General features: G+C 34.7%; 44 protein-coding genes (2 of these 44 running past the window's edge). 22 read left to right on the forward strand and 22 right to left on the reverse strand.

The genetic code is table 11. From position 1 onward, the window contains the following. The 3 genes from P2W75_RS14820 to P2W75_RS14830 form a co-directional block, all read right to left on the reverse strand. Positions 1–282 carry the 5' end (the start) of an alpha-N-acetylglucosaminidase gene (locus tag P2W75_RS14820; protein ID WP_276381061.1) on the reverse strand. The gene continues 1887 nt to the left of window position 1, outside the view, so the window shows 282 of its 2169 coding nt (coding positions 1–282); its start codon is at positions 280–282; the stop codon falls past the left edge of the window. A 385-nt stretch (positions 283–667) separates the two neighbouring features. Beyond that, complete coding sequence (locus P2W75_RS14825) at positions 668–1069, reverse strand: hypothetical protein (RefSeq protein ID WP_276381062.1); 402 nt, start codon at positions 1067–1069, stop codon at positions 668–670. A 228-nt stretch (positions 1070–1297) separates the two neighbouring features. Then, complete coding sequence (locus P2W75_RS14830; protein WP_207296078.1) at positions 1298–1543, reverse strand: hypothetical protein; 246 nt, start codon at positions 1541–1543, stop codon at positions 1298–1300. A gap of 312 nt (positions 1544–1855) precedes the next feature. Between P2W75_RS14830 and bglX the strand changes: the two genes are divergently transcribed. The 6 genes from bglX to P2W75_RS14860 all read left to right on the forward strand — a co-directional run bounded on the left by bglX (position 1856) and on the right by P2W75_RS14860 (position 16394). Then, complete coding sequence (bglX, locus tag P2W75_RS14835; RefSeq protein ID WP_276381063.1) at positions 1856–4138, forward strand: beta-glucosidase BglX; 2283 nt, start codon at positions 1856–1858, stop codon at positions 4136–4138. A 345-nt stretch (positions 4139–4483) separates the two neighbouring features. After that, entirely contained in the window at positions 4484–8638 is a 4155-nt protein-coding gene (locus P2W75_RS14840) for a hybrid sensor histidine kinase/response regulator transcription factor (RefSeq protein ID WP_276381064.1), read from the forward strand. Between the two features lie 495 nt (positions 8639–9133). Next, on the forward strand, positions 9134–12193 hold the full coding sequence (locus P2W75_RS14845; protein ID WP_276381065.1) for a TonB-dependent receptor: 3060 nt from the start codon (positions 9134–9136) through the stop codon (positions 12191–12193). A gap of 54 nt (positions 12194–12247) precedes the next feature. Next, positions 12248–13771, forward strand: coding sequence for a RagB/SusD family nutrient uptake outer membrane protein (locus P2W75_RS14850; protein ID WP_276381066.1), 1524 nt, complete (start codon positions 12248–12250; stop codon positions 13769–13771). 7 nt (positions 13772–13778) lie between these two features. Continuing rightward, positions 13779–14882 carry a CIA30 family protein gene (locus tag P2W75_RS14855; protein ID WP_276381067.1) on the forward strand — a complete coding sequence of 368 codons (1104 nt, stop codon included), beginning with the start codon at positions 13779–13781 and terminating at the stop codon, positions 14880–14882. 120 nt (positions 14883–15002) lie between these two features. After that, positions 15003–16394, forward strand: coding sequence for an endo-1,4-beta-xylanase (locus P2W75_RS14860; protein WP_276381068.1), 1392 nt, complete (start codon positions 15003–15005; stop codon positions 16392–16394). Between the two features lie 79 nt (positions 16395–16473). Here P2W75_RS14860 and P2W75_RS14865 read toward each other — a convergent pair whose 3' ends face one another. Then, positions 16474–17388, reverse strand: coding sequence for a glycoside hydrolase (locus tag P2W75_RS14865; protein ID WP_276381069.1), 915 nt, complete (start codon positions 17386–17388; stop codon positions 16474–16476). A 476-nt stretch (positions 17389–17864) separates the two neighbouring features. Here P2W75_RS14865 and P2W75_RS14870 point away from each other — a divergent pair, with 476 nt between their 5' ends. After that, on the forward strand, positions 17865–19154 hold the full coding sequence (locus P2W75_RS14870) for a hypothetical protein (protein WP_207296070.1): 1290 nt from the start codon (positions 17865–17867) through the stop codon (positions 19152–19154). Positions 19155–19258: 104 nt separating this feature from the next. Here the strand turns inward: P2W75_RS14870 and P2W75_RS14875 are convergent, their stop codons facing one another. Further along, on the reverse strand, positions 19259–20215 hold the full coding sequence (locus tag P2W75_RS14875) for an aldo/keto reductase (RefSeq protein WP_276381070.1): 957 nt from the start codon (positions 20213–20215) through the stop codon (positions 19259–19261). Positions 20216–20442: 227 nt separating this feature from the next. Next, positions 20443–20703, reverse strand: a complete 261-nt coding sequence (locus tag P2W75_RS14880) for a hypothetical protein (protein WP_207296068.1) — start codon at positions 20701–20703, stop codon at positions 20443–20445. A 221-nt stretch (positions 20704–20924) separates the two neighbouring features. Here P2W75_RS14880 and P2W75_RS14885 point away from each other — a divergent pair, with 221 nt between their 5' ends. The 9 genes from P2W75_RS14885 to P2W75_RS14925 all read left to right on the forward strand — a co-directional run bounded on the left by P2W75_RS14885 (position 20925) and on the right by P2W75_RS14925 (position 27679). Then, positions 20925–21704, forward strand: a complete 780-nt coding sequence (locus P2W75_RS14885) for a hypothetical protein (RefSeq protein WP_276381071.1) — start codon at positions 20925–20927, stop codon at positions 21702–21704. Between the two features lie 93 nt (positions 21705–21797). Continuing rightward, the gene (locus P2W75_RS14890; RefSeq protein ID WP_276381072.1) at positions 21798–22157 is read left to right on the forward strand and encodes a hypothetical protein; all 360 of its coding nucleotides are present in this window, start codon (positions 21798–21800) and stop codon (positions 22155–22157) included. 148 nt (positions 22158–22305) lie between these two features. Further along, positions 22306–23433, forward strand: a complete 1128-nt coding sequence (locus P2W75_RS14895; RefSeq protein WP_276381073.1) for an FAD-dependent oxidoreductase — start codon at positions 22306–22308, stop codon at positions 23431–23433. Continuing rightward, positions 23433–24146 carry a methyltransferase domain-containing protein gene (locus P2W75_RS14900; protein ID WP_276381074.1) on the forward strand — a complete coding sequence of 238 codons (714 nt, stop codon included), beginning with the start codon at positions 23433–23435 and terminating at the stop codon, positions 24144–24146. Before P2W75_RS14895 ends, P2W75_RS14900 begins: the two co-directional genes overlap by 1 nt. Further along, on the forward strand, positions 24143–25195 hold the full coding sequence (locus P2W75_RS14905) for a type III polyketide synthase (protein ID WP_276381075.1): 1053 nt from the start codon (positions 24143–24145) through the stop codon (positions 25193–25195). Before P2W75_RS14900 ends, P2W75_RS14905 begins: the two co-directional genes overlap by 4 nt. Positions 25196–25205: 10 nt before the next feature. Continuing rightward, on the forward strand, positions 25206–25643 hold the full coding sequence (locus P2W75_RS14910; RefSeq protein WP_207296062.1) for a 3-hydroxyacyl-ACP dehydratase FabZ family protein: 438 nt from the start codon (positions 25206–25208) through the stop codon (positions 25641–25643). After that, positions 25640–26908, forward strand: coding sequence for a beta-ketoacyl synthase (locus P2W75_RS14915; RefSeq protein ID WP_276381076.1), 1269 nt, complete (start codon positions 25640–25642; stop codon positions 26906–26908). Before P2W75_RS14910 ends, P2W75_RS14915 begins: the two co-directional genes overlap by 4 nt. A 1-nt stretch (position 26909) precedes the next feature. Then, on the forward strand, positions 26910–27164 hold the full coding sequence (locus P2W75_RS14920; RefSeq protein ID WP_207296060.1) for an acyl carrier protein: 255 nt from the start codon (positions 26910–26912) through the stop codon (positions 27162–27164). Next, complete coding sequence (locus P2W75_RS14925; RefSeq protein ID WP_276381077.1) at positions 27161–27679, forward strand: 4'-phosphopantetheinyl transferase superfamily protein; 519 nt, start codon at positions 27161–27163, stop codon at positions 27677–27679. The genes P2W75_RS14920 and P2W75_RS14925 overlap by 4 nt, the downstream gene beginning before the upstream one ends. On the opposite strand, the gene P2W75_RS14930 is transcribed toward P2W75_RS14925, so the two are convergent. From P2W75_RS14930 to mprF, 5 genes are all read right to left on the reverse strand, one after another. Further along, on the reverse strand, positions 27651–28742 hold the full coding sequence (locus P2W75_RS14930) for a sensor histidine kinase KdpD (protein ID WP_207296058.1): 1092 nt from the start codon (positions 28740–28742) through the stop codon (positions 27651–27653). The two genes, P2W75_RS14925 and P2W75_RS14930, sit on opposite strands and share 29 nt — an antisense overlap. A gap of 345 nt (positions 28743–29087) precedes the next feature. Next, positions 29088–30278: a DUF4932 domain-containing protein gene (locus tag P2W75_RS14935; RefSeq protein WP_276381078.1), complete on the reverse strand. Its 1191-nt coding sequence runs from the start codon at positions 30276–30278 to the stop codon at positions 29088–29090. Positions 30279–30303: 25 nt separating this feature from the next. Beyond that, on the reverse strand, positions 30304–31734 hold the full coding sequence (locus tag P2W75_RS14940) for an AcvB/VirJ family lysyl-phosphatidylglycerol hydrolase (protein ID WP_276381079.1): 1431 nt from the start codon (positions 31732–31734) through the stop codon (positions 30304–30306). Position 31735: 1 nt separating this feature from the next. Further along, positions 31736–32359 (reverse strand): DUF998 domain-containing protein, encoded by a 624-nt coding sequence (locus P2W75_RS14945; protein ID WP_276381080.1) that lies wholly within the window; start codon positions 32357–32359, stop codon positions 31736–31738. Between the two features lie 39 nt (positions 32360–32398). Beyond that, positions 32399–35026, reverse strand: a complete 2628-nt coding sequence (mprF, locus tag P2W75_RS14950; protein ID WP_276381081.1) for a bifunctional lysylphosphatidylglycerol flippase/synthetase MprF — start codon at positions 35024–35026, stop codon at positions 32399–32401. A gap of 189 nt (positions 35027–35215) precedes the next feature. Between mprF and P2W75_RS14955 the strand changes: the two genes are divergently transcribed. After that, the gene (locus P2W75_RS14955) at positions 35216–35998 is read left to right on the forward strand and encodes a polysaccharide deacetylase family protein (protein ID WP_207296053.1); all 783 of its coding nucleotides are present in this window, start codon (positions 35216–35218) and stop codon (positions 35996–35998) included. 58 nt (positions 35999–36056) lie between these two features. Here P2W75_RS14955 and P2W75_RS14960 read toward each other — a convergent pair whose 3' ends face one another. After that, positions 36057–36965 carry a DUF4440 domain-containing protein gene (locus P2W75_RS14960; protein WP_276381082.1) on the reverse strand — a complete coding sequence of 303 codons (909 nt, stop codon included), beginning with the start codon at positions 36963–36965 and terminating at the stop codon, positions 36057–36059. A gap of 134 nt (positions 36966–37099) precedes the next feature. Between P2W75_RS14960 and P2W75_RS14965 the strand changes: the two genes are divergently transcribed. The 4 genes from P2W75_RS14965 to P2W75_RS14980 all read left to right on the forward strand — a co-directional run bounded on the left by P2W75_RS14965 (position 37100) and on the right by P2W75_RS14980 (position 43598). Next, entirely contained in the window at positions 37100–38017 is a 918-nt protein-coding gene (locus P2W75_RS14965; RefSeq protein ID WP_207296051.1) for a bestrophin family protein, read from the forward strand. Between the two features lie 18 nt (positions 38018–38035). After that, positions 38036–38734, forward strand: a complete 699-nt coding sequence (locus P2W75_RS14970; protein WP_276381083.1) for a response regulator transcription factor — start codon at positions 38036–38038, stop codon at positions 38732–38734. Beyond that, a complete protein-coding gene (locus P2W75_RS14975; RefSeq protein ID WP_276381084.1) occupies positions 38718–40082 on the forward strand; it encodes a HAMP domain-containing sensor histidine kinase in 1365 nt (454 codons plus the stop codon). Before P2W75_RS14970 ends, P2W75_RS14975 begins: the two co-directional genes overlap by 17 nt. Positions 40083–40382: 300 nt before the next feature. Further along, a complete protein-coding gene (locus P2W75_RS14980) occupies positions 40383–43598 on the forward strand; it encodes a TonB-dependent receptor (protein WP_276381085.1) in 3216 nt (1071 codons plus the stop codon). An 86-nt stretch (positions 43599–43684) separates the two neighbouring features. Here the strand turns inward: P2W75_RS14980 and P2W75_RS14985 are convergent, their stop codons facing one another. The 9 genes from P2W75_RS14985 to P2W75_RS15025 all read right to left on the reverse strand — a co-directional run bounded on the left by P2W75_RS14985 (position 43685) and on the right by P2W75_RS15025 (position 55683). Further along, complete coding sequence (locus P2W75_RS14985) at positions 43685–45049, reverse strand: S41 family peptidase (protein WP_276381086.1); 1365 nt, start codon at positions 45047–45049, stop codon at positions 43685–43687. Continuing rightward, on the reverse strand, positions 45050–45826 hold the full coding sequence (locus P2W75_RS14990; protein WP_276381087.1) for a hypothetical protein: 777 nt from the start codon (positions 45824–45826) through the stop codon (positions 45050–45052). It lies immediately after the preceding gene. 54 nt (positions 45827–45880) lie between these two features. Beyond that, positions 45881–46726, reverse strand: coding sequence for a T9SS type A sorting domain-containing protein (locus tag P2W75_RS14995; protein ID WP_276381088.1), 846 nt, complete (start codon positions 46724–46726; stop codon positions 45881–45883). Between the two features lie 173 nt (positions 46727–46899). Then, positions 46900–48201 carry a hypothetical protein gene (locus tag P2W75_RS15000; protein WP_207296044.1) on the reverse strand — a complete coding sequence of 434 codons (1302 nt, stop codon included), beginning with the start codon at positions 48199–48201 and terminating at the stop codon, positions 46900–46902. Between the two features lie 483 nt (positions 48202–48684). Next, positions 48685–51912 carry a TonB-dependent receptor gene (locus tag P2W75_RS15005; RefSeq protein WP_276381089.1) on the reverse strand — a complete coding sequence of 1076 codons (3228 nt, stop codon included), beginning with the start codon at positions 51910–51912 and terminating at the stop codon, positions 48685–48687. A gap of 83 nt (positions 51913–51995) precedes the next feature. Continuing rightward, positions 51996–52841: a FecR domain-containing protein gene (locus P2W75_RS15010; protein ID WP_276381090.1), complete on the reverse strand. Its 846-nt coding sequence runs from the start codon at positions 52839–52841 to the stop codon at positions 51996–51998. A 240-nt stretch (positions 52842–53081) separates the two neighbouring features. Continuing rightward, positions 53082–53678: an RNA polymerase sigma factor gene (locus tag P2W75_RS15015; RefSeq protein ID WP_276381091.1), complete on the reverse strand. Its 597-nt coding sequence runs from the start codon at positions 53676–53678 to the stop codon at positions 53082–53084. A gap of 187 nt (positions 53679–53865) precedes the next feature. Next, positions 53866–55113 carry a beta-ketoacyl-ACP synthase II gene (gene fabF / locus P2W75_RS15020; RefSeq protein WP_276381092.1) on the reverse strand — a complete coding sequence of 416 codons (1248 nt, stop codon included), beginning with the start codon at positions 55111–55113 and terminating at the stop codon, positions 53866–53868. A gap of 18 nt (positions 55114–55131) precedes the next feature. Beyond that, a complete protein-coding gene (locus P2W75_RS15025) occupies positions 55132–55683 on the reverse strand; it encodes a TetR/AcrR family transcriptional regulator (protein ID WP_276381093.1) in 552 nt (183 codons plus the stop codon). Positions 55684–55932: 249 nt separating this feature from the next. On the opposite strand from P2W75_RS15025, the gene P2W75_RS15030 reads away from it, so the two are divergent. Then, positions 55933–56889: an alpha/beta fold hydrolase gene (locus P2W75_RS15030; RefSeq protein WP_276381094.1), complete on the forward strand. Its 957-nt coding sequence runs from the start codon at positions 55933–55935 to the stop codon at positions 56887–56889. Between the two features lie 38 nt (positions 56890–56927). On the opposite strand, the gene P2W75_RS15035 is transcribed toward P2W75_RS15030, so the two are convergent. After that, on the reverse strand, positions 56928–57671 hold the end of the coding sequence (locus tag P2W75_RS15035) for a glycosyl hydrolase family 32 (RefSeq protein ID WP_207296037.1). Its footprint extends 771 nt past the window's final position; 744 of the gene's 1515 nt are visible here — the last part of the coding sequence; the start codon falls outside the window, past its right edge — the gene reads right to left on this strand; it ends in the stop codon at positions 56928–56930.

Consider the following 57671-nt stretch of genomic DNA (forward strand, 5'->3'; position numbering starts at 1 on the left):
AGCCGCATAACAGAGTGCTGTATTGTTTGAGGCTTTTATTTTTACGTGATTGTTATCAGTCTCAACTTCAAACCAATCTGGCAGAATTTTGTCTTTTTTTTCTACAACACTTAATTGGAACTCAGCAGACCTATTGCCAATAAGTCTTTTCAGCAGAGCTTGCGGAGCGTCTAAGTCTCCTGCACTTTGTGGATAGAGAATAGAAGTGACGCATAAGAACAGAAAGGAAAGATAAATTTTTATTTGCAAAGAATTTCTAGTTTTCGAAAAGGTGTATTTCATATTCAGTATATTAATTATAATTGCCATTTATAAATCCTCCGAAAATGAATTCTTTGCTTCTTTACAAATCAAAGCGGTATAACAGTTACATCGATGATATAATAGTGTTATAGGTTTTAGAATAAAAGGATTTGATTTGGATAAAATTAGAAAGTAAGAAACCTTGGTCAATGGACATATCAATCAAAACTATAGACAATTTTTTCAATCACTCTTTAGAGTAATTATAAAAAGTCTTTTAATTAATAATACGATATATTGACGGATATAGATTGTAGAATATTCTACACAGTGTTTGGAATTGAGCGGGTCAAGAAAAATAGTAAGTCCATTTAGAAACTCGTAAATTGTTTTTAGCAGAAGAACTAAGACAGCTTAAAACCATTTATATTTCATGGTACAAATGCAGAGATGCAGTTTTTCTTTTTTGATGCTGATCTAAATGAAATTTAAACTGCTCCTTGATCTCTCTTTTTGTACTATTAATATTTATGAATTTGATATCAAACCAACTTTTAAAATCCATAATTTCTTCTGGATTTACGGTAAGCGATGACATAAATACTATTTTTATTTTAGAGTTTAAAAGTTTGAAAAACTCATTAATATGTATTTCTCCCTCTACAACATATACAATAAAATCAAATTGTTCGAGATCGATTTGATAATCCTCCTCGGCAGAAAAATTAATAAAACTGCAATTAGGAAACCATTTTCTTAAATATCTAAGTAAAACTTGGGCTGCATCGTAAATCAAAATTTCCGCTTCCGGCTGTGTTTCTCTCATCTCATATAAATATTATGTACGATCTGATGCTGTATTACAGTACAGATCTTTCTCCTTAAACATTAATTATATGAGCAATTTACGTACAAATATCTTTGTCCTTGCTTTCTAAAATTATAGAATATAACTTAAAGTTATAATTCATAAGCAATTATTAAGGCTTACTTCTTTTATAAAAAAAGATAAGAGAATTAAATTCAGCAGCCTGCCAGAAAGAAAAAAATAAAACTACTGAATGGAAATTGTGTCCGATAAATTTTCAGCATTGATAAAAGCCGCAATATACTGCTGCACTTCATTTCTATGTTCTGGAGCTGTTTCAAAAGTATTAATATGAAACTCCTCATCCTGATCTAGAATGTGAATAATTTCGGTATAGCCCTTTGAGATAAGACTGCCTTTCAGCTTGATTACCGTGAGCTGCTGGCGAGGGTTCAAATCTTTTCTCACTTTTAGTTGTATAGCTTTTTCCATTATAAAAGATTTGTGTTTGGATTTTTTAAGTAAATCAAATTTAAAAAATTATTAATTCCATTACCAGTGCATCTGTGTTAAAGTTTAGAATCTAAATTTATAATTAACACATTTCTTCAGCTATCAATGCAAAAATCCAGTCTATGCAACATTTCTGTTAGATAATGCATCAAATGTGCTATTGATATTGTGTGGGCACAACTACATTTACAAACCGTGAATACTTCTCAATTTTGCAAAAGCAAATCAAAATGAGGTGTTCAAAAACTATGTAACAAACCTCCAAAAACTTTACGCTGGAAACTATCAAAAATGAAAAAACAAATGAAAAACCACCACATCTTATTTATCCTGCTAATTTGCATAAACAGCTACGCACAATCTAAAAAATATAAGGATACGAGTAAATCAATTGAAGATCGAATTTCACTTTTAATGAAAGAAATGACATTAGAAGAAAAGGTAGGACAAATGAATCAATACAATGGTTCTTGGGATGTAACAGGACCAAAACCAGAATCTGGTTCGAATGAAGAAAAGTACAATAATATAAAAAAAGGATGGGTAGGTTCTATGCTTACAATCCGCGGTGTTAAGCAGGTCAGAGCTGCACAAAAAATTGCCGTTGAAGAAAGCCGTCTTGGGATTCCGCTTCTTTTTGGTTTTGATGTTATACACGGGTATAAAACCATAAGCCCTATTCCGTTGGCCGAAGCCGCCAGCTGGGATTTAGAAGCCATTAAAAATTCAGCACGTGTGGCTGCTCTTGAGGCATCTGCTTCTGGACTTAACTGGACGTTTGCGCCTAATGTTGATATATCAAATGATGCCCGATGGGGAAGAGTTATGGAAGGTGCCGGTGAAGATCCATATTTAGGAAGTAAAATTGCTGTGGCGCGAGTGAATGGTTTTCAAGGAAAAAATTTTGACAACACTTCAATTATTGCTTGTGCCAAACATTTTGCAGCCTATGGATTTGTAGAAGCAGGCCGCGAATACAACAGTGTAGACATGAGTACTTCTAAATTGTACAATACGGTTTTACCACCTTTTAAAGCAGTGTCTGACGCAGGTGTCCGCACTTTTATGAATTCATTTAATACCTTAAATGGTATTCCTGCTACAGGAAACAGTTTTTTACAAAGAGATATTTTAAAAGGCGCATGGGGATTTAAAGGATTCGTAGTTTCTGATTGGGCTTCCATAGGCGAAATGGTGACACACGGCTACGCTTCCGATAATGCCGATGCGGCTAAAAAAGCAGCAATTGCTGGTTCTGACATGGATATGGAATCGAATGTATATATCACCGAATTAGTTCAGCTGGTAAAAAAAGGACAGGTAAAAGAAAGTATAATTGATGATGCGGTACGCAGAATTCTTAGAGTTAAATTTGAACTAGGTTTATTTGAAAATCCTTATAAATACTGCGATGAAGCCCGTGAAAAAACAGATATAGGCAGCAAAGCCAATAATGACGATGTTTTAGACATGGCCAAAAAATCAATTGTTTTATTGAAAAATGATAAAAACATCCTGCCTTTAAAAAAATCAGGGGTTAAAATTGCTTTAATAGGTGCTTTGGCAAATGATAAAAACAGCCCGTTGGGAAGCTGGAGAATTGCTGCTGATGATAATACCGCAGTATCTGTTCTCGAAGGAATGCAGCAATACAAAGACAATTCATTGGTTTACGAAAAAGGAACTGACGTTGCTTTAAACAAACAGGCATTTGTAGATGAAGTAAAAATTAATACAACAGATTTTTCTGGATTTGAAGCGGCAAAGAAAGCGGCAAAAGAAGCTGAAGTAGTAATAATGGTTCTAGGTGAAATTGGATTTCAAAGTGGAGAAGCACGCAGCAGAACCCAATTGGATTTACCGGGCAATCAGCAGCAGTTATTAGAAGAAGTGTATAAAGTCAATCCGAATATTGTTTTGGTTTTAAACAACGGACGCCCGCTTGCGTTACCTTGGGCAGCAGAACACATTCCGGCCATTGTTGAGGCATGGCAATTAGGAACACAATCTGGAAATGCTGTAGCACAGGTTTTATATGGAGATTATAACCCAAGTGGAAAACTTCCAATGTCTTTTCCACGAAATGTAGGCCAATGCCCTATTTATTACAATTTATACAATACAGGAAGACCTACAGATAAAGATCAAAATGTGTTCTGGTCTCATTATTCTGATGTTGAGAAAACACCATTATACCCTTTTGGTTATGGATTAAGCTATACTTCTTTCGCTTATAAAAATTTAAAAATAGCAAAACCTTCGTTTCAAAAAGGAGAAAAAATTGAAGTTTCTGTTGATGTGACCAATACAGGAAATTTTGACGGGAAAGAGATTGTTCAGCTATACATAAATGATCCCGCTGCCAGTATTGCAAGACCTGTAAAAGAACTAAAAGGTTTTGAACTTATCGAATTAAAAAAGGGAGAAACCAAAACAGTGCAATTTATTTTAACTGATAACGAACTTGGGTTTTACGATAATAACGGTAAATTTTTAGTAGAACCGGGTGTATTTAATGTTATGGCAGGCTGGAATTCTAATGACGGACTAACAGGCAAATTTGAACTAAAATAAAACATTCCAAGAGAAAAAATTGAACACATAGAAACATAGGATTCTCAACCTAGCCTCTGTATTAAAAATAGGTAAAACATCTTCTTTTTAAGCATCAAAAGCTATATTTCTATGTGTTAAAAAAAAGCTATTCCAGCAAAATACTCTATGTTATCATCCTGAGTACGATAATTCCTTAAAAGGATATTAATCGGACTCAGGATTTTGGCAATATGTCAAATTTGAATAAAAAAAATTAAGTGTTCTATTTAGTTTTATTAATATTGTTTTACATAAGCCAAAAAAAGAAACTCTTCCTAAATTTTATTTTCAAAATAAACGGTTAAATAACACTGTTCCATCCAAATGAAAAATATCTACTCTATTTTTTTATGCCTCTTTAGCTTTACAAACTGTCTGTTTTCACAAGGCAAATTTGACAGCTATCAATTTAGAAGCATACAAGAAACAACTTCGAAAAGAGCTATTTCCACGATCATTCAGGATCATAAAGGCTTTATCTGGATAGGTACAAACGGTGCTGGTTTGTATCGTTATGATGGCGTAAATTATTTCGGATATAAATACGATAAAAAACCAGGATCAGTAAACAGTAATTTTATTTATACCACTTTTATCGATTCCAGAAACAATCTCTGGATTGGTACTGACGAGGGTTTGTGTTTGTACAATAGAGATTTGGATAATTTTACAAAAATAAATATTGAAGACGTCATTACAAAAGGATACAGCGAGCCAATTACGGTAAAAACAATTATCGAAGACCATAACGGCGATTTGTATTTAGGCGCTTATGGTTTCGGAATATTTAAATTGAATACCAAGACCTTAAAAGTTTCTTTGGTACAATCAAAAGTTCTTAACAAACCTAATTTTCTAATCAAATCTTCGGTAAAAAATAAACAGGGAATTATTTATTTAGGAACCAGTTATGGTCTTTTGGAAATTGATTTAAACGGAAAAGTCAAACAAGTTTATAAAGACAAATTTAAAAGAGAACCTCTGCTCGATGATATAGAAAATCTGGTGATCGATAAATTTGGATATATATGGCTTGGAACTACAGAAAACGGTCTGATAAAAATTAAACCTGAAACCGATAATTATCAGTTCGAAAGATATACCGTTACTAAAAATAAAATCTTATCTATACTGCAAAGCAGTCTTGGTTATATAGTGTGCGGTACTGAAAACGATGGATTACTGGTTGTAAATTACAAAGGACAGATTCTTAAAAAATACCTGCACAGCAAATACAATAGTTTCAGTTTAAAATCCAATTCTGTATGGTCGTTATATGAAGACAAAGAAAAACGGCTTTGGCTGGGATATTTCAATAAAGGTTTAGGTGTTTTTGATAAACCTAATAACAAATTCAATTCGCTCGAATCTCTTGTCAACAATGAAAACTCGCTGCAAACCAGCTACGTAACCTCAATTGTAAAAGATAAAAAAGGAAATTTATTAATCAGCAATGAAGGCGGCGGACTTGATATTTACAGCCTTGCCAATAAAAGCTACATCCATGTAAACAAAACAAATCAAAATTATTATTCTGGTTTGGATGCTGTTGATATTCAGACCATATTTATAGACAGCAAGCAAAATATTTGGATTGGAAGCTGGGACCGCGGCATTTACTTTTTGAAAAACGGAACTTCTCGATTCATCAATTACAATACAGCCAACACAACAGGTTTAAAATCAAACCGAATTTTCAGTTTCTCAGAAGATTCAAAAGGCCGAATCTGGATTGGAACTTTCATCAAGGGACTTCATTATTTTGACAATAAAACAGGCACATTTATTCATTGTGACACTAAACCATTTACAGATCATAATTTGAATAATTCTTTTATTCGCAAAGTTTTTGTAGACTCCGATAATGTATTATGGATGGGAACAATTTTAGGATTGTATCAGGTAAGTTTAAAAGAAGAAACGAGTTTTAAAGTTACAAAAATGCGCGATGCGATGTTCAGCAGCATTTCTAAGCACAATAGCATCCAGAGCATTTTATCTATTTACGAATCTAACGATAAAACTGTATGGATAGGAACTGACGGTCAGGGATTGTTTAGTTACAATAAAAAGAACCAGAAATTTTCTAATTATGACGATTTTCCAGGTTTTAAAGAAAAGTCGGTTCGCGCCATTATTTCAGACAATAGCGGTTCTTTATGGATCAGCGGCGGATTAGGTTTAACAAAACTAGATTTTAAAAGTAAAAAAAGCACCAATTTTAATAAAGATGACGGTCTTATTGATAATGATTTTAATAATAATGCGGTTTTTAAAGATGGAAATGGAGAACTTTATTTTGGCGGTTACGAAGGAGTAAATTATTTTAATCCCAGCGAGATCAAAAAAACAGAAAAAGCTCCTCGTTTGTATTTTAGTGACTTTAAATTATTCAATCGTTCTGTAAAACCAAATGAAGATGCTTCGCCTCTAACCAAAGTAATTTCGCAGACGAAAGAAATTACACTTAACTACACACAATCTGTTTTTACGATTGAATATGTGGGAATTAACTATAATTATTCCAAAAAAAATCAATACGCCTATTATCTCGAAGGTTTTGAAAAAGACTGGAACTATGCTGGCAATAATAGAACCGCAACCTACACCAATCTAGCGCCTGGTGATTATAGTTTCAAAGTAAAAGCAGCCAATGCAGATGGCACTTGGGGCAGCGAACAGTTAGAATTAAAAATAAAAATACTCCCTCCGTGGTGGAAAACCATTTGGGCTTATTTAATCTATTCTTCTATTTTAATTTTCTTGATTGTATACCTAAATAAAATCTATCAAAATCGTTTTAAAGCCAAACAGGCGGTGCTTTTCGAAAAAGAAAAAACAATCCAGCTTGAGAAATTAAACAATAAAAAACTACAGTTTTTCACCAACATCTCACATGAATTCAGAACACCTTTAACACTGATTATAAACCCTTTAGAAGATATTTTAAAAAGTAAAAAAATATCTCCTGAAATATACAACAAACTAAAAATTGTACACAAAAGCTCTGACAGACTTTCAAGACTTATCAATGAGCTTATGGATTTTAATAAATTAGAATTCAATAAAATTTCGCTTCAAGCCAAGAAAATTGAAGTCATTGCCTTTACAGAAGCCGTTATAGGTTATTTTTATGAAGAAGCGGCGGCCCGAAAAATTGCCGTAAACTTTGAGTCTTCATTAGAGTATCTAGAAGACTGGCTCGATCCTAAAATGCTCGAGAAAATACTTTTCAATATTATTTCAAATGCCTTCAAATTTACACCGGATAATGGCACGATAACTATCTCTATTGAAACCACAGACAGTGATCATGATCTGGTCATTTACGGAGAAAAAGTACCTTCATTTTCAATAACAATCGCAGATACCGGATCTGGAATCCGCAAAAAGGATCTCAATAAAATTTTTGACAGATTCTATCAGGTCAACAATGTAAATAAAGCCTATTACGGAAGCACGGGAATTGGTTTGGAAGTTGTAAAAGAATTTATTGAACTTCATAAAGGAAAAATTGAAGTGGAAAGTGAACTAGGAGAAGGCACAAAATTTAAAGTACTCTTTCCGTTAGGCAATTCCTTTTATAAGAAGAACGAAATTATTGATGAAGTCTTCAATATAGAAAAAAACAAAAATCAATTTTTATCTGACATTCCTGATAATCAAACTCAGGAAGAAGACTTTGCAGAAGAAACAACCGACAGCCCTGCAGAAGATACTGCAAAATCATACACCGTGCTGATTGTAGAGGACAATCCTGAATTAAGAAATTATTTAAAGCAGGAACTCAGCAAATCCTACAAAGTTATTACAGCCGAAAATGGTAAAAAGGGTTATGAGCTTGCAGTACAAAAACTACCCGATTTGATAATTACTGATGTTATTATGCCGGTTATGGATGGGCTGCAGATGTGCAAAAGCATAAAAGGAGATTTAAAAACAAGTCATATTCCGCTGTTAATGCTGTCTGCCAAAGCAATGGTAAAAGACCGCTTAGAAGGCATCGATTCTGGTGCAGATATGTATTTGAGTAAACCATTTGAATTGGATATTCTAAAATCAAGTCTTGCACAGCTTATTACAAGCAGACAGCTTATGTTTAAGAAATTCTACAGCGGTATTACCAAACAGGGTAAAGAAAAAACAACAACATTGGATAATGATTTTATTCAAAAAATTCTGCATTTCATTAATGAAAATATCAGCGAACCTGAACTGACTGTAGAACTCCTTTCTTCTAAAATCTATCTAAGCAGAAGCCAGCTGTATCGAAAAATAAAAACCCTGACCGGAGTTTCTGTTAACGAATTTATCAGAAATGTGCGATTGGAAAAAGCAAAACAACTTATTGAGCAAGGCAATAATAATATTAATGAAATCAGTTACAAAGTTGGTTTCACCTCTCCCTCCTATTTTGCCAAATGTTACAAAATTAAATACGGACATTTACCCACTCAAGAAAAAAGAACAAAAGAATAACGTCAGTATTACCTTCAAAATATTCATTAAAAAGAGCTTCAATTTAAATCGAAGCTCTTTTTTTTGTCAGTGATTTTTTTCAAAATGAAGGTTTTAATTTTTCCAATAAAAATATACATATAAAAAATTATAGTGTAATATTTTAAACAAACAATATTTTTTAAGCAAAAAAATTAGCAATACTTCAGCAGTACTTTTGATGCGTTAGGGGATTTATTTTACCATTTATAGGGGTTTGAGTGTTCTTTTTGCATCATCTGTTGCACAATATGCATCATTTGTTCTACAATACAACACCTCTACAACATACTTTCGTTAAGAAATATTTAAGAAAAAAGTACTGATGCAAAAACTCAAAATTAGCACCTCAAAAAACACTTCGATTTTTGAATATTTCTCTAAAACTTAACGATTAACTAATTATTTCAAGTAAACTAAACAACCAATTTTATGCAGAGAAGAACATTAAAAAAACTATTGTGTTTAATAGTATGTATGTGGGGAAATTTTTTCTACGCTCAAACTGTTAAAGGTAAAGTAACATCTGGAGGAAACAGTCTTCCCGGTGTTAGTGTAATAGTACAAGGAACAAAAAACGGAACCGTAACCGATTTTGACGGGAGTTTTGTATTAAACAATGTAGAACCAAAAGCGTTATTGCTTTTTAGTTATGTAGGATATAAAAATGTAACACTGCCGGCAGATACAAAATCAGTTATGCAGGTAAACTTAGTAAGCGATCTGGAAAAATTAAATGAAGTGGTAGTTATTGGGTACGGAACTTCAAAACGAAAAGACATCAACGGTGCCGTTTCGTCTATAAAAGCTTCTGAAATTCAGGACAAACCCTTTACTTCTATCGATCAGGCGCTTGTGGGTAAAGCTGCCGGTGTAAATGTCACTCAAAATTCAGGAACACCAGGAGGAGGAATTTCAGTGCAGATTAGAGGAATTACTTCTATAAACGGAAATGAACCTTTATATGTAATTGATGGTACTCCGGTTTTTGCAGATCGAAACAACGATTCATTTTCATTCAGCGCTTTAGGCGGAGGAAACGGACAAACTAAAAATTCAGCTTTATCCAGCTTAAATATTTCAGATATTGAAACTATCGACATTTTAAAAGATGCATCGGCAACTGCTATTTACGGTTCTAATGGTGCAAATGGTGTGGTTTTGATTACGACCAAAAAAGGGAAAAAAGGAAAATCAAAATTTGCGTACGAAACCTATTTAGGAACTCAGGAAATAACCAACACTGTTGATGTTTTAAACCTGCCGCAGTATGCAGCTTATCAAGCTAAAATTTACAAATTAAACGGCGAACCTGTGCCTTATCAATACCAAAAACCTAATTTATTAGGAAATGGTACCAATTGGCAGGACGAACTTTTTAGATCAGCTACAATGTATAATCATCAGCTTTCATTTTCTGGAGAAAAAGAAGGAACACGTTTTTATACCTCTTTAAATTATTTTGATCAGGAAGGAATCGTTTTAAACTCTGATTTCAACAGATTATCGATGCGTTTAAATGTCGATTCTAATGTAAAATCATGGCTTAAAATCGGCAACAGCTTATCTATAAGCAAATCATCGCAGCAAGTCGTAAGAAACGATGATAGAGGCGGATTAGTAATGAACGCCTTAAGACAATCTCCAGAATTACCTGTTAGAAGCCCTGACGGATCTTATGCAGGTCCAACATCTGGTTTAGGTTCATCTGCAAATGAGGCAACAAACCCAATCGCTTTATCAGAATACAATAATTCAACCACAGAAAGATTCAAAATCAACGGAAATCTATTTGCTGATTTTACCCTGATGAAAGGATTAGTTTTTAGATCTGAACTGGGCTATGATTTGAATTTTTCAAAAAACAAAGCTTTTGCACCTAAATATACGCTGGGAAATGTATCAGAGCTTTTAAATAAATCATTCAAACAACAAGATCAGAGTTATTACTGGAACATTAAAAACTACTTGACCTACAACAAAACAATCAACGAAAAACATAATTTCACGTTTTTATTGGGTCAGGAAGCACAAGAAAGTTATTATGAATATTTAAGCGGTTACAGAACAGGTGAATTCCTAAACAAAGATTTCACAAATTTGAATATTGGTGATATTGCTACTGCTTTAAATGGAAATGGTTCTGGACGCTGGTCTATGACATCTTATATTTCGAGGCTGAATTACAGTTTCTCAGACCGTTATTCTTTTTCTGCTTCTTTAAGAGCCGATGCTTCATCAAACTTTGGACCGAATAACAAATGGGGTTATTTCCCTTCATTTTCTGGAGGATGGACAGTAAGTAATGAAAAGTTTTTTGAGCCATTATCAAACAGTATCAATTACTTAAAATTCAGAGCTGGTTATGGTCTTGTAGGAAATCAAAATATTCCGGCAAATAGATATCAAACTATTTTATCGCTGCTGGCATCTCCGTTTGGCGGCGTTTCACCAACTATAGACAATTTAGGAAATCCGAATATAAAATGGGAATCTCTTAAATCTTTCAATACTGGTTTCGAACTGGCAATGCTTAATAACAGAGTAAAAATTGACTTTGATTATTACATTAAAAATTCTTCTGATTTCCTAACCAAACAAATCAATGACGAATCAAATCAAAGTGCCCTTAATTATTATCTAAATACAGGTGAAATTGTAACCAAAGGAATTGAACTTACATTAAACACCAGAAATATTGCTACTGAAAATTTTAACTGGGATACAACGATCATTTTTTCAAAATACAATAATGAACTGACCCGTTTTCAAGGTCAGGGTAAATCGCTGTTAGGAAAAGTGCAGTTCGATTTATACAACGTTACCAGAACTACCGAAGGACAACCTGTAGGGCAATTTTATGGATATGTAACAGACGGTTTGTTTAAAAATGCAGCGGAATTAGCAGCAGGACCAGTTCAGGAAACAGGAACAGGAGTTGGAGATATTCGTTTTAAAGATCTTAATGGCGATGGAAAAATAGACAGTAAAGACCAGACAGCCATTGGAGATGCCATTCCTGATTTTACTTATGCTGTTACTAATAATTTTAGATATAAAAACTTCAATTTATCAGTGGTTTTAACCGGAAGTCAGGGCAATCAGATTTACAACTTTACACGCCACTATATTGATGGTATTTATCCGGGATTTGGTGACCGATTTGGTAATGTGAGCACACAGGCCATGCATGCTTTTGAACCTGGTGTTAATGAAAATACCGATGTGCCGAGAATTACCCTTAATGATCCGAATGGTAACGGAAGAATCTCGAACAGATTTGTTGAAGATGGTTCTTATTTAAGAATTCAGAATGTTTCTTTAAGCTACGATTTACCAAATAAGATTTTCGATAATTCTATTATATCTAAAGTAAGGTTGTATGTAAACGTTCAAAATTTATACACGTTCACAAAATATACCGGATTTGACCCAGCCCTTGGAAACCTAGACCAGAATATAACATTAAGCGGTATCGATTTAGGTCGTTATCCTGTACCAAGAACCACTTCTATAGGAGTAAATTTAGAATTCTAAGCTTTATAAAAACACATTAATAATGATTCATAATCGTTACATAAAAATTTAGTTATGAAAAAACTTTTTAAACTTTTTTTGATGGGAATGCTGATACCATTGCTATCTTTATTTTCCTGTTCAGATGACTTTTTAGATGCACCTTCGGAAAACCAATTAACACCAGGAGATCTGCCTGAAGGCGTTACCGCTTTTGATGGAATTGCCGAAAGTTTGTACTTTAAACCTTGGTTTGCCTTTAACGACAAATTCCTGATTGCTGTAGGCGACATGTATGCTGGAAATGCCTTTACTTTTGACGGTGCCTATTCGCAATTTAAAGATGCTCAAGTAACATCTCAAAATCCAATCCTTACAGAAGGATACGTAGCCTTATTTTCGGTTATCGACCAATCGAATAATTTAATGAGTTTAGTCGAAGACAGAAAAAGTGAACTGCCTGAAGCCTCTTATAAAAATGCTATTGCCATTTCAAGATTTATGAGAGCCAACGCTTATTTCTATCTCGTGAGAACTTTTGGAGCTGTACCCATCATTAATAAAGCAGGATCAGCCGCACAGCCAAAAAGAAACCTAGTGTCGGATGTGTACAAATTCATCAAACAAGATTTGGAATATGCTGTAGAAAATTTACCTGAAAGACCAGCCAAAAAAGGATACGTTACCAAATATGCCGCAATGGGAATTCTTGCCAAAGTTCATTTAACTTTAAATGAATATGCTCAATGCGTTGCGCTAACCCAAAAAATCATGGGCAATCAGTATACTTTAATTCAAGAATACGGCAACTTATTCAGCAGCCCGGAAAACAACAATAGCGCAGAAAGTATGTTTGCCCTGCAGTGGAAAGCCATTGCGACAGAATGGGGAACACAAAATACAAATCAAGCTTATATAGTTCCGGGAGGCACAGGAATAACTGGCGGCGGCGACGGATGGGGAGTTTATCTTCCATCTATTTCCCTTCAAAACGGATTTGAACCAAATGACACCAGAAAAAAGAGCACAATCATGACCGATGGTGACTTTTATCCTGAATTATTAAAAAATCAGGGCGGTTTTACCTATAAAAAAATATACTCTTCGACAGCGGCTAACTTTAGAAAATATATTGTAGGTTCTGCTGCCGAACGAAATGATGTCTTTTTTATGAGAACATCACAAAACACGATCATTCTAAGATATTCAGATATTTTATTAATGAATTCAGAAGCAATATTGGCAGGAGGAACTTCCACTACTTCGGCCTCAGCTTTAAGTTCATTTAACGAAGTGAGAGCAAGAGCGGGTTTGCCAGCCAAAACGGTACTGACAAGAGATGATTTATTTAATGAAAGAAGAATTGAATTTGCCCTTGAAGGACAATATTTCTTCGATTTAAAACGCCGAGGCTTGACAGAAGCAACTGCTATTATTTCACAGCAGGAAGTTGGATTTTATTCTGATGATGCCAGAACAGAACTAATTTCAAGAAAAATAACTCCAGGAAGTAATTATTTCGAACTGCCTTTGCCGCAATCTGCTATCGATACCAATCCATCTTTATTAGAACCTCCAGTTCCTTTTAACTTTAACTAACCTTATCATGATTAATAAAATAAAATACGGAATTTTAATTCTTCTGGCGCTCACTTCTTTTACAGCCTGCCAGAACGACGACGCAGTTACTGCCAGCATAGATGCTATGGTGGCCGAACCCGGAGACTTACTAAACCAAGCCTTTCCAATGAATAAAGTCAGAGTTGAAGGCAAAGGTTTGGAAGGATTAAAAAAGATTACTCTCGATAATACCATTAATATCAGTTTTAATCCTAACTATAATTCAGATAAATCGTTTATTTTCACTATCCCATTTGATGAAAAACTGGGAAGCAGATTTGGTGTTCAGCCTATTACTTTCACAACTGGAACCGGCTCGGTAACCAAGAATATTGAGATTTTACAGCCTGTTCCCACTATCACCAAAACAACCCCTGCGGTAGCAACTCCAGGATTTCCATTAGAAGTTGAAGGAACTTGGTTTTATAATATTTCATCGATAACCCTAGCAGGAAAAGCGGTTAGTTACACGGTAAAATCCGCAACTTCAATTATCATCGGTTTACCTGCTAATGCTGTTTCAGGATCAGAATTGGTTGTTACCACTCCTGGCGGTTCAGCAAAAAAGACAATAGATTTTGCTACCATAATTCTTGTATCTGATTTTGACGGAAATGGTGCTAGAACAGAATGGACCTCGTATGGAGATGTTGAAAGCTTCAATACCAGTACTCCGGGTGGTCCAACAGGAAATTACACCACATTAGTATGGGGCGGTTCAACTGCAAATGGTTACAACGGAAGCAGTGGCGGCGGCGGCGCTAGTTTCTTAAGTACTTCTAATACAGATGCAGCAAAAGCTTATATTGATATTGATGTGAGTGCAAATGTTGTTGGGGCTAATTTTGCCATTCAGTTAAATACTATCGACGGCGTAAACTATGGTTATAATTTCAAAATTACCGATGTAAACTGGACCACTAAAACCATATCAATAGCTGATTTTAAAGATAATTACGGTTTTGGTTCTAATACAGCTGCCAATTTAAATCCTTCTAAAATTAATGAAATTAAAGTTGGAGTCGCTCAGGGAGATTCGCCTAATCCTAGTGCCATTAAATTTGATAATATCAAGATTCGTTATCAATAATTAATCTCGCATTTTAACTTAAAAAGAGGCTGTAGTCAAAACGGCCTCTTTTATTAACCCGAATAAATAACTATAAATAAGGACATTCTCTCCAAAAGAATGTTTCATAATAAAAACAGTATGAAAAGTAAATTTTTATTAATGCTGGCCAGCATCGTCTTTTTTTTAAATGCATGCTCGAAAGACGATAATGAAACCGTTGAAGCTCTGGAAACACCAGTTGCAAATGCCCCAAAAGATGTAAATGATAATGGTTTTAGAGCAAAATGGAATTATGTTTCCTATTCTAAAAGTTATCTTTTGGATGTTTCGACTACAGAAGATTTTACCACTTTTGTGCCAAACTACAATGCCAAAGAAGTTACAGATTTAAATGATGTTGTAGTAGGATTAACTGGCGGAACGCAATATTTTTATCGCGTTAGAGCCAAATCAGGAACAGAGATTTCAAATTACTCAAATATAATTAGTGTTGTTACCACAGGTTCGAGCGGTATACCTGAAGATCCGACTTTTTTAAAGGTAAAAGTAAATAAATTGGCTAATCCATTCTTTGTGGGAATGGCTATAAAAGCTTCACAATTGACCAATGGAAGTCCATATGATATAATTTTGAAAAATGAATTCAGCAGTATTTCTGCCGAATACGAAATGAAAATGGATCAGATTTCTACGGCAAGCGGTGTTTACAACTGGACTGTAGCCGATAAAATTGTGGCCTACGGAAATGCTAATAACATTAATGTTCATGGTCATGCTTTGGTTTGGCACAATTCAGTACCACAATGGTTAAAAGATTTCTCTGGTACAGATGCTGAATTTGCTGCAGAAGTCAAAAAATACATTACCGATGTAGTGACACATTATGCTGGAAAAGTAAAATCTTGGGATGTTGTAAATGAAGCTGTAGATGATAATGGCGGTACAATGAGAAATACTATTTTCTTGCAGCGAATGGGACCTAATTACGTAAAAGACTGTTTTCAATGGGCACGAGCTGCCGCAACAGCTGCTGGTGATACTTCATTGTTATTATTTTACAATGATTATGCTACTTCAACTAATACTGCTAAACAAGATAAAGTTTTTAGTTTATTAGATGATTTAAAAGCTGCTAAAGTAATAGATGGTGTTGGTTTTCAAATGCATAATACCTATTTAAGCCCAACAAAAGCTCAAATTGAAGCTGATTTAAACAAAGCTGTGGCAAAAGGTTTAAAAATCCACGTTTCAGAATTGGATATACAAGTAAACCAATTTAATGATATCTCGACTTTTACAAATGAAAGAAGACTAGCCCAAAAAGCAAAATATAAAGAGATGGTAAAAATTTACAATGCGCTTCCTGCCGCCAATAAATATGCTTTAACCATTTGGGGAATGAGAGATAATGAATCTTGGATTCCATACAACACAGAACTGAATCATCCAGGCAATGACTGGCCTTTATTGTACGATGCTAATTTTGCAGTTAAAAGTTCACACACAGGATTTTTAGAAGGTTTAGATTAAATGTAATCTTCTAAAACTCTAATAAAAAGAAAGGCCTGCGAAATATTTCGCAGGCTTTTTTATTGGATAAACAACTAATTTAAATTGGTCTTTTATAAACCGTAACATCATCTACCCACATCATTACCGTTGTAAATAAATTTATTTTATTAGGATCGATAAAATTAGAATCTTTTGAACCTACATTCAAATTAAAAATAATAGAATGTGTCCCAAAATTATTGAAATTTAGATTGGATACACTGCTATTCGTATACGTGGCAACAGTATTGTTATCAACCTTAATAGTTACGGTCACTACGTTGTCTTTCATTTTCCAGAAAGATTCATATAAATGCCATCCGTTATTTGCATCTACATTAAAACTAGACGGATAATTTCTTTCGGCTGAATTTCCTAATGAGTTGGTACCTACAGTAGTTCCATAAAAAATATTCGAAGTAAAACGACTTGCATTTGGCGCAAATGAATACCCCTCCATAATATCGATTTCCCCTTTTGTCGGCCAGCCATTTCCCTGTACAGACCAAAACGCCGGCCACGCCCCATACGTATCTTTAAAAGATTTATAAGTACCGCCGTCCATAGCAATTAACTTAATATTCGCCGACAGCATGTACTCTGTGTTATTTTCGGGCTTGTATTGGTAATTAGAAGTTATAAAACCAGATTGGTATTTATAGGCATTTAACTTTGTAGTCTTGATTTCCAAGCATTGTTTTCCATCTCTCCATTGTGTAGTGGGCACTGAACTAGAATAGTCACAATACCACGAGTTATAATCAGCTCGTTGTTCTTTTGTCCATTGTGACAAATTAGATCCTACATCAAAGGTGTCTTCAAATTGTTTTACCCAGGGAGATCCGGCGACTTTTTTAGTACTTCCATTTGTACTCGCATCAACTGATGATTTTTCGGTTACAGAACTTTCAGCGCAAGAAGAAAATCCTAAAACGCATGTTAGCAATACGGTAATCTTGTTTAATTTTCTCATAATTTGTGGTTTAGATATTTAGTTATAATTAAATACTAAAATTAACCTTATGAGATTTAATAGGATAATACATTTGAAGCGGTTACTATAATGGATGTTGTATTTTTACTACAAATACAAAGCACCATAACTTTTAGAGGAAGATTGTTTATAAAAACAAATTAGCGCTCAATTCTAAAATAAATTAAACTGCATATTCATTGGATAAACTAACTTCTATATTGAAAAATAAGGAAAGTTTACGTCAAACTAAAAAATTTCTGTAGTAAAAATCAGTCTTTTTCTTTTTAATTTAACTTAATTATATAATTTAAATAGATTTTTGTTAAAGTTCTCAGATAAAATTGTTAAATTTGAGTAAAGTGTTCAAGACTCTGCTCAATTTGCATAATTTTGTGAATAGTCCTAGTAGTACTAGACTCTGGCATTTTATTTGCTGAAAATAAGAATGTATAATACCTAAAGCCCCCAAGACTATGAAAAAAATTACTCTAATGATTTGCCTGTTGCTGGCAGCAGCGGGTGTAAATGCACAACAGGAAAAAGGAATAATTGGGTACAGCAACTGGCTGGACAACTGGACTGAATTCAAGCCTCACAAGTCTGAAATCAGAGATGCAAATCAAATTTTAGCTGGGAATATTGCCGAGAACACTAAACTATTAAAAAGAAACGTATACATTCTTCAAGGTAATGTGTATGTGACTAATAATGCTGTTCTTACTATTGAACCTGGTACCGTAATTATTGGAGATGCTGAAACAAAAGGAACTTTAGTAATTACAAAAGGTGCTAAAATTATGGCTGAAGGCCAAGAAACAGATCCTATTGTATTTACCTCAAACCGCAGCATGAAAAAAGCTGGTGACTGGGGAGGTGTAGTAATTCTTGGAGATGCACCAATCAATAAATTTGGCAGTGCTGGTGCCTATACTATGGATCTTGATCCTGCCCTAACTGTATACGGAGGAAACAATCAAGCAGGAAACTCAGGAATTTTAAAATTTGTTAGAATTGAATTTGCTGGAAAAAAAGTAAAAGGTGCAGATACTTTTAATGGACTGACTATTGCAGGTGTTGGAAACAAAACTGTTTTAGAAAACATTATGGTAAGCTACTCAGGAGGTGATTCATTTGCTTTTTATGGCGGAGATGTAAATGCTTCTCAACTAGTTTCATACAAATCAATAAACGATGATTTTAAATTTACTCAAGGAATCCAATGCCGTCTTTTTAACTCTTTAGCCGTAAGATCTTCTTATTTATCAAGTAATAAAGATGGTTCTAGATGTTTAGAAGTAAAATCATATGAAAAGAAAAGCGAAACTGACTTTACTAAAAAAGGTACATTCGTTTCTGCTTCAAACATAACAATGTTGAATGACAGCGAAAATATTAAAGCTGATATCCAAGCTGGTTTAGTAAAAGAAGCTGTATATGTTGCTGAAAATGCTTCTTTAGAATTAAAAAGAAGTGTAGTTTCAGGTTTTAATCCTGCAGTTCTTTTAGACAGCAAAACTGAAATCAATGCTGATAACTTAAAGAAAATCAAATTTGAAGAAATGTTTTTTAACCAATGCAGCGGTAACATCTTTACAGAAAACAGAAGTGACAATGCAGATTTAGAAAACTGGTATGGTAACAGCGTATTTTTTAATGTGTATGCTCAAAGCGACAACAAAGAAACTTTTGTAGACGTATACAATCAAAAAAGACCTGACTACAGACTTCAGTTAGGAAAAATTACTGCTTCAAGCGGAAAATAGATTTCTCTACATAAAAATATTTAAAAAAAGGAAACAGAATAACTGTTTCCTTTTTTTATTTTTATTAAAATCCAATTTTTACCAAACCCTTCTATCATCTATACTTAGCTCCATTCTGGAAACTGGGTTTTATTCAAATCAAGCTGTTCAATTGCTTTCATATCGGCATCAGCAAGTTTGAAATCAAATATATCTAGGTTTTCTACAATATGTGCTTTTTGTGAAGATCTTGGAATCGCAACAATACCACGCTGAAAATGCCATCTTAAACTTACCTGCGCTGTGGTTTTATTGTACTTTTTAGCAATCTGGGTTAATACTTCATCTGTAAAAAGACCATTACGGCCTTCAGCAAAAGGCGCCCATGCTTCCATATGAATATTATGCTGTTTTAATACTTTAAAATCGTTGTTTTGCTGAAAATACGCATGTGTTTCAATTTGATTTATAACTGGTTTTACTTTTGCATAAGACAAAAGATCTGCCAGCTGAGCAGGATCAAAATTGCTTATACCAATAGCCTTGATTTTTCCTGCTTGGTAAAGTTCTTCCATTGCTTTCCAAGAACCTTTTACATCACCTCTTGGACGGTGTATTAAATACAAATCAAGATAATCCAGTTGTAATTTTCTCAAAGTTTCTTCAAAACCTTTTTTCGCATTTTCATAACCTGCATCATCAACCCAGAGTTTCGAAGTAACAAAAAGTTCTTTTCTAGGGATAACACTTTCTTTTATTCCCCTCCCTACTGCTTCTTCATTTCCATACACTTTTGCAGTATCCAAAAGACGGTATCCCGCAGATATAGCTTCTTTTACAGATTGCTGGCAAACTTCTCCGCTAAGTCCGTAAGTTCCAAATCCAAGCATTGGCATTTTTACACCATTATTCAATTTCACATCTGGAATTCCGGCAGCGCCTTTACCTGTATTTATTATTTCATTTGCGAATAATTCAGGCATTCCAAATGCACCCAAATACATTCCAGCCGCAGCGAATTTCACAGTATGTTGTAAAAATTTGCGACGGTTTATTTCATTTTTTGGTTTTTCCGAGTTCATGTTTTTTTTGTGGTTTTAGGCTGTTGATAGTAGTCAATAAAAATATTACGTTTTACTATTTCTTAAAAGTAATTATCTTTTTTCATAAAAAATGACAAGACTTCATTTCGTAAAACTGTTCGCTAATTTAATTAAATATTTAAATTAATCATTTTATATAAAAAACTAAAACGGGTTAAAATATAGAAGTATATTTTAACCCGTTTTAAGTTTTGCAACTATTTAATCTAATTTTTAGGCGCAGCCGTCGAATCAATTTTTGATTCTCCCGGTTTTAAATCTCCGGTAGCCGGATCGCTTTCTTGATTTCCTTCATTATTTCTTGTAGTTCCTTTTGAACCCGAATTTAATGATGTACTGTCACCAGCTTTAATAGCATCTGAGTCAGAAGAGACTCCTTCTCCTGAAGCTGAATTGGTTTTACAAGATAGAAACAATCCTATCACAAGCGTAAGCACCAATAGTTTTATTTTTAATATCGTTTTCATAATTATTGTTTTTAAGATTTGTAAGTTATTTCAAAATTAAACTAATCTAATCTTTAAGGGTTCTATGATTTTTATTAAATATTACACAATTAATTGTTTTACAGAATATTGCTCTCGAAAAAAAATAGCATATCAAAAAAAATAAAGCGCAATCTCATTATAAATAGTGATGCACAGAAAAAATAATCACTGTAGATTTGAATCCGTTAGAAATTTATAAAATGAGTCAGGATATAAAAGAATTAAGCATTTTACTTTTCCTTTGTTTATTTATAGTAGGAGGCATACAATGGTTTTTACTTCGTTTTACAAATTGGTCTGTTGCATTCACTGCCACCGCTTTAATTGCTTTCATGGTGTCTTTTTTGTATGTATCTGTAAAACATGCCACGCCAAATGGAGGCAGTAATGGTCCTGATGCATCAGAATTTATCAATCCTGCACTAACAATTTTTATTTTCCTCCTTATCGGATTATTCTTTGTATCAATACTTTCGAAAACCTATTTTCCCAAAAAAGCATTATTAACTACATTAGCATTGACTGTACTATTTGTTATGGGTCGAACCACATTGCAATACATACAGAATGCTGCATTATATCAGGAACTATTTAGTATCAACAATTTGGAAGTTGTAAATATATCCGATGGAAAAACTACCATTCAAGAAGTTGCTTTACACAGCAGTATTTCAGGAATTTCAGTCAATCTGGAATTAGATCGAAAAGGAAAATCCGAAATATACATTCCAAAAAATACAGATAAAATTGTTTTTCGCTGTTACTCCACTGCCAGAAACGGCATCTTTTCTCAAAGTTTTCCTTTTGATCCCAAACTACTAAAAGAAAAGAACGGAAAAAGAATGAGATTGTGTTTCTGGCTTCGAATGAAAGTTTCTGCTCCTATAAAAATAGTACTGCAGCCTGAAAACAAATTCAGACTTTATATAGATGATGAACTCATAACCAATGCAATGGTAAGTAATAAAGAAGCAGAATAACTGATTTAATAAATAATTCTACAGAAGAATTACTTCAATCATTAAAACATTCAATTTATATTTGTGTCATTTTAAAATCTGCATTAAAAATACATGACTGTACAAGATTTAATTGGCACTTATTCCATTTCTGGAAGCAATCAGGAAGAAAGCAATCAAATAAGCTACAAAAGAGTTTTAAAAATAACTCTGGATGAAAACAATCGTATTAAAGCCGACTGGCTCATTAATGGTTCACAAAAACAAAAAGGTTCGGGTTTCTTTAAGGATAATATTTTGGTAATCAATTTCAGCTATAAAGGCGACGATCATAGAACGTATAAAGGTGTTGCGGTTTATCGCTGTATCAACAAAGATATTCTGGATGGTTTTTGGTCTGAAAAACACGGAAATCCGCTTTATTTAGGAAGTGAATACGGTTTGCGAATGGAAACTACAGAAATGCTCAATTAAATATTCTTATTCTCCAAATAAAAAAGTTTATTCATTTAATTATCCCAATCAAATAATTCATACCACAATCTCATTTAGTTAAATAATTTGTTAAACATTTAACTGCTTTCATTAAGATCATTTAAGATTTTATGACTAAATTGGTAGTATGAGAACAAATTCGGATGTATTAATTATAGGAGGAGGACTTGCCGGTCTGGCAGGTGCCGTACATTTATCCCAAAAGGGATTGAAAGTCACTCTTATCGAAAAAAATACATATCCCAGGCATAAAGTTTGTGGAGAATATATTTCAAACGAAATTCTTCCGTATTTATCTTGGCTTGGTTTAAATATTTCAGAACTTCATCCTACTTCAATCTCCAACTTTGAATTTACGGCGCAAAACGGCAAAACAGCAAAAACTAAACTTCCGTTAGGCGGTTTCGGAATCAGCCGCTACGCGCTAGATAATTTCTTATTTCAAAAAGCAGTCGAAAACGGCTGTGCGATTGTTACTGAAACCGTTACAAATATTTCTTTTAACAGTGATGTTTTTACCGTTAACACATCTGAACAAATCTTTTCCACTAAAATAGTTCTCGGGGCTTATGGTAAAAGATCCAATATCGATCAAGTCCTTTCCAGAGATTTCATTTCAAAAAAATCACCTTGGCTCGCTGTAAAAGCACATTACTCTGGAGATTTTGATGAAAGTCTCGTGGGTTTGTATAATTTTCAAGGCGGTTACTGCGGTGTTTCAAAAGTAGAAAATGACATTATAAACATTTGTTACCTAGCCGATTTTGAAACTTTTAAAAAATACAAAAACATCGAAGAGTATCAGAAATCAGTGCTTTATAAAAATAAAAAACTACAATTTGTTTTTGAAAACAGCACTTCCCTATTTGAAAAACCATTAACCATCAGCCAGATTTCATTTGATAAAAAAGAACCTGTGGAAAACCATATTGTAATGATTGGCGATACAGCAGGTTTAATTCATCCAATGTGCGGCAACGGTATGGCAATGGCCATTCATAGTGCCAAAATAGCCTCTGAACTTGTACTTGATTTTCATAACGGCAGAATAAAATCCCGAAATGCATTCGAACAAAAGTACATTGAAGAATGGAAAAAGCATTTCAGCAGAAGACTTTTCTTTGGAAGAATACTAGCCAAAGCATTGACACATAAAAAAATTACCCATGTATTGACTACCCTTGCAGCAACGATTCCGGCGATATTATCGGTTATTATAAAACAAACGCATGGTCGTCCCATAACAATTGAATAATGAGCGTAAATACCAAATATAGAACAGAAGAAACTGAAATAATGGACGATTTTTCGCTTCAAAGCGAAGAACTTATCGGCGCACTCGATCAAATTGCCTCCATTAATCAGCTGCTGGGCGGAAATAAACTCACACTGCACGGTATAAAACAACTTTTAAAAAAAATTGACACTTCGAAAACTATTACCATTGCCGACATAGGCTGTGGAAATGGTGATATGCTGCGAATGCTGGCTAAATATGGAAAGAAACGCAATCTTCAATTTAAATTAATAGGTATCGATGCCAATGCTTTTACAATTGATTATGCCAAGAAACTTTCAAAAAATTATCCGAATATAGAATACGTATGTATGGATATTTTTAGCGAAGATTTCCATCAGCTGCACTATGATATTGTTTTGTGCACGCTGACATTACATCATTTTACAACCAGTCAAATTGCGGCAGTAATGGAAATTCTAAACCGAAATGCTTCAATAGGAATCGTAATAAATGATCTGCACCGAAGCAAACTCGCTTACCGATTATTTGAATTAATCAGTGTTGTTTTCAATCTAAATAGAATGTCGCGCAACGATGGTTTGATTTCTATTTTAAAAGGATTCAAAAAAAATGAACTGGAGCAATTCTCCAAAAAACTAAATCTAAAAAACTACTCCATAAACTGGAAATGGGCTTTTCGCTACCAGTGGATAATTACAAAAATATGAGTGTCAAGATAATCACCGCTGTCAAACAGCTTCCGCAATATTCACGTACTACCGAAGAAATACTTCCGTTTGTCGATATATGGCTCGAAGGTCAGGAAGAACGTTTTATACGAAAAGTAAAAAAAATATTCGAAGGTGCTTCCGTCGATAAACGCTATTCCATAATGGAGCCTTCGGAAGTTTTTACCGCCACTTCATTCGAAGAAAAAAATGATATTTACAGCCGTGAAATGATCGTTCTAGGACATCAAGTTCTTGAAAAAGCCTTAGAAAAAACAGGCTGGGATCCGCAGAGTTTAGATTACATCATTACAGTAAGCTGCACCGGAATTATGATTCCTTCACTAGACGCTTATTTAATTAATAAAATGAAATTAAGGCAAGATATTGTCCGTCTCCCCGTAACCGAAATGGGCTGTGCCGCCGGAATATCAGGAATTATTTACGCGAAGAATTTCCTAAAATCAAATCCCGGTAAACGTGCTGCAGTAATTGCCGTGGAATCGCCAACTGCTACTTTTCAGCTGGATGATTTTTCAATGCCGAATATTGTCAGCGCCGCGATTTTTGGAGATGGCGCAGCCTGCTGTTTATTATCTTCAAAAGAAGAAGATTACGGTCCTGAAATTCTCGACGAACAGATGTATCATTTTTATGATGCCGAACACATGATGGGTTTTAAACTAACCAACAGCGGACTGCAGATGGTTTTGGATATCGAAGTACCGGATACGATTGCTTCTCATTTTGGCGATATCATTCATCCGTTTTTAAAACAGAATAATCTGGATATTAAAGATATCGATCATATGATTTTTCATCCTGGAGGAAAAAAAATTGTAACCACTGTTGAATCTCTTTTTGCCGGATTGGAAAAGAATATAGACGATACGAAAGAAATTCTAAAACAATACGGCAATATGTCAAGCGCTACTGTTTTGTATGTTTTGGAAAATATTATGAACCGAAATCCAAAAAAAGGAGAAAAAGGTTTAATGCTGAGTTTTGGTCCCGGATTTTCGGCTCAAAGAGTTTTATTGCAATGGTAATTAAAAAAGTATGAATTTAACTGATATTGTAAAACAACTTCCGTACAGCGAACCTTTTTTATTTGTAGACGAACTGCTCCATGCCGATGAAAACGGTGTAACCGGAACCTATACCTACAACGAAAACCTTGATTTTTACAAAGGCCATTTCAAAGACAATCCCGTAACTCCGGGTGTTATTTTAACTGAAACCATGGCACAGATTGGAATGGTCTGTTTGGGAATATTTTTATTGGGAAATGAACTTGCAGAAAATACCGTAATTGCCTTTACTTCTGCCGACATGGAGTTTTTAAAACCTGTTTATCCCAATGAAAAAGTAACGGTAACTTCTGAAAAGATGTTCTTCCGATTTGGGAAATTAAAATGCAGTGCCGTAATGAAAAATGAAGCCGGACAAGAAGTCTGCAAAGGCATTTTGGCGGGAATGATAACGAAGAAATTATGAAAAAGCGAATTGTAATAACGGGTCTTGGAGTAGCTGCACCAAATGGTGTGGGAATTTCGGCGTTTACACATGCGCTCCAAAACGGTATTTCGGGTATCCGACATGATTCTCAGCTGGAAGAATTGCAGTTTTCATGCCAGATTGCGGGACAGCCACAAATATCGGATGAATTGAAAGCGCAGTATTTTACAGAACTTGAACTTCGTGGATTTAACAGTACAGGAATCTTATATGGCGTTATTGCCGGTATGGAAGCTTGGAACAATGCAGGATTGCCATTAAACGAACATCCGGATTGGGACAGCGGCGCCATCTTCGGATCTGGAACTTCTGGAATTGATAAATTCCGCGAAAGCATTTATAAAATTGACGATCTCCAAACCCGTCGATTAGGAAGTACTGTCGTGGCACAAACCATGAACAGCGGTGTCAGCGCGTATCTTGGCGGTAAAATTGGATTGGGTAATCAAGTTACCACCAATTCTTCTGCCTGTGCGACAGGCGCAGAAGCCATTTTAATGGCGTATGACCGAATCCGATCTGGACAAGCAAAACGAATTCTTGCAGGAAGTACTTCAGACAGCGGTCCGTATATTTGGGGAGGATTTGATGCGCTTCGGGTATGTTCTTCCAAATTTAATGATACACCAGAAGAAGGTTCAAGACCTATGAGTGTTTCTGCAGCCGGTTTTGTTCCCGGAAGCGGTGCCGGAGCTTTTGTCATTGAAGATCTAGAAACTGCTTTAGAACGCAACGCTGTGATTTATGCCGAAGTATTAGGCGGAAGCGTAAACTCTGGCGGACAGCGAGATGGCGGTACAATGACGGCTCCCAACAGCACGGCCGTACAAAGATGTATTACCACTGCCGTTGAAAATGCTGGAATAAATCCAAACGAAATTGATGCCATAAACGGGCATTTGACTGCGACTACAAAAGATAGTCTTGAAATCGAAAACTGGACAAAAGCACTAAAACGAAGCGGTGCTGATTTTCCGTACATTAACTCTTTGAAAAGTCTTACCGGGCATTGCTTAAGTGCTTCGGGTAGCATAGAAAGTGTTGCTGCGGTATTGCAGATTCACGAAGGTTTTTTGTTTGGAAATACGAATTGTTCCGATCTTCATCCCGAAATAGAAGCCCTTATTGATCCTTCCAAAGTGCTGATGAAAACGATTAAAACCAACCCTAAAATAATTGCTAAAGCCAGTTTTGGTTTTGGCGATGTAAATGCTTGTATATTATTTAAAAAATTTGAAAACTAAAATGGACAAAACAGCACTTATAGAGAAATTAAAAGGAATTATAAAGCCTTTTACGACAAATACAGAAGCATTTGAAAACCTAACCGAAGAAACTGATTTTATTAATGATCTGAATATCAATTCTGCAAATCTGGTAGACATTGTGCTGGACATCGAAGAAAATTTTGATATCGTAATTGATAATGCCGATATGGAACGAATGCTTGACGTAAAAACGGCTGTAGAAATCATCGAGACCAAATTAGCCGAAAAATGATTGGCAACGACATTATAGACCTTGCGCAGTCACGTGCAGAAAGTAACTGGCAGCGCAAAGGTTTTATAGAAAAGCTTTTTACCACTGAAGAACAACAGTTTATAGAGGAGTATCACGAACCAGAAATAATGGTTTGGCTTTTATGGAGCATGAAAGAAGCGGCGTATAAAATTTACAACCGCCAGACCAAAATACGCGAATTCAGTCCGAAAAAACTTTGCTGTTCTTTATATGCTTTGAGTTTTGATCAAATTGAGGGAAAAGTTAGCTGCGGTGAGAAAGCTTATTATACCAAAACTGTAATTACCAATGAATGCATTCATACCATTGCCGTAAATGATTTTAAAGATATAGACAATGTGATTGAAGTTGAAAATCCAGAAATTGTAAAAGATAAAAATGGCATTCCGTATTTAAAAACCGCTGAAACACTTCAGGATATTTCTATAAGTCATCACGGAAGATTTGAAAAAAAAGTAACGTTACTTAATTCTCTTCTGAATCAAAAAGGATAGAAACCGATGTCCCTTTTGATACTTCGCTATTAATTACAAGTCTGCAGTTTATTTTTTCGGCAAGGCTTAACGCCAATTGCAGCCCTATTCCCACTCCTTTTTCATTATCAGTTCCTCTTCGGGTTGAATAATTAAGATCGAGAATAGAATCGACCATTTCTTCGGTCATTCCTACCCCACTGTCGGTTATAATCAATTCATTTTCTTCTGCCGAAATCGCAATTAAACCATTTTTCGATGTAAATTTAATGGCATTCGAAATCAGGTTTCGCACTATAATGGTTAGGATTTCGAGATCATTTTCGATACTTCCAATCTTCTCAATATCAACCGTAACCGCAATACCTTTATTTTCATAAGTCGATTTATAGACTTTTAAAACATCATTAATAAGCGCTTTAAAATCGATTAAAGTCTCTTTAAGCTGAATGGTATTAAAATTCAGTTTTGCCCAATTAAAAGTCGTATCTAATAATTGCAGTACTTCAACAGATTCTTCTTTTATAATCTGCATTAAAGCAATAAATTCTTCCTGCGAAATCTCTGACTGCTCGCCCATTGACGAAATCGAAATAAGATTTGCAATAGGACTGCGAAGATCATGTCCTAAAATAGAAAGCATACGGTCGTTATTAAGATTCTTTTTCTTCAGTCTTTCCTGCAGAATCATGTCGCTGTTGATATTAACAAACGTCACGATGTTTAAATCATTTACAAGTGAAGCTTTAATCTCATACCACTTTTTCTCGCCCGATTTACAAGTAATTTTGGCTTTCATTTTAATAAAGCCTTTTTCATTATTCTTTACCAGTTCTGCTTTAGCATTCCATTCTTTGATGATTTTTTCACGGTAAGCTTCATCAGGATAAAACAATCTCGATAATTCGTCTCTGTTCTCAATTTCGCTTAAATCGTAACCAATTTTATTCGTGAAGTTTTTATTAAAAAACAGATATTTAGATTCTCCATCTGTATTTTCAGAAACGATTATAGGATAAGGTAAAAAATCAATTAGTTTTTTAAGCTCTATTCTCGATATGTCTCCATTTTTTCCTAAATACATAAATAATAAGTTTCATCCTTAGGATCAGTTTTGTAGTTCCTCTTTGGACTTATTTTTTCTAACAAATTAATGCAAAATAAAGCATTTCTTAAGGAATTCTAAAGCCTCTAAAAGCCCTTTATTCATAGGAAAAACAGCTGTTTTTGCAATTGTAATATTATACATTCAAACCTTCTTCCTGCGAGAAGAAAAAAACTACTATTAAAATCTGATTGAAAGGTATTTTAAGAGAAATCCTCGTTTGAATAACGAAAAAATAATATTAAAATTTTAAATTTTTATTGTAACCCAGTATTTTAATTAAGGGATTTCTTAAAATTATACGTTTTCAAGAAGATTAAAATCTTAATTTACAATCATCCGGTCAATGTCTTCCGGCTTTAAAGTGTCAAGTGATTTAAATAATACTGGCAGAAAACTGCGAAAATCTGGATACTTTTTACGATCGCTTTCATATTGAAGAATATGATTTTCCAGAAAAGGAAGCAGTACAAATCCCATAGTAACGGTATGTTCTTTTCGCAAACGCTCCTCTTCCGTTTTATCATTCATAAGTTTTGCGGTTCTGATTTCCCCTAAACGTACGAAATGCTCTGTAATACAGTTGTCCCAGTTATTGATATAGGAGTTCTCTAAATGCTTTTTAAATTTTGGTGTAAACAAAATCGTATCTCTGTCGATTTCTTTTTTAAAATCATATAAAAGCGGATTTACAAATGAATGTCCGAGTTCATGAACGGTCAAAAATTTTGTTACTTCCTTATTATCAAACCCAAATTGTTTATAATCAGACAGATTTTCTTTTTTTGGAATCATGACACTTGAACTAAAAACCATTGAAGGCATTTTACCTTTTGGAGTTTCGAACTGAATTCCAAAAGCGCGGTAATTATCTTCTCCTTCCGTAATAGGCATTCCGGGCATTAGAATAAATATATAACCTGGAAATTTCTTTCCATACCATTTTTCTTCAAAGGGAATCGATTTTACAGCAATATCTTTCGCAGCTTCTTCTATAGCACCCTGATAATAATTTTTATTCTGGCGAATGTACTCTCCTACTTGGGCTTGTTTATAAAAGTCATTTAAAAGTTCCGTTAATTCTTGTACCAAAACTTCGGCATTTGGATATTTAACGGGGTCTTTTATCGCAATATCTTTGGGAACTGAATATTTAAATCCGGTTTCAGGAAATGATTTACAATACCAGAGATATTCCAAAATCTGGGAATTATCATTTAAAATAGGACGAAGTTTTCCCAGTACTGCTGCAATTTTCAAAATCACGTCGCTGTCTTTCCATTTCATAAAATGTGCCGCAGCATGACTGACCAATGGCTGATGATCGTAATGGGAATCTTTATTACTAAAAACATAATACCCAATATGCTCTACTGCCAATTCTTCGGCAAAAAAATAGGTTTCGAAATTCTCATTGATACTTAAAGAAATATTTTTGGAAAGCTGTTTTTCGTATTGTGCATGTATCACCAAAGACAGAAAAAAAGCAATGAACGTTAGAATTGATTTTGGCATATAACATCTTTTTATAATTCTAAATTTACTTAATTTCTTTTAAAATGTCTTCTGCAATTTTAATATAATCATTATTATAATGATGTGAACCCGGAATTTCGATGGTTTTTATATCCGATGCTGCAAAGCGTTTACGGATTTCAGGATCTTCTTCGCTTCCGAAAAAGCAAACAGGATTACAGGCTTTGATTTTTTTAATTTCTGAAATCACATCGTAATTATCATTTGAACTTTCAAGGCTCAGCATATCAGCAATATGAATTTCAAAATCGGCTTTTACATCTGGCGATAACGAATAAACGCCTTTTAATTTTTCTTTTAAAGACTCTGGAAAATTAGCCGCTGTAAAGGGAACTACAGAAGCTCCAAAAGAATAACCAACCAATATAAAAGATTTTTTGTTCCATTGCTGCAAATAATGCGTTACAGCTTTAGCAATTTCTGAGGCAGTTTCGGTTGGCGTTTTGGCATTCCAAAAATATTTCTGAGCATCTAGACCAATTACAGAAATTCCTTTTTCAGCCAAAGCTTCGCCAACAGATTGGTCGAAACTTGTCCATCCGCCATCGCCTGAAATTACAAATGCTATCGGCTGGTTTTCGTCTTTATTTTTGGAAGGGATTATTGTTAAAGGCATTTCAAACGGAAGCGGCGCCAAATGCTGTTCTTTCAATAAAGGATTTTGTTCTGATTTCTGTTTAGCATAATTCGGCGTATTTAGAATTTCTTTATAAGCGTCCACAAACTGAGGAAGCCAATTTTTGGCAACCGAAAAACCGTGACCCACTTTTGAAAGTGTAATGAGTTTTCCTTGTTTCAATCCTTCCATATATTTTTTGGTTTCGGCATAATTGCAAACTTGATCTGTAATTCCCTGAAGGACAATAAAAGGCGCTGTGAGTTTTTCGGTTTTGTCAAGATAATACGCTTTTCCTACTTTTAAAACATGAGAAGTCAATCCAGAACCATCACACAACGTACGGTCGGTTTCAATATCCGGACAAAATCCTAAAGCAAGAGCACCGCTAAAGGTATTCGCCGGAGCTTGCGCAAGCATTCCGTAAACCAAAGTTGCTCCAGAAGAATACCCAATTAAAATGGGTTTGAGATATTGTTTCAGTTTCAATTTCTTTTGCAGGATCAGGCTTAATTCTTCAAAATCGCCTGCTGGATAATAACATTTGGATGTTTGTTTTTTGATGGCTTTAAAATAATGCTGAATATCAATTCCGGCAACCAAAGCACCTTGATCGGCAATATTTTTCGCCATTTCGATCACACCGCTGTTCCATCCGCCATCGCCAGAAACAAACAAAACGACCGCATTAGGAGTTGTTTTGGGTTTATAAAGCGTGACTTTTCCGAATGCTCCGACACGAATACTATCTTCTGCGGAAGCAAAAATTGGATTATGAAAAATAAAAACCAACAGCATAAGGAATATCTTTTTGTGCATCTTACTTCATTTTAAATGTTGAACATTTTTGGTACATAATAATTGAAATTGTAATGAAATAAATGTAAAGATTGAGCATGAAAAGCCGTTGCCACAATCCTCTGTACGAAATCCAGCCGCTTTCGGCAGGAAACCGAATGGTAAAAAAGGCTATTGTAAGCAAGCCGATAAAAAATATTATGCGTGAGAACTGTCCAAAACGAGGATTATTTTCTTTGGTAATTACTTTCGGCATAACCAACGGCAATACTACAGCAGCGATAAGTCCAATTGCACCAGCAATATCATGAAAAACAAAAGATTGTGTCATTTTGCCGGCGATTCTATCTGCTTTGAACAAACCCGAACCAATTCCTTCTCCCATTCCGTAAAGTATAATTAAAATGGAGGCAAGTCGTGAACTTTTCGGATTTTCATAAAATGCTTTTTTTAAACTGATACCGAAGAAAATAAACACAATTCCAATACCTATCCACCAAATCGAAATAACATTAGAAACGGGACTAATTGTTGCACCTAACGAACTAATCGTATTTTTTAACTGGCTGTAAGCCGGATAATACGTTCCCAAAACAAACAAGACCGCAAAATCAGCTATACAAATCGCAATGCAGATTATTGCCATGATTTTTATTTCATATAATTGTACAGACGTCATATCAAATTATGGTTTTACCACTTTATTTAAAACCAAAGGAGCCTGCAATAAATCGTAATCATGAGAATACACTAAGTATTTATTGTACCATACGGGAGAGAATTTTTCTTTGTAATCTCGCAATCCTTTGTAGTGCGAGAAATATTTAATTCGTTCGTACGCAAATTTCATTGATTTTTCTGGAAAAGTATTGGCTTCTTCAAGACCGCTCATGGCAGCCAATCCCAGATTTACAGCGGTGCATTGCTGCGATTTTAAATAGGTAAATAATTCCAGCAGAATAAAATCGATAATCCCATTTGGCGCATCATCGGTTTTGCGGATTAAATCGTACGTACCTTCGTTTTGGGCATAATCAGGAATTACGTTTAAGAAAGCGACAATTTTTTCTTCGGCATTTTCGACGGTAATAATGGTCTGTTGTTTTAGTTCTTCCCATTCAAATTTTCCTTGCGAAAAAACAAGTTCGGTTCTTCCAGTACTGTTCAGCCATTCATCGCTCACAGCTTTTATTTTCTGCAATAATCCGTCTTTTATAGGCGCGTGGTGAATGGTGGTTTTAAAACCTTTTTCTTTTACTTTGTTTATAGCATTACGGAGTGTTTTTTTGGCACTTCCTTCCAAAGTAAATACCGATAAGTCAACAACACCTTCCTGCCCAATAAACAAACTTTTTTTATGCATGGAAGTAAACAAATCGAGGTTTTCTTCGGGAACACGATAGTAAATGCTTTTTAATCCGTTGTTATAACAGTATTCATCAAATTCGATTATGCATTGTTTCATTTCAGCTGTTGATTCTGCAACTGGATTTTCAAGTACTACGGCAAAATTATCGGCAATTCGATATGACAAAAAAGCTTTTTGATTTTCGGCAATAAAAATCGTTTTGTCGTCGTAAGTTTTAAAGTAATCCAAAGCAGAAGCTCCGTATTGTTCGAGTATTGCTTTTGCTGCCGTAAAATCATCCTCAACGGCTTCTTTTTTAATCGTGTACGGACGAATTAAGGCATAAACCAAAAATCCTAAAGATAAAAATCCGCATATATTAATCGAAAGTAAAAAACGTCTGGCGAAGCGATCTAAGGGAACTAAATCTGAACTTCCTACCAAAAAGTAATTCTGGAGTCCGTATTTTACAGACTGAAGCCAGTTAAAATCGATATTGAAGTGTTTTTTATCTAAAAAGTAAAATCCTAAAATACTGTAGATTAAAACAACTGCTATGCTTATTAAAACGGTTTTTAAACCAACACTCTGCAAATGCGAACTACTTTTAATGTAGTATTCTTTTCGTGTCACGATTAAACTAATTAAAACCACCAATGCAATTACTGCTTCTTCATAATCAATTGCTTTGGTAATATTTCCTATAACCGAAATTCCTGTGAGTAAAATCGCAAACCACCACGCAGTTCGTAATCCTTTGAGCAAAAAAGCGGCATTAACGAGCATGAATAATCCAGCGGTTATCACAAAATAATTAGAAACTTTAATGGCCGAAATTGGAATTATATTCTCCAAAACATGCAGACGTTCTGAAATTGCTGGTGTTAAAACCGAAATAATATTGATTAATCCCAAAGTAAAAAGCAGGAAAGACGGCACAATACGCATTAAAAGTTTATTGGCACTGAATAGAAATAATGACGCTCCTGCCAGTAACGGAATCCAAAATTCGAAAAAGCGGTACAAAAACGTAATGGCTATGGCGTTGACATTGCTAAATCCGAATTGAATCAATATAAAACTCATTGATATTTCTATAGCACCCAATCCGCGTAGAAAAGGCGAAACAATCAAAAATATTACCGAAATGATGTAGCCCATTATCGCTGCGCTTAAAGACGGTGTAAATCCTAAAGCAATCATAGCAATATACAAATGCGCAATACCCACAAATTCAATAAGAATGGAGTAAAATACCACCTGCAGGAACTTATCCTGTATGATTTTATTGCTTCTTAAATCCTCCATAAATACTTCGGCAGAAGGAAAGAATTTAACAATAAATCGGTAGATAGATCCTTTTTTCAGGACGGAAACATAAATAAAATACAGGATAAGACTTAATCCTGCAACGGCTCCAAACGCATACCATTCTCCTGATCCGGTTGTTCCTTCAAAAAATGAATACAATAAGGCTGGAATGGCAACTATTATAACCGACAGAATTCCCACAAAGCCGTATACAATTGAAGCAAAATGGATCTGCGTAGGTTTTACACCTTTCTTTTCGATGGGTTTGGTAAAAAATGCTAGAGAAGAAATTCCGCCTGCTGGAAGAAAAACACTTACAAAATTTCGTTTGAGAAATAAAACGACAGCATCTTGAAAAGAAATTTCGCTTTGAACGGCTTTAAACGATGCATAATACATTAAGGCTTGAAGCGTAATGTAGATTCCTGCCAATAGAATTCCGCATACAACCCAGAAAGTGCTGGCATCTGTAATGACATTTTTTACTTCTTTTAATTCTGAATTTTCGTGTTTGATAAACCAGATTCCAATTCCGATAAAAAAAATAGTAAAAATAAACTGTCTGATAATTTTATCATTTTCGCGAAGAAAAGAAATTCCTTTTCTGCCTTTAAAAAAAGCAAGAAAACGATTAGAAATAGTTTGTACTTTCATATATAAACTGATAAGAATACGCGGTAATGAAAATCAAATCTTGGAGTGATATAAATGTACGATAATTATCTATCACTTAATTTTTTGCTTAGAAGATTTTTAACATTTGCCGAATGCATTATTAAGAAGTTTCTTTATATTTGATGCAGGTTTTTAAACTGATTTTTTATTCGTAAACAGCCAGAATCTATGAAGATAATTTTTACTAAAGCGTTACCATTTTTGATGTTACTGACTTTATTTTCCTGCGAAACTAAAAAGGAAAAGCCTAAATCAAAGCCATATAAAGCTGGAGTAATTTTATCTTTTGATGATGCGTATGTTGATGAATGGTACGAAGCAGATCAGGCCTTAAAGAAATACGCTTGGAAAGCCACTTTTAATGTCTGCCGAATTGATTCGATTGGAGAGCCGCAGATTAAAAAACTTCTGGAAATGCAAAAATATGGACATGAGATTGCCGGACACGGATATCATCATTACAACGCGGTTAAATTTGTAAAACAAAACGGAATCAAAAAGTATTTAGAACAGGAAATTGATCCTATGATTGTTTCCCTGAAAAAGAAATCTTTTAAAACTACCACATTTGCTTATCCGTACGGAGAAAGATCTAACGAACTCGATCGTGCCTTATCTCCAAAATTCAAAATTATCAGAGGACGTGCTTTTGGCGGTGAAGCTCCAGAAAAACAAGACAGTTACTTTAATAATTCAAAAATTGTATTTGCTTTTGATATTGATAACAGCCATATTCATTTTAGCATTCCTTATTTACTGGAATTACTGGATTATGCCAAAAAACATAATAAAATCCTGATTTTATGCGGTCATAAACCGGTAAAAGAAATAACCGAAAATTATCAGACTAAAATTGAAACTCTGGAATTTATTTGTAAATACATGAAACTAAATGGCCTTAAGTTTTATAAACTTTCGGATCTAGATGATTTGCTTCCAGAGCAGCCTTAAAAAAACTAAAATGCATTTTTTTAATACAATAAAAGCCCGATAATTATCGGGTTTTTATTTAATCATGATTTACCATTTGACGGAAAAGCAAGAGCTGATTGTCTTGGTTTCTTTTCCAAACATTAGTACTTTTTCCTTTTACATTGCCATTATTTTCTCCATCACGCCAGTCAACGCTATAAAAACCAAATTCAACTACAGCTTTCTCTGTTTTAATAATAGCAGAAGTTTTAATTGAAATAGATTCTATTTTTAGAGTTCCAGGTTTTTCATGGTCTACGAAATAATCTGTTATATCTTTTATGCCGGATAACATGGGCGTGTAATACGTTAGATAAATAGCATCAGACATAAACATCTTGGCGTGTTCAGCACCGTTGCGTTCTTGAACCAGTTTCCTAATGTTTTGATTTCTTTCTTTTATTTCGACTGTAAGTTTATCTGAATCACTATATTCCTTAGTATTAGGAATATTAGCATCATTTATCTCAGGAAATTCTTTATCATCAATATAACTGTCAGATCCCCAAATTTCTGCTGCAATGGTCATCGGTTTTCCTTTTTTTGCAAGTTTCCAGAGAATCATATATTTTCCAGAATAGGAATATATTTTATGATCTTTTTTTGCAAAATCTTCTTTAAAATTTCCAATTTCAAGAATATAATTCCCTAAGTTTTGCAATTCATAAATTGTCTTTTTAAAAGCAACAATTTTTACCTCAGAAAGCCATTGTTTGTAGAAATCAACGATATTCTTTTTCCCTATGCGTTCCCGGCTGTGTTCGGGCAGAAATATGGTTTGTTCTGTATACAATTTGGAAAAATTATCAATATTTCCTTCCATAAAAAATGTCGAAAAAGAAGTATTATACGCTTCAATCTGTTTACGGAAATTAAGGTCAGTTTCTTTCTCCTGTGCGGATGTTCCTAATGCCAAAAGAAAAAAGATTAAAGTAATTCTGCTCATGACGGATTTTTTTAAGTGACACACAAATATACAATACTGAATTTCAACAAATTACATCTAAGTCAATTATTCGTTAAAAAATACAGCGGATAAATACTTTTGAGTACTTTTAATGCATTAATTTATTCCTCCCGATGATTATTAAAAAAAAAGAAAACTGGTTTAAAATGCTTTTTGAATGGAAAGGCTCCGTTTTACCCCAACTTCTTCCAAGATTATTTTTATTATTCTTGTTTTCACTCCTCATTGTATATTACAAATCGTTTTTACTAGAATACAATCTGCATATTAATCCTGCGATTTTTACTTTATTTGGAATTGCTCTTGCTATATTTCTTGGTTTTAGAAATAATGTAAGTTATGACCGATTCTGGGAAGGTCGAAAACTTTGGGGCGCTTTGTTAAACGACACTCGTTCTCTTGCCAGACAAAGTATAACGCTCTTAAATACTGAAAATGATAAAGCCGAAAGCCAGAAATTCATTCAGCTGCTTATCGCTTTTGTCTACGCTTTAAAACATCAATTACGACATACCAATCCTGATAAAGATTTCGATAGACTTATCAGTTCTGATTTAAAAGAACAGCTGCAAAACATTCATTTTAAACCTATTGCAATTTTAAAAGAATTAGGATTATGGGTTAAAAAAGCCAAAGCCGAAGGTCGCATCGATGGTTTTGCACAATTGGCATTTGAGGAAAACTTAAATAAACTATCGGATATTGTAGGCGGCTGCGAACGAATTGCCAGCACTCCTATTCCGTATACGTATAGCGTTTTATTGCACAGAACGGTTTACATTTACTGTTTTATACTGCCGTTTGGTTTTGTAGAAACATTAGGCTGGATTACGCCGTTTGTAATTGTCTTTATAGCCTATACCTTTGTAGCGCTTGAAGCTATTGCCGATGAACTCGAAGAACCATTTGGATTACAGCCAAATGATCTTGCCTTAGATACAATGTCGCTGATGATTGAGAATACACTTTTAGAATTAAACGGTGAAAAAATCGAGATTAAAAAAAGTGACAATGAATATTACCTTACTTAAAATTGAGTTCACACTTTTATGAACAAAGTATTATTAGTAGAAGACGATCCGCGTGTAGCTTCTTTCATTACCAGAGGACTTGAGGAACAATTGTATCAGGTAAAAAACGTTACCAAAGGTTTTGATGCCATTAGTGAGGTAATGGAAAATACGTATGATATTATTATTCTCGATATTATGCTATCGGATATTACTGGTTTTGAAGTCTGTGAAGTCCTGCGAAATCGGAAAATAATCGTTCCTATTCTTATTTTAAGTGCGTTAGATACACCACAGGAAAAAGTTCGCGGATTAAAAGCCGGAGCCGATGATTATCTGGCAAAACCATTTTTGTTTGAAGAACTTTTAGCGCGAATCAATGCGCAGCTCCGCCGTTCTGAATTCAGCAGTGGAATACTTGATTTTCAATCGTATGCCGGAATCGAAATTAATATGAAGGAACAAAGCGCTTCAAGAGACGGTAAAGAACTGAATCTTTCTTCGAGAGAATTAAAGCTTTTGATTTTTTTTATGAAAAACCGAGAAAGAGCTTTATCCAGAATTGCCATTGCCGAAGCCGTTTGGAGCATCGATCTGGATATGAGTTCGAATACCGTAGATGTTTACATTAATTATTTGCGAAACAAAGTCGACAAGAATTTTCCTTTTCCGCTTATACACACGATAAAAGGCACGGGATATATGCTGAAAAAAAAGACCAATGAATCTCAAGAATAAATTAGCGATAAATTCTACGCTGCTGTTTGCTTTTATTGTTGGTCTTGTACTAATTGGTTCTTTATTGCTTTTTAAAAAACACGAAAAAGACTTGTATTATGAAAGACTAGAAGACAGCGCCTTAATTACCGCATTCTTTTATTTTGAAAAAGACGAAATTACCAAAGTAGATAGTTCGCGCTACCAAAGAATAGAAATTCAGTATAAAAAAATCACCAATCAAACCATTAGAATATACAACGCCAAAACGAAACAATTGTATTTGCGTGACGGCATTGATATTCAGTTAAGTGACAAAGAATTAAAAGCAATTGCTAAAAATAGAATACTGTATTTTACCAAAGACAACCGACAGTTTACGGGATTATACTATAAAGACAATCAAGGTGATTTTATCATTGTCGTTTCAGGAATTGATTCTGTGGGAAACCGACAGCTGGAAGTTCTCGGATTAATGTTCGTGTTGTTTTATCTGGCAGGAATTCCGCTTAATTATCTTTTGGGACGTTTTTTAGCCAAACAAACCTTTCGTCCGTTTGAAGATGTCATTGCAAAAGTAAATACCATTACCACCGAAAACCTGCACTCAAGACTTGAAATGCCAACCAGCGGAAAAGATGAAATAAAAGAATTGATTACGACTTTTAATTATCTGCTGGAAAGATTGGAAAGCGGTGTTACCATACAGAAAAACTTTCTTAAAAATGCTTCTCACGAACTCAAAACTCCGCTTACTTTTATTATAGGTGATATTGATGTGTCACTGCACCACCCAAGAACGAATGAACAATATGAAGAAGTTTTAAAAACACTTCGAAAAGATACTTTTCATTTAAAATCAATATTAGATGAATTATTAATTCTTTCAGGATTGGAACTTTCGGAACCCGAACAAATGGAAACCATCAGAATTGATGAAGTATTATGGAATGTACTCGAAAAAAAGGCCATTGAATATCCGGGATCAAAAGTGGCTGTACATCTTGATGCGATTGCTGATGATGAAGATTTACTTTCGGTAAATGCCAATAAACATATGTTATTCATTGCTTTGTACAATATTATTGACAATGCCATAAAGTTCTCTTTTCCTTCTCAGGTTACTGTTTCCGCTTCCGCAGATGAAGGAAAGCTTCTTTTAAAAATAATCGATCAAGGCGCCGGAATTGCCGAAAAAGACCTTGCTTCTATCTTTGATTTGTTTTTTAGAAGTGACCGTACGCGACACATTCAAGGCCAAGGATTAGGACTTTTTATAACCATGCAGATTCTCAAGCGTCACAACATTACTTTAACGGTAGATTCTGAGCTGGAAAAAGGGACTGTTTTCTCGCTGTTGTTTCCGTAACTTTTATTCAAAAAATATCACGTTTGCACAGAAGCTGACACGTCGATTTTTGCATTTGATAACATTTGCATAACACTCTAATCTATTTCTAATCTACTTTATATCTTTCTTTAATCCTTTATTTCACGGGGTTTTGCGTAAACTGCTTGATTTTAAAGAGAAAGAACAAATTTTATAAAATAACACAGCCGTCATCTTAAATTAACACAGCTTCGTTTTTTGATTTTTCGTTAACAAAACCCTTAAATAGGATCGAGGTAAAGAGATTTTCTTTGTCACAAATAAAAACTAAAAGATAACATGACAAAACTAAAACTCTTTTTTTCGGCTCTGATGCTCCTTACAGCGGGAAGTATCTTTGCCCAGATTACAACCTCATCTTTGTCTGCCAAAGTCAACGACGGAACTTCGGCAGTTATAGACGCTGATGTAACGCTGACACACCTGCCTACCAATGCAGTGTACAGAACTACAACTGATAAACAAGGTCGGTTTAGTTTCGAAAACTTAAATGCCGGAGGACCTTACGAATTGGAAATTAAAAGTAAAGACACCAAAGATTATTCAAATACACAAATTTATTTAGCCCTTGGCGAAAATGATCTACCAGCCATCACAGTTGCTAAAGCCGACAACAACATTTTAGAAGAAGTAGTAATTACAAGTGCTAAACCGTCTTCTAAAAATAATGGTACTAATATTAATGAAAAACAAGTAAATGCACTTCCGTTGATTAACAGAGGTATTCAGGATGTTACTAAATTGGTACCGCAGAGTTCAAACAACTCATTTGCAGGAACAAACTTTAGATACAACAACGTTACTATTGACGGTTCGATCAATAACGATGCAATTGGTTTCAGCCCGTCTTTAGGAGGTCAGTCAGGAACTTCTGGAATGCCGGGAAGCAGTACGCGATCTAATTCTATAAGTCTTGATGCGATACAAGATATTCAAGTTTATATTGCTCCTTACGACATTAAATTAGGAAACTTTTTAGGAGGAAGCGTAAATGCTGTAACCAGAAGCGGAACGAATACCGTAAGCGGATCTATTTATAGTTATGGAAGAAATGCAGCTTTAACAGGTCCTAACAATGCAGGAGACGGTTCTAAAATGCCAAATGCTTTTGGAGATTATCAAATTGGTTTCAGATTAGGTCTTCCCATTATTAAAGATAAATTGTTCTTCTTCACCAATATGGAATATGCTGAAAGAACAGATCCTATTTTTTACAATGCCGGACAAAAAGATGCTAACGGAAAACAGACTTCTTTATTAGATCTTGCTACAGCAGAACAAATTTCACAATTCGTTAAAACCAACTACGGATTTGATCCAGGAACATACGGTTCTTACAACAATTCTTCTTTAAGCAGAAAATATTTCAATAAGTTAGACTGGAAAATCAGCGACAAGCATTCGCTTTCATTACGAAACAATACGGTGGTTTCTCAGGCAACAAACTTAGAGCGCGATGCAGCTAACTTCCGTTTTTCAAACATGGATTTTACGCAGAAAAACCAAGCGATCAGTACCGTTTTAGAGTTCAAGAGTCACTTTAATAACCAGTGGTCAAACTCTTTTATTGCAAGCTATTCGGCTATCAAAGATTATCGTGATCCAAAATCAAACAATATCATGTTTCCCCAAACAGAAATTGGATATAACGGAGGAACAATTTTCTTAGGAAATGATCGTGAAGCTACTGTTTTTAATATGAAACAAAACACGGCTGAGATTACCGATAACTTAACATACAAAACAGGAAATCATACTTTATTATTTGGTACTCACAACGAGTTTTACGATATCAATTATGGTTTTGTGAATGCACTTAACGGAAGGGTTTCGTATAAAACTTTAGCCGATTTCTTTAACAAACTTCCTTCTCGTGTTCGCGGTACTTATCCATTTGATGGTTCTACAAGAGATGAGATTTTCGATAATCCGTATGCTAAATTCAAAGTAAACCTTTACAGTGCTTATGTTCAAGATGAAATTAGAGTTGGAAACAAATTGAAAGTAACTCCAGGAGTTCGTATTGATTATACAGATTTACCAAACAAACCCAAATTAAGCCAGCAGGTACAAAATTCTCCAGCAGATCCTAATTACGGTACAACTTATACTTATACTCCTTTAAGCCAAATTAAAAATAACTTTTTCAGTACAGCACTTGTTTCTCCAAGAATTGGATTTACCTACAATGTAGATGAAGATAAAACATTTGTAATTCGAGGCGGATCTGGAGTATTTACAGGAAGGATTCCATTTGCTTGGTTAGGCTATGCGTATTACAATGATGGTGTTGGTTACGGAAGCTATGATAAAAACAACTTAACAGCAGCTCAAGTAGCAGCAGCAGGTGATCCTTTAGCAGCAAACGGACTTAACGGTTACCACGATGCTACGCCAAAAGTTCAAGCGGATTTAATTGACAATAAATTTAAAATGCCGGCTGTTTTAAGAAACTCATTAGCTTTTGATAAAACTATCAACGGATATAAATTTACTGTAGAAGGAATTTACACCAAAGTAATTCGTGATTTAGAATTCCAGCAAGTAAACAAAACAGATAATCCATATTATTTCTCTTATGACACCAAGCACGAAATGCCCATTTATTCGGCTAACATAAATTCAGCTTTCTCAAATGCTTACTTGTTATCCAATACCAATAAAGGATACCGTTACAGCATTACAGAAATGATTTCTAAAACATACGATTTTGGCTTCAACTTTATGGCGGCGTATACTTACGGAGATTCTCGTGATATTACAAACGGTATTCGTAACTCTATGGAAAGTAACTTCCAGATGAACCAGTCATTGACTCCGAATAATCCACAGTTAGCGACATCTAACTTTAATATTAAACATAGAATTGTTTCTAACGTAGGATATGCTGTAAAAGTAGCTTCAAACAATACTTTATCTGCAAATGTGTATTTCAATGCTCAATCAGGGAATCCATTCTCTTGGGGATTTGTAAACTCAACATTAGCAGGAACAGGACAAGCTGCGGGTTTAGCGTATGTATTTAAAGATGCAGCAGAAGCAGCAAAATACATTGGAGTAAACTCAGCAGGTGTTCCTTCAGCAACAGCAGCACAGCAGGTAGCAGCTTACGAAGATTTCGTGAACGGAAATGACTATTTAAAAAGCCGCAGAGGAACATTCACTCAAAGAAATGGTGATACTACTCCATGGAACATTCAAGCAGATTTGAAATTAATGGATGAAATTAAAGTGGCGAAAGTGGGAACTTTCCAAGTATCATTCAGCATGGCTAATATTGGAAACCTTATCAATAAAGATTGGGGAAGAAGTTATTTTGTTCCTAACACTTACAATTCAACAGCAAGTATTGGTTTAACGAAAACAGGAAACTTAGGCGGAGTTGCAACAGGCGATCCTATCTACACATTCCAAAAACCATCTGCACCACCGTATACTATAGATCAGTTTGCATCACGATTCCAAGGTCAGCTTGGCGTAAGATACTCGTTCTAAAAGATTGTGTTTTATTTTTTTTGATTGTCTCCCAGTTTCAATGCTTAGAAACTGGGAGATTTTCTTTTTTAACCAATAAAAAGAAATCATTCAAAATTAATCTGTACAAAAGGATCAATGTCATAGGTGTTGCGTAATGTTAGTTTTTTAACCTGCGTATTCTTTTGTGGTTTGGCACTGATTCCGTTGTTTAAAGCTTTGCTTAATACCGTTTCGCGAATATCTCCCAAAGGGAAAACTTCCATATTTTGAAGTTCGTTTATTTCGATATCTGGATGTATTCCTAAAGTATAACTGCCTTCATTACGGGCATTAAAAAGTTTATAGATTACGGGATATAAAATCCATCCTTTTTCACCCGAAATACGATTGTCTTCTACAGCAAATCCTGCTGCATCTTTTCCTACTGTTTTTTCGCCAATAACAGTAACTTTCATATACGGCTTGAGGTTATTGATAATAATTTCAGAAGCGGACGCGGTGTGATTTCCGCTTAAAACAAAAACTTCCTGAATAAGCGGATGAACGCTTCGTAATGCTTCAAAACGTATTTGGTTTTCATTCATTACCAAAGCTTCTTGAAAGGTTTTATGGACTATTCCTCCGTTTTTATTCCCTTTAAACGTAATAAACAAATCATCTGATTTTATATGTGGCGCCAAAATACTGCATAAAGCCGCTGCCGACGAAACATCTCCTCCTCCATTATAACGCAAATCCACAATAACTTTGGTTACCGATTGATTTTGAAATTCCTTGAAAACCGAAAGCAGTGAACCCGCCAGTCCCACATCAAAATGAGAAATTTCAATATATCCTATTTTTTGATTGCTGAACAGAATTACTTGGCTATTAACGGCATTTGAAAATGTAAGACTGCGTGTAATTTCTATTTCTTCTACAGCTGAGAATCCATCTGCTTCGCTATATTGCATTACTTGTAATGTTATTGTAGCTGAAGAAGCGGCAGCCGCGTATGCATTTTCAAAATTCTGATTGTCTAAAGAAGTTCCGTTTATGGTTTTAATAAACAATCCTCTTTTTAAACCCGAACGTTCTGCAGGAGAATCTGGAAGCACATATAAAATTATTCCATAGGTTTGATTTTCATATTCTATAAAGGAAATATCAAAACCATAACTATTTCTGATACTCTGCGGTGCTGTTTCTGGTAATGACGGATGAACAGCATACGAAAATCGGTCATCTTTATAAAGCAGTTTTTTAAAATAATCTCCGGGTTTTAAAGACAAACTGGTATTTTCAGACAGGTTTTCATTCCATAAATAATACCTTTTCATCTGTTCTAAAATCCAGCTGTTGGCATATTCATTTGTTCCTTTTTCGTACACTACAGGAGCTTCATCATTTTGACAGGAAACAAAAAGCATCATCAAAAAAGCACCAAATAGAATCGTTAAAGCAGTATGATATTTAGGAATGATTGACATTTAAAATGAGAAATAATCTGTTAGATTGATTAATCCTTCGACATGAGAAAATCCACCGGTCTCGTTTGGCTTTTCTTCAAAAACAATCAAACTTGATTTATTTTTCTGCATAACCGTACGGAAAATAACTCTCTGTCCAGTTATATACGATTCGTTTGTTCCGTGTTTTACCAATTCAATATCAATAATGGGCGGTAAGCTAAACGGATATTCGGCAAAAGTGCTAAAATTTGTCGTGGTTATATTTTCGCATTTCCCTACTTGTTCGCCGTTTACTTTTCTAATAATAGCATCTAAAGCGCCTGTATAACCGCTTTTAGAATATTTATTAATGGCTGGAAAAATAAATTTATATCCTGTACGGCCTGTTGCCGATAAGGTTCCTGGTTTAAAAGACAAAACATCAGCTACCCAGATTTCTTCTTTAGCATAAAATGAAAGTGTATCTACAGGTTTAACCGATGTAAAAAGATAAGAATGTATAACCGCTTTTGTTTTTTTATTGATGATTTCTACGGTTTTGCCGCTGTTTCCGTAAAATACAAACTCATGATTTTTTTCAATCTTTTTAACGAAAGCATCATGTTTAGCATCTACAGCAAGGATTTTATCATCAACAGCAATTTGTAGTGAATCCTGCATGGCATTGTACCCGCGAATAACAATTTTACCTGCTTTCTGCTCTTCATAAAGCGGAACGAGATTATCATTGGTACAAGCGGTAAAAAATACAGTTGGAATTAAAAAAATAAATACGGCTTTGACTATTTTCTTCATGAAGTGTAAATATTATAAAAATGGTTTTGTGAGTGTAAGTTCATAAAGCTTTTGTTATTGCTTTATAAACTTTATTTTTTGAATGGAATTTTCATTTTCAAGAACCAGAAAATACAATCCAGAAGACAAATCGTTTACTGCAGTTCCAGAAGCATTATATTCAGGTTCTTTTACTAAAACTCCTGAAGCATTGTATATTTTTAAATTGAGGTTTTCGGTGTCAACCATATCTCCTATTTCTAGTTTTAAAAGATCTTTTACTGGGTTTTGTTGTAAGAAAGTCGTTTTCTTTTCGTCAATATCATCTAGACCTAATCTGGCAGCGGTAATCGAAATTTTATCTATTTCGTAACCAATAACAAAGTTTGGTGCGGTTACAAAGGCAATATAAACTTTCTGCTGTCCTACAAGCTGAGAGATGTCTAGTATATAATCTTTAAACTCCGCATCTGTTACCGATTCTCTTGTAATTTCCAGCGTTCCAATCTGGGTAAAAGAGTCAATACTGGTATCAGTTGTCGAAGCGTATATGTATAAATTATCAGGACCGTCGAATATGGCTTTTTGTGCATTTACAATCAGCTGCATAGCTCCTGCATAATATGATAAGTCAATTTCTGGCATTATTGCCCAGTTTTTTTGTTCGACCCCAAGAGGCGCACCTGAAGCAAAATCAATATTGTATGTACCTAGTACTTTGTAACTGCCGCCTGTTATGGCGCCGTTTTCATCAAGCTGTAAATTGTTTCTTGCGATCCAGTTCATTCCATCGCCATCAGCATCTGTTAAAATCCAATCAGATACCTCAGCATCATCAAAATCATCTTCCCAAATTGTAAATTGTGCATTTGCTATTCCGGAAATAAGTAAAAGTAGTAGTGCGAGTAGTTTTTGTTTCATTTTTTGATATTTAAAAAAGAGACTGCCTAAAGAGCGGGAACAGCAGTATATATTTTGCAGTAAGATGAGCAATGATAAAGCAAAATGAATATACCTGCTTGTTCTAACTCTTCAGAAAAAAAACATAAACACACTCTTCAGGCAGTCTCGTATTATTGAATACGGAGTACTAATTAAAAATTAGTAAACTTAGTCCAAGTATTAGTCCAGTTAGCTTCAGTTTTAAATGCTCCTGTAGCTCCTGTGAAGTTTAAAGCTCCATTATTGAAGAATGGCTGAGTCAAGCTCCAAGCAGTTGCAGGGTTAACTGTAGATGTTGTGCTTCCTAATCCTAATGAAGTACCCGTTGGAAGAACAGGATTTGTAAATCCGTGAACTGATAAAAGGCTCCAAGAAGAGTTAGCTGGTAAAGAAGGGCTTTCCCATCTGATACCTGTAAGATATCCAGTAACTGTAACGTTAGTAAGGCTGATTTGACCTAATCTACGTACGTGGATAGCATTTTCGTAAAGAGCAGCATCTGTTGCAGAGCTAGTACCTACGATAGACATTTGCGAAATAACTGGTCTTGTAATTAATGTAGTAGATGAACCTGTAGCATTGTTATCTAATTCGATACCGTTTGAATCAGGGTTTCCTCCACTTAAACTGTGAGTAGAATTTTTATCGGCAATAGCGATCGCTTTTGTGATTGTTCCTGTATAACCAAAATCAAAATCAAAGTTATCATCGTCTGGTGCGAAAGATACTAAGTGAGAAGCATTAACCGTTCCTCCGAAAAATTCGAATGAATCATCTCTACCATAAGAAACTTGTACGTAATCGATAGAGGTTCCGCTACCAACACCACCAGCTGTTAAACCGTTGATTTCAACTCCTGTTGCAGCATCAAGAATACGACCAGCGAATTCGATACGAACGTATTTCAAGATACCTGCATTGTGCGCATTGTTTGAACCACCATAGTAGAAATCAGATACGTTTGGCTGATCTCCTAAACCTTCGATTACGTTAGTAGTTACTCCAGTATTAACTTGAGCATCTCCTAAAAGTACAACTCCACCAAAATCACCAGGAGTAGCTACAGTAGAAGCGTTTCCATCTAATAAGTTATAACTTGTAAAAATAACTGGAGAAGCAGCAGTTCCCTGAGCATCAATTTGTCCTGTTTTAGTGATTACTAATACTCCAGTAGCAGCGCCACCAGTTAGTGGTTTCGCTTTGATAAAAGTACCTGGCTGTATTGTTAATTTAGCCCCAATTACACGAACAACTCCACTGATTTCCCAAACTCTGTCGTTTGTCCAAGTAGTGTTTGTAGTAATGTTTCCACTTACAGTTTGAACTGTCGCTGGAACACCTGAATAATCTGCACCTGCAGAATTCATAGCAAAAGAAGAATCCGCAGCAGCGTCATCATTTTGACAAGAATTAAAGAACATCATTGCAATCGCTAACAAAAAAACTTTTTTCATGGTAATTGAATTTTGATTATATTGCTGCATATTTTTACATCAGAGGTCATTGAGAGGAGCAGCAAAATTTCTTCTCTTTGGCCTTTTCCTTTTTGGTAAACTTTGTAATAAGTATTCCGTTTTACCGCCGGAAAACTATCCCTGATATTCTTCTTTCATTTTCGGGGTTTGAATGAAAGCTTTATTTCCTCTAAAATTTATAAACACTCTGGCAGTTTCTTTCTACGTGACAACCAATTTTACCCTGTAAGCCTCTCATTTGGCCGGGAAGTTTTTGCGGGTTTCTTACGTGTCAGTCTCTACTGTGTCCTTGTCCTAATTTTAAAAGAATGTAATTTTTTAAACCATCTTAGTAAGAGCGTAATAACCTGCTTCTTTATATACATTAGATTTCAAATGAGGGAAAAATCACCTAAAATTTCATCCTTAACAGTTTCTTAATTTTTACCATAACTTATATTAAAAATCACGCATTTAATGTTATTAAAATGAGTAGTTTAATGAAATATTGATGCTTCTGCCTGTCCAAGCTTTAAACATTTTTCTATCGATATACGGATCGTATTTGTCTGAAGCTCCCGCTCCTAATGCTTTTTGATCTCTTGGGTTGGCACCAATTTCAAAATCAACATTTTTTGAATAACTATTTGCGTTGTTATAGGTTTCGATAGCGGTATCAAAAAGATTTTTGATTCCCAGTTTTAATTCTAAATTTCTTTCTTCAAAAAATTTATAACTTACTTGTGCATCAGTAATACCATACGGCATACGGATTTCTTCGGCTTGATAATCAAAACCTACTAGAATGTATTGGTCACCAATGGCATTGTGTCTGATACTGAAACCCAAACGATCTCCTATATAATCCATTCCAATATTGTAATTGTAAGGCGCTTGTCCAAACAAAGGACGGTTCGCCTCGTACAATCCTCCAGTTCCGTCAATATTGACATACCCCGTTACTTTAGTAGTATTGAAAGCAGCATTTCCAGAAAGGAAAATCTTTCTCAATAAATCCCCTTCTCCTAGAAAAGATAAATTCTTGTAGATTTCAAATTCAAATCCAAACAATTTGGCGCTGTCAGAGTTCATGTTGTAGATATATCTTGTCCCTCCGTCATTTCCAATCTGCGTTACCCCTTCAATGGGATTCTTTATGTTCTTTTTGTAGATACCAAACGAGATAATTTCACCTTGTGATGGAAACCATTCTGTTTTAAAATCATAATTATCAACTTCTGTTGAAACAATTCCGCCCGTATAGTTTAATACCATCGCATTACGAACCGGATCATAATATGGCATGTTTAAACGTTCTGAAAATTGTGGCCTTAATACCGATTTATTATACCCAAGTCTAAGATTTACTTTGTTAGACGGACTTACCGTAAGGTTTACCGAAGGAAGATATTGCCATACTTTATCGTCTTTCTGTACGGTTTCAAATCCACCGGCGTTATCAGACTGACTTGCAATTTGTGTATATACATAACTTTCTGCGCGAAGTCCCCAAACCAATCGAACGTATTGATTGAATTTATTATCGAGCATTAAAAAAGGAGAATGAACTTTTACATCTCCTATATATTCATTACCATACGTCGTAATTCTTTTCCAGCCGAAACCTCCCCAGCGGTAATGCGAACCATCTAATAATTGAGAAAGAGGATAATCAATAATAGCTGTATCTGTTCCTTGTCCAACAACATTTAAAGCAGATGATTCCTGTTGGTTTTTGGCTTTTTTATACGTTCCGAAATATCCTGCCTTTACCGTGTTGGTAAAAGAATCACTAAAGTCAAAATTATAGCTGAAGTTTATTCCAACATTATAATCATTTTCGCTATTGGTAAAATTGGATCTTTTAAAACTTTCTGGATCTGAATTGTACACCAATTGATAAAGTTGAGTATCCTCTCCTACTTTTCTACGTAAACTCGTTAAGAAAGTAGCATCTTTGGTATCTTTTGAGGTACTGCTGAAAGCACCAAACCAATTGATTTCAAATTTTTCAAAACGATGGTTTCCTTCTATTTTATTTTGAATAAAAGTCTGGTAAACTGGATAATCTGTTTCTTTGGTAAAAGGAAGAAAAGTACCGTTTACAATTCCTTCAAGGTTTCCTGTATACATATTCCAGCCCGTAATTTGAGTCAGCTGGTTGTCGTACATGTGCATATAAGTATTTCGGGTCGTAATTTTATGTTTTCCTAATTGAATTCCGGCATTAAACATACCGCCCACAGTCGAATTGAAGTTATAAGAAGCTCCTGAATTTTTAAATCCGTACTTTTTGAAAGTAGAATATCCGTTTCCTTCTTCTGGAACAAATTCAGAATTGGGCATATAACTTCCTCTTTCAGTATGATCGATTTTTAATTGATCCTGCGTATTCTTGAAAATAACCGATCCCACAAAACCAAACTTGTTATTGTCTTTCAATTTATAAACCTGACCTAAAGCAAACTGTAAAGAAGTTCCCGGAGCGGCATAGGTTTTAAAAGTGGTAAAGTTATCCTGGGTAAACTTTTTAGATTGTTCTATAAACGGACCTGATTCTGCTTCTGTAGTGGGAACATCAATATTGGTTAAACCCGAAGGATAGGTTCTCGTTCCGTCATCAAAACCTACATAATCATGTTCGCCTTCTTGTTTGGTCAAACGATCTTTAAAAGTTGCTCTGCTGTTGTATGAAGTTCCAACAGAAAAAGTCATGAAATTTTTCTTAGGAATATCTTTTGTTTTTACTTCAACAAATCCTCCTGCAAAATTGGCATTCATATCAGGTGTTGCATTTTTACTAACGACAACACTTTCTACCATAGCAGTTGGAATAATATCAAAATTAAACTGCTGCTGACTCGGATCTGTACTTGGCAGATTTACACCGTCCATAACCGCCTGATTCCAGCGTTCACCCATAGAGCGGACTACTACATATTTATCATCAATAGTCGTAACACCAGTAATACGTTTTAAAGTACTTCCTACATCTTTGTCTGGTGTTCTGGCAATTTGTTCCGCAGAAATACCATCAGAAAGCTGTGCGGCTTTTTTTTGCTGTAACAACATTCCTTCTGTCGAAGCCGTCGCTTTTTGAAACGTCTGTGTAACGACAACCTCATCTAGAGATTCGGCATCATCTTTTAAAACCACATTTAGAACCACATCAGATTCTGCTACTTTAATATCGGTAATTTTCTGTGTTTGGAAAGAAACATAACTTACTTCTATCGAATACGTTCCCGCTTCTAAGTTAAACGAATAGTTTCCGTCGAAATCAGAAACAGCTGCATTGGCCGTTTCAATTACTCTAACCGAAGCTCCCGGAAGCACCAGACCATTTTTGTCGACTACCTTTCCTGAAATACTTCCTAATTTTTTAGAAGCCGACTTTTTATTTACAGCAATATTGGTATTATTTCTTCTGAAATTTAAATTCGTCAGCGTTTGAAGTTCTGTCAAAAGATTATCTATTGAAATATTCTCTTTTTTAAGATCAATAAGCGGTTTGCTTAAATCCATATCTTTCTGATAAATAAAACGATACGGCGTTCTGGATTCTAAGTTTTCAAAAACTTCCTGCGGAGAGACATTTTTAAAATCAACAGAAACAGCACCCGACTGAGAATAGGTACTTGTGATTGAAAAGAAAATGCTGAAAAACAGAATTTGTACGGCAATAGGAAACTGCCTAAAATAATCATTCATAATAAATAATTTGTTTTTGGTTGTGTATATTTTTTTTCTGGATTATAGGATATAAGGTTCAGCAGACCTTTTACAGCTGCTGATTATCGTCTTACAAAGTAGGTATCATTACCAACAGGTTTAATGGTAATTTCTAATGCAAAAGCAATCGTCTGCAGTAATTCTGGAACACCTTGTCTGGTATCAAGAGTTCCTTTTACCTGAAGTTTTTTCAAATCCTCACTGGCATATTTAAACGTAAATCCGTGATTTGTTTTAAGTTTTTCGATAACGGCTTCAAGGCTTAAACCGTCGACATCGATAAGAGAATTTTTCCATTCTGGGTCGATAACCAAAGCTTTACGTTTTTGAACTATGTTTTCTTTTGGAACAAATATGGCGGCGTAACCTCTTTCGAGAAAAACAGCATTCTGGCTGCTCTCTACTTTTACTTTTCCGGTTCTTACATTTACCTCAGCAATATTTCCATACGCTTTTACATCAAATGAAGTTCCTAAAACGGTAGTTTTGATATTTCCAGAACTGATAATAAAAGGACGTGCCGTATCTCTTGCCACTTCAAAAAAAGCTTCTCCTTTTAATTTGACAATTCGTTCATTGTCGGCAAACTTTTCTGGATATTCGATTTGTGTATTTTCGTTAACCCAGACACGAGTTCCATCAGACAAGCGAATTAATCTGATGTCCTGCGGATACGTTTGTGTAACCACTCCAGCAGTTTTTACAGATTGGAATCCAAAATAAAACTGAAATCCGGCAAGCGAAATAAGAAGAACTGCGCAGGCGGCCATTATGCTGCGGTATATATTTCTGCGCTTGTTAATAGTAGCCGATGCAACGACATCCCACATTCGTAGTTTTATATCTTCGGGAAATATTCCTTTCTGTGGTAATTCGTCCCATTCTTCTTTTAGTCCGTTCAATTTCATTTTATAAGAGTAAAAATTAATGTTCCAGGAAAATCCTCAAAATCTCCTGTCAACCTACATTAGACAGCTTTACTCTAAAAAATCACGGGCAATTTCACTCTTAATGATTTATTAATACACTAAAAAACCTATATTTTCTTTAACCCTGTAAAATTCAACATCTTAAAAAATAAGTCCAAAAATCACATTACAATTCCTTTACAATCCCGATACATTTCTATACAAAACCGCTTTAGGACTTTATGAAAAATCAGTAAAAGCATTTATGGAATGGCAGTGATTGATAAAAACCAATGCAAACCAATACAATTCGTGGCTTTTTACAGAATTCTTTTTAAGATACTGGAGTGTTTTTGAAATCTGGTTGGCAACAGCGCTTTGAGACATTCCCATTTCGTCGGCAATCTCTTTGTAGCTCATTTCATCAAACTTATGAAGGGTAAAAATTTTTCTTCTTTTCTCTGGAATCTGCTGCAGCAAATGCTCTATTTTTTCAAGCTTTGAAGTCAGGTTAACCTCAGCTTCTTCGTTGCTGTCAAGTTCTTTGATTAACTGAGTATCTTCAACGGAAAGAATGCGGTTTTGCTTATTGTACCATTTAGAAATTTCCTGTTTACAGCTTTTAAATAAAATGGAATCAAGTTCTACAGAAGGATCAATTTTACTGCGGTATTTCCAAAGATGAATAAAGACATTTTGGGTAATATCTTCGGTATCTGACTGCTGAGCGGCATATTTCTTAACAAAACAAAAAACTTTAAAATGATATAATTCGTAGATTTCTTTAAAGCAAGAATCGTCTCCATTCCTTAATCTTGTAATCAAAACAGTGCTCATAGTATAATTTTAAATTGGAAAAGAATCCTTACAAAATTACCGCAAACAGAGTTTCATTATTTTGCTCACACATTCATTTAATGATTTTTTAATATTGGCAGAAAAAGAAGACGTTTTGAAATACAAAAAAAGGATTCTGAAGCTATTAGTCCAAAATCCTTTCTTAAAAATATATGATGTTTCTATTTTATTCTTCAGAAAACTTTTTAAAAATAGTAGTCGCAATATGACCGCCAAAACCAAAAGTATTACTCATGGAGTAATTGATTTCTTTTTCCTGTGCTTTTCCTAAAGTCAAGTTGAAAATATCCTTAAAAGCAGGTTCTATTTCAACCGAATTAATAGTTGGCGGTACAATATTATTCTGAACAGCTTTTATACACGCAATCGCTTCAATAGCGCCCGCAGCACCCAGAAGATGTCCTGTCATTGATTTTGTCGCACTGATGTTTAGATGATTTTCTCGTCCAAAAACTCTTTCAACCGCTTTTAATTCGCTGTTATCTCCCTGTGGAGTTGAGGTAGCATGTGTATTGATATAATCAATTTGATCGATCGAAATCTCTGCATCTTCAAGCGCAGCCAGCATTCCTAAATATGCTCCTTCTCCTTCAGGATGGGTTCCCGTAAGATGATAGGCATCAGCCGCCATTCCGCCTCCAACAATTTCTGCAATAATTGGCGCATTTCTACTGATGGCGTGTTCGTAGCTTTCTAAAATAATCGCTCCAGCTCCTTCTCCCATCACAAAACCGTCTCTGTTTACATCAAACGGACGTGAAGCTATTTCTGGACTATCGTTTAACGTAGATAACGCTTTTGAAGCATTAAATCCTCCAACACTCGTTTCATTGATTGGCGCTTCAGAACCTCCTGTGATAATCATATCTGCTTTTCCCCAGCGGATATAATTAAAAGCATCAATAATTGCCGTATTGGAAGTCGCACAAGCCGAAACCGTTGTATAATTAATCCCTCGTAAACCATATTTAATAGAAATCACGCCCGAAGCAATATCTACAATCATCTTCGGAATAAAGTATGGGTTAAATCTTGGTGTTCCATCGCCTTTGGCAAATTCCATAAGCTGTTCCTGAAAAGTTCCAATTCCCCCGTTACCAGAACCCCAGATAACACCAATTCTATTTTTGTTGAGGTTATCGAAATTAATTTCGGCATTTTGTATCGCTTCTTCTACAGAAATTAAAGCGTACTGTGTAAACAAATCATATTTTCTGGCTTCTGACTTTTCGATATAATCCAGCGGATTAAAGTCTTTCAATTCGCAGGCAAATTTGGTTTTGAATTTTGTGGTATCAAATTTTGTAATTGGCGCAGCGCCGCTGATACCATTTACCAGAGATTCCCAAAAATCATTTACATTGTTTCCAATTGGAGTCAGCGCTCCTAAACCGGTAATTACTACTCGTTTCATATTTTTTTATCTAAATAATTATCTAATAAGTTGTTTTTTAATGCTGTCTTTTAGAATAGCAAAATCTTCTTTTCCTGTAAGTCTCGAAAGCTGCACAATAGAAATCATATTCGTAATCAGAAGCAACGCTCTGGTTCTGGGTTCGTCTTCAAAAGCAAAAATCTTTTGGTTTCTTCCTTCTTCCAGAAAAGAACTTACCCAGCGAATCATTTCACCCGAAAAAACTTTAAGCTTTTCCTGTACCATTTCATCAAGTGTATTAAAATCAGTTGAAAGCGAACCGACAATACAAATCTCTTTCTCGTTCAATATATCCGAATAAATCGTAAAGAATCTTTCCAGTTTTTCTACAGGCGATTTGTCTTCATAAGTTTGGGCTACTTTTTCAAGATTTTGAATACTTTTTTCGATAACAGCAATACCCAAATCAGATTTTGAAGGAAAATGATAATGTATAGAAGCCGTTTTGATTCCCACTTTTTCAGAAATATCATAAAAGCTGAAAGCATTATATCCTTTTGCTCTGATTAATACATCTGCTAATTCTATTATTTGCTCTTTTGTAGACATGATTTATTTTTTGACAAAATTACCTATTAACTAGTAGGTAGACAAATTTTTCGGTGGTAATCTTTTCATAAAAATTGAGAATCCCTGTGTTTACAATACAAGACATTAAAATATTACTATTGAATTTGAGAGAATTAAGCTTTAAAACCTTTTTATTTTCTTATACTATATTGCTTACAATTTTTCAAAGTTTTTTAATACATTAGCTCGCCATTAAACTGATTAAAAGCCAATTAAATCCATTACATTATGAAGAACAAAATCTACTTTAGTTTATTTAACCTTCTGTTTTTTACTACTTTTTTATCTGCTCAGACACAGCCGCAATACGATACTTTGTCTGTTGGGAAAATCAAACAAATCATTTCATACAAAGGGACAAAAGATGCTCCTATAATCTTGTTTCTTCACGGCGGACCCGGAAGTTCCAGAATGAATCAAGCTGAAATTTTCAGCAATGAACTTCAAAAACACTTTATGGTGGTTCAATGGGATCAGCGAGATGCTGGAAGAACAATGGCTTTGAATAAATCTACTGTTCCGAATACGCTTCAGCTTGTAGAAAATGATACTTATGAAGTTATCACCCAGCTTTTAAAAAAATTCAATAAAAAGAAACTTTATCTTGTTGGCGAATCGTGGGGAACTGTTTTAGGTTTTAAAATGGCCGAAAAACATCCTGAACTTCTTCACGCTTATATTGCGTTCAGTCCCGTTGTAAATCAGACTAAAAGCGAACAGATAGTTTTGGATAAATTGATACAAAACGCCAAGGAAAAACAAAATACAGAAGCGCTGAAAGAATTAAAAACGGTAAAAATTCCGTTTGATAATTCCGACCAGATTTATTATTCCAGAAAATGGATGTTTGATTACGACGGACAACCTTTCGCAGCCAAAGACACTGCGGTTGTGAAACAGTATTTAAAATCATGGTCAGACAATTGGTTACCTACTTGGAACGACGCTATCAAACAAAATCTCTTTGTACAGCTTCCGAAAGTAAAATGTCCGGTATATTTCATTTTGGGAGAAAAGGATTTACAAACCAACTTTACAATTGCCAAAGAATACTATACTATCTTAAAAGCGCCAAAGAAACAGATTTATACTTTTAAAGACGCAGGACATTCGGTATTAACTGAAAAAGCAGCCGAAGTTCAGAAAATTATTATTGATGATATTCTGTCCAATACTAAATCATAAAAAGCAAAAATCCGTATCGAAGTGATACGGATTTTGTTTTATTGAATCTGAACAATTCTGCTATAATCTTTCATATACTTTTCAGGATCTGAAGCGGCATATTCGTTTTCCGGTTCTGGTATCACATGAATTTTTGAATCACTAATCGATATTACAGCGGAACAGACGTAAATACCGACTTTTCCTTCGGAGTATTTAAAATCAAGCAGCGTTAGTTTTACGATGTCATTAATCGACAATTCGTAATAGTTTCCGTATCGGATAATTTTAAAATAGATTTGTTTCTCCTCTCCTATCTCAAATTGATTGGTTTGGATATTCTCGAATATAAAATTGTTTTTGACGTCTTTTTCATTAAATCCCCACGCTCTAAACTGTACAAAACCATTCATAAAATCAATTGAAATGTAATATCCCGTTCCTTCTTTGTCACATTCAATTACAAAACCGGTTTTTCCCATTCCTTCTACTGCAAGAGTTCCTTCCCAGACAAAATCCATTGAAGGTTTTTCAAAACAATAAATTTCATAACCGCTGCGGCAGCCAAAACGCCATTTATTTTCACTTTCTAAAACAAAATCAGCTGTTGGGTTTCCCAAAATAGGAAGCGGATGCGGTAAATCTTTCTGCAATATGGTTTTCTGATAGAGTTTTTCCCAATAATAATAAGTTTTAAGCAAAAGTCTCCCGCTTTTATCGGTTCCTAATTCTTTTGGCGGCGGAATCACGCGGTGTGTGTTGACATTTCCATCGGCAAAATAAAAATTGTAGACCAAGAAATG

Origin of the sequence: Flavobacterium sp. H4147 (assembly GCF_029360735.1) — a bacterium.
Lineage (GTDB): Bacteria > Bacteroidota > Bacteroidia > Flavobacteriales > Flavobacteriaceae > Flavobacterium > Flavobacterium endoglycinae.

What these genes read in the sequence shown, in the direction of transcription:
- P2W75_RS14825 (WP_276381062.1), bottom strand. Translation starts at nt 1,069, where the DNA reads ATGAGAGAAACACAGCCGGAAGCGGAAATTTTGATTTACGATGCAGCC.
- P2W75_RS14830 (WP_207296078.1), bottom strand. Translation starts at nt 1,543, where the DNA reads ATGGAAAAAGCTATACAACTAAAAGTGAGAAAAGATTTGAACCCTCGC.
- bglX (WP_276381063.1), top strand. Translation starts at nt 1,856, where the DNA reads ATGAAAAAACAAATGAAAAACCACCACATCTTATTTATCCTGCTAATT.
- P2W75_RS14840 (WP_276381064.1), top strand. Translation starts at nt 4,484, where the DNA reads ATGAAAAATATCTACTCTATTTTTTTATGCCTCTTTAGCTTTACAAAC.
- P2W75_RS14845 (WP_276381065.1), top strand. Translation starts at nt 9,134, where the DNA reads ATGTGGGGAAATTTTTTCTACGCTCAAACTGTTAAAGGTAAAGTAACA.
- P2W75_RS14850 (WP_276381066.1), top strand. Translation starts at nt 12,248, where the DNA reads ATGAAAAAACTTTTTAAACTTTTTTTGATGGGAATGCTGATACCATTG.
- P2W75_RS14855 (WP_276381067.1), top strand. Translation starts at nt 13,779, where the DNA reads ATGATTAATAAAATAAAATACGGAATTTTAATTCTTCTGGCGCTCACT.
- P2W75_RS14860 (WP_276381068.1), top strand. Translation starts at nt 15,003, where the DNA reads ATGAAAAGTAAATTTTTATTAATGCTGGCCAGCATCGTCTTTTTTTTA.
- P2W75_RS14865 (WP_276381069.1), bottom strand. Translation starts at nt 17,388, where the DNA reads ATGAGAAAATTAAACAAGATTACCGTATTGCTAACATGCGTTTTAGGA.
- P2W75_RS14870 (WP_207296070.1), top strand. Translation starts at nt 17,865, where the DNA reads ATGAAAAAAATTACTCTAATGATTTGCCTGTTGCTGGCAGCAGCGGGT.
- P2W75_RS14875 (WP_276381070.1), bottom strand. Translation starts at nt 20,215, where the DNA reads ATGAACTCGGAAAAACCAAAAAATGAAATAAACCGTCGCAAATTTTTA.
- P2W75_RS14880 (WP_207296068.1), bottom strand. Translation starts at nt 20,703, where the DNA reads ATGAAAACGATATTAAAAATAAAACTATTGGTGCTTACGCTTGTGATA.
- P2W75_RS14885 (WP_276381071.1), top strand. Translation starts at nt 20,925, where the DNA reads ATGAGTCAGGATATAAAAGAATTAAGCATTTTACTTTTCCTTTGTTTA.
- P2W75_RS14890 (WP_276381072.1), top strand. Translation starts at nt 21,798, where the DNA reads ATGACTGTACAAGATTTAATTGGCACTTATTCCATTTCTGGAAGCAAT.
- P2W75_RS14895 (WP_276381073.1), top strand. Translation starts at nt 22,306, where the DNA reads ATGAGAACAAATTCGGATGTATTAATTATAGGAGGAGGACTTGCCGGT.
- P2W75_RS14900 (WP_276381074.1), top strand. Translation starts at nt 23,433, where the DNA reads ATGAGCGTAAATACCAAATATAGAACAGAAGAAACTGAAATAATGGAC.
- P2W75_RS14905 (WP_276381075.1), top strand. Translation starts at nt 24,143, where the DNA reads ATGAGTGTCAAGATAATCACCGCTGTCAAACAGCTTCCGCAATATTCA.
- P2W75_RS14910 (WP_207296062.1), top strand. Translation starts at nt 25,206, where the DNA reads ATGAATTTAACTGATATTGTAAAACAACTTCCGTACAGCGAACCTTTT.
- P2W75_RS14915 (WP_276381076.1), top strand. Translation starts at nt 25,640, where the DNA reads ATGAAAAAGCGAATTGTAATAACGGGTCTTGGAGTAGCTGCACCAAAT.
- P2W75_RS14920 (WP_207296060.1), top strand. Translation starts at nt 26,910, where the DNA reads ATGGACAAAACAGCACTTATAGAGAAATTAAAAGGAATTATAAAGCCT.
- P2W75_RS14925 (WP_276381077.1), top strand. Translation starts at nt 27,161, where the DNA reads ATGATTGGCAACGACATTATAGACCTTGCGCAGTCACGTGCAGAAAGT.
- P2W75_RS14930 (WP_207296058.1), bottom strand. Translation starts at nt 28,742, where the DNA reads ATGTATTTAGGAAAAAATGGAGACATATCGAGAATAGAGCTTAAAAAA.
- P2W75_RS14935 (WP_276381078.1), bottom strand. Translation starts at nt 30,278, where the DNA reads ATGCCAAAATCAATTCTAACGTTCATTGCTTTTTTTCTGTCTTTGGTG.
- P2W75_RS14940 (WP_276381079.1), bottom strand. Translation starts at nt 31,734, where the DNA reads ATGCACAAAAAGATATTCCTTATGCTGTTGGTTTTTATTTTTCATAAT.
- P2W75_RS14945 (WP_276381080.1), bottom strand. Translation starts at nt 32,359, where the DNA reads ATGGCAATAATCTGCATTGCGATTTGTATAGCTGATTTTGCGGTCTTG.
- mprF (WP_276381081.1), bottom strand. Translation starts at nt 35,026, where the DNA reads ATGAAAGTACAAACTATTTCTAATCGTTTTCTTGCTTTTTTTAAAGGC.
- P2W75_RS14955 (WP_207296053.1), top strand. Translation starts at nt 35,216, where the DNA reads ATGAAGATAATTTTTACTAAAGCGTTACCATTTTTGATGTTACTGACT.
- P2W75_RS14960 (WP_276381082.1), bottom strand. Translation starts at nt 36,965, where the DNA reads ATGAGCAGAATTACTTTAATCTTTTTTCTTTTGGCATTAGGAACATCC.
- P2W75_RS14965 (WP_207296051.1), top strand. Translation starts at nt 37,100, where the DNA reads ATGATTATTAAAAAAAAAGAAAACTGGTTTAAAATGCTTTTTGAATGG.
- P2W75_RS14970 (WP_276381083.1), top strand. Translation starts at nt 38,036, where the DNA reads ATGAACAAAGTATTATTAGTAGAAGACGATCCGCGTGTAGCTTCTTTC.
- P2W75_RS14975 (WP_276381084.1), top strand. Translation starts at nt 38,718, where the DNA reads ATGAATCTCAAGAATAAATTAGCGATAAATTCTACGCTGCTGTTTGCT.
- P2W75_RS14980 (WP_276381085.1), top strand. Translation starts at nt 40,383, where the DNA reads ATGACAAAACTAAAACTCTTTTTTTCGGCTCTGATGCTCCTTACAGCG.
- P2W75_RS14985 (WP_276381086.1), bottom strand. Translation starts at nt 45,049, where the DNA reads ATGTCAATCATTCCTAAATATCATACTGCTTTAACGATTCTATTTGGT.
- P2W75_RS14990 (WP_276381087.1), bottom strand. Translation starts at nt 45,826, where the DNA reads ATGAAGAAAATAGTCAAAGCCGTATTTATTTTTTTAATTCCAACTGTA.
- P2W75_RS14995 (WP_276381088.1), bottom strand. Translation starts at nt 46,726, where the DNA reads ATGAAACAAAAACTACTCGCACTACTACTTTTACTTATTTCCGGAATA.
- P2W75_RS15000 (WP_207296044.1), bottom strand. Translation starts at nt 48,201, where the DNA reads ATGAAAAAAGTTTTTTTGTTAGCGATTGCAATGATGTTCTTTAATTCT.
- P2W75_RS15005 (WP_276381089.1), bottom strand. Translation starts at nt 51,912, where the DNA reads ATGAATGATTATTTTAGGCAGTTTCCTATTGCCGTACAAATTCTGTTT.
- P2W75_RS15010 (WP_276381090.1), bottom strand. Translation starts at nt 52,841, where the DNA reads ATGAAATTGAACGGACTAAAAGAAGAATGGGACGAATTACCACAGAAA.
- P2W75_RS15015 (WP_276381091.1), bottom strand. Translation starts at nt 53,678, where the DNA reads ATGAGCACTGTTTTGATTACAAGATTAAGGAATGGAGACGATTCTTGC.
- fabF (WP_276381092.1), bottom strand. Translation starts at nt 55,113, where the DNA reads ATGAAACGAGTAGTAATTACCGGTTTAGGAGCGCTGACTCCAATTGGA.
- P2W75_RS15025 (WP_276381093.1), bottom strand. Translation starts at nt 55,683, where the DNA reads ATGTCTACAAAAGAGCAAATAATAGAATTAGCAGATGTATTAATCAGA.
- P2W75_RS15030 (WP_276381094.1), top strand. Translation starts at nt 55,933, where the DNA reads ATGAAGAACAAAATCTACTTTAGTTTATTTAACCTTCTGTTTTTTACT.